This is a genomic window from Mesorhizobium sp. M0189 (genome assembly GCF_040322135.1).
GTDB lineage: Bacteria > Pseudomonadota > Alphaproteobacteria > Rhizobiales > Rhizobiaceae > Mesorhizobium.
On record NZ_JAMYSW010000007.1, the window covers coordinates 169205 to 225906 of the forward strand.

Sequence of the window (56702 nt, forward strand, 5' to 3'; positions counted from 1 at the left end):
CCGAAGCGCCGAAGCCGCTCGAGATCATCGTCTGCCCGGCGATGATGAAAGTGTCGGTCAGCGACATGCGGCCGCCGTAAAGGGCGTTGGCTTCGATCGGATCGACCGGCGTGCGGAACTTCCGCTTTCTCAGCCAGATCACCGTCAGCCCGAGCAGGATGCCGCCGATCGCCGGTATCAGCGCTTGCTCCGGCCTTTGCAGCGAAAACATCGCCGAAAGCCGACCACCGGGCTGAACGCCGAACATAAGCCCATGCAGGACCTGCACCAGTTCGCTCATGCCGGTGACCAGCGCACCCGCTATCACCCCGACCAAAGCCGCCAGAATGACGACGGCGATGCCGCGCGCCTCGAGCAGCGGGATCGATCGGATCAGCACCGCGCGCAGTCGGCGGGCATAGACTTGCGGTTCGTTTCTGGAAAGCACCGGGGCGGCTCGCCGATATCAAAAGGGGAGTGGTGCCTGATACGCCCGGCGGCTTTGCATGGCAACAATGCCGGCCGCCAAGGTGTCATGCCCGCGTGATGCTGCGGCGATAAAGCCCATCTTCAGCTCGGGGAACCGCGTTGACGTAAACGTCAACCCGAAGCTATATGCGCCGACCGTGGCTGTAAAACCAGGCAAGCGGCTTCGGCCGGGTCGAAGCGCCAAGGCGCGACAAACGCAACCAGACGAGGAGAACCGCCATGAGCGTTCAGGAGATTGCCGACAAGATCAGGTCGCGCGTGGCGAGCGCCGGGTTCGATCGCTCCGTGAAATTCGACACCGGCAGCGACGGCGTCATCGTCATCGACGGCGCCGATGTCTCGACCACCGATGCACCGGCAGATTGCACCATACAGCTGTCGCTCGACGATTTGGACTCGCTGATATCAGGCGATCTCAACCCGACCATGGCCTTCATGTCCGGCAAGATAAAGGTCGAAGGCGACATGAGCGTCGCCATGGCGCTCAGCCAGCTGATCGGCTGATCGCTTAAGGTGAGACAAGCCGCCGCGCGCGACGACGGCGGCTTCGAACCATCAGGCAGCGAGCGACAGCCGCTGCGCCTTCAGCTTGCGCCCGGCCGCCTTCAACGTGCCCTGCGCGCCGTCGAGCGCGCCGACCACCAGTTCCCGCGCCAGCAGGCGGTGCCGCTCGTAAGGCCCCGGCATGGCCAGCGAGCCGGTCTTTGCGGCCGAAAACCCGAAGCGCTCGTAATAGGGTGCGTCGCCGACCAACAGGATCGCCGCATGGCCAAGCCGCTCGGCCTCAGTCACTGCATGGCGCATCAGCGCCGAGCCGATGCCGGCATTTTTCAGCGCCGGGTCGACCGCAAGCGGGCCGAGCAGCAGCGCTGCCTTGCCGCCCTCGCCCAGCACCACGTCCCACAGCCGCACGGTGCCGGCAACAGCGCCCGACGCATCGCGCGCGACAAAGGCAAGGCCCTCCGAAGGCCGGCGGCCGCGCCGCAGCTTTTCCGACGACTTCTTCCGGCGCTTCGGCCCCATGGCGCGATCGAGCAAAGCCTCGCGCGCACCGATATCGGCAGCGGTTTCGGCAGTGATGACAAAAGCGCCGGCATTCTCCCCCCTCGAGGGGGACATCCCCGCGGCGCCTTCAACAATGAAATCCAAAACGTCCATTTCCGCGATCCTTCACGAGCGGATTGTTCCACAGGCGAGCCCGGGCGGGCGACAGGCGCCCACCTCGGGATGATCTGATCGGTTCTTTCGAACCGTCAGATCACGTAGGATCGGAGAGGTTCGAAGCCGTTGAAGGCAACCGAGGCGTAGGTCGTCGTGTAGGCACCGGTGCCCTCGATCAGCACCTCGTCGCCGATGGTCAGCGACAAGGGCAGCGGATACGGCGTCTTCTCGTACATCACGTCGGCCGAATCGCAGGTCGGGCCGGCGAGCACGCAAGGCGCGGTCTCGGTGCCGTCATGCGCGGTGACGATCGGGTAGCGAATCGCCTCGTCCATGGTCTCGGCCAGACCGCCGAACTTGCCGATGTCGAGGAACACCCAGCGCACATTGTCGTTGTCGGCCTTCTTCGAGATCAGCACGACCTCCGACTTGATGACGCCGGCATTGCCGACCATGCCGCGGCCCGGCTCGATGATCGTCTCGGGGATCGCGTTGCCGAAGTGCTTCCTGAGCGCCGAGAAGATCGCCTGGCCATAGGCCTGCGCCACCGGCACATCCCTGAGATAGCGGGTCGGGAAGCCGCCGCCCATATTGACCATCTTCAGCACGATGCCCTCTTCGGCGAGCGTCGCGAACACCTTCTTGGCGTCGCCCAGCGCGCGGTCCCAGGCGGTCAGGTCGGTCTGCTGCGAGCCGACATGGAACGACACGCCATGGGCGTCGAGACCGAGCGCCCTGGCATGGCGCAGCACGTCGACCGCCATCGCCGGCACACAGCCGAACTTGCGCGACAGCGGCCATTCGGCGCCCTCACCGTCGGTCAGGACGCGGCAGAACACGCGGGCGCCGGGAGCGACACGGGCGATCTTCTCGACCTCCTCGACGCAGTCCACCGCAAACAGCTTGATGCCGAGCTGGTAAGCGCGCTGGATATCGCGCTCCTTCTTGATGGTGTTGCCGAAGGAAATGCGGTCCGCCGGCGCACCAGCGTCCATCGCCATCTCGACTTCGGCAACGGAAGCGGTGTCGAAGGACGAGCCCATCGCAGCAAGCAGGCGCAGGATTTCCGGCGCCGGGTTTGCTTTCACCGCATAGTAGATCTTGGAATCGGGAAGCGCCTTCTCGAAGGCGCGGAAATTGTCGCGCACGACATCGAGGTCGACGACGAGGCACGGGCCGTTCGGACGTCGGGTAGCGAGGAAATCAAGGATGCGCTGGGTAGCCATCGGGGTCTCTCCATCAGCGCCTTTCGGCGCGCACAAAGGCTTGCGGACGCGGGCTCTCGGCCTCGCGAACACGCGGTGGACAAAGGCGGGACGGAAATCCATGGAACCAGCCGGTGGAGACCCCGGAACCATGAAGCGCCGTCTCGCGGCGGTGAACCTTGGCCTTGCCCGGCCTCGGTTCGCTTTGTCTGCCTTGGCTTGGATGGGAGACCCCGTCCGCACTGCCGGCAATGAAGGTGTGCCTCTTCAGTAACCCCGGTCTTTGGACGACCGGCAGAACACCAGAAAGGCCCGCACCGTCGTTGCTTCAAGGTGTCCTCGGTTGGCGGTTGGCCGCTAAACCGACTGAAGGGGTTGGCTCCAGTTACCTTACCGATTGCCCTCACCATTCGAGGATCGGCGGACACCCACAGGCACGTGCGACTTTGGGCAAGCGCGATATAAGAGCGAAAGATTTCACAATCAATAAAAATCGTATGGCAGGTTGTAAAATTTGTGGCATCGAACAATGCTGCGGCAACCAGAAGAACAATGCTGCGGCAAGCACATCCGGATATCGAACGCATGACAGGCACTCGCGGCCCGCTGAACGCTTTTCTCGACCTTGATCAAACCCCTGTAGCCAATGCGAAATCCGGCCCGCTTGCCGGCTTGCGGCTGGCCGTCAAGGACATCTTCGACGTCGCCGGCTACCGCACCGGCTGCGGCAATCCTCAGAAATACCGGGACGCTTCACCGGCCATGGCGACCGCGCCGGCCGTCCAGGCGCTGCTTGATTCGGGTGCGCGTTTCGTCGGCAAGACGCAGACCGACGAACTCGCATTTTCCCTGCTGGGGCTGAACGCGCATTTCCCGTCGCCGGTCAATCCGGCGGCACCCGATCGCGTCACCGGCGGCTCGTCCTCCGGTTCTGCCGCGGCTGTCGCCGGCGGGCTTGCCGACATCGCCACCGGCTCCGACACCGGCGGCTCGATCCGTGCGCCGGCAAGCTTCTGCGGCCTGATCGGCCTCAGGACGACGCATGGCCGCATCCCGCTCGACGGCACCATGCCGCTGGCGCCTTCGCTGGACACGGTCGGCTGGTTCGCCAGGGATATCGTCGCCTACGAAAAGGTCGGCACGGTGCTGCTCGGCGACGATCCGCATCGCCACGAACTGGTAAGCCCTCTTGCCCTCGACGCGCTGGACAGCCTCGTGCTCGGCCCGCTGGAGGCCGAGGAATATCGCGCCATGGTCCGCGGTGTCGCTACGGTGCTGGGAGCGCCGCGCAGCGTTGGCCCGCTGTCGCATTCAATCGACGATCTTTATTGGTGCTTCCGTAAGCTGCAGGGCTATGAAGCCTGGCAAAGCCACGGCGCCTGGATCGCCGGCGGCGACCGCATGCTCGGCCCCGGCGTCAGGGAGCGCTTCGAGCATGGCGCGACCATCAGCGCGACAACCGCGCAGCACGAAACGGAACGTCGCGTTTCGTTTCGCCTCGAACTTGCCGGCCTGCTTGGCGACGACGGCGTTCTTGTGCTTCCGACCGCTCCGGGTGCCGCGCCGCTCAAGGCCGCGACATTCGACGATTTGCAGACCTATCGCGAGCGCGCGCTGAGACTGCTATGCCTTTCCGGCCTGTCCGGTTTTCCGCAAATCACGCTGCCGCTCGGCAGAGCCGAAGGCGCGCCGTTCGGACTTTCGCTGCTCGGTCCGAAGAACAGCGACCGGCAGCTGATTGCGCTGGCCGCCCGCATCCTTTCAGCCCGCCAAGGAGGCGCATGACATGGATACGCTGACCCGCATGCGTGCCTTCATCGACGTGGTCGAGGCCGAAGGCTTTTCGGCGGCGGCGCGCAAGATCGGCCGCTCCAAGGCGCTGTTGTCGAAATACGTGCGCGAGCTCGAGGACGAGCTCGGCGCGCTGTTGCTCAACCGGACCACCAGGCAGTTCTCCCTGACCGAGGCCGGCCACACCTATTACCGGCGCGCCTCGGAGATCGTGCGCGAGGTCGACAGCCTTGCCGATGCGGTGCGCGAATCCTCCGGCGACGTGCGCGGCAGGATCAAGCTGTCGGCGCCGCGTACTTTCGCCGACGCGCCGATCGGCCAATCGCTGATCGACTTCGCCAAGCAGCATCCCGACATCGTCCTCGACATTCATCTCGACGATCGCTTCGTCGATCTAGTCGAGGAGGGCTTCGATCTGGCGGTGCGCATTTCGCGGCTGGAGAATTCCTCGCTGATCGCCAGGCGCCTGGCGCCATTTTCGGTACGGCTTTGCGCGTCTCCCGAACTGATCGCCAAGCACGGCATGCCGGTCAGGGCGCAAGACCTTGCCCGCGTGCCTTGCATCATCGACACCAATGGCCGCTGGCTCACCAACTGGCCGTTCAAGGGCGACAGCGGCGATACCGTGAGCGTTTCGGTTTCCGGCCCGATCGAGGTCAACAGCCCGATGGCGGCAAGGGCCGCTGCCGTGGCTGGATTGGGATTTTCCATCCTGCCAGATTTCATCGCCGCGCCCGACATCGAAAGCGGCAAGCTGGTGACTGCGCTGGATGACCGCATCCTGCCCGGCGGCGGCATCTTCGCCGTCTATCCGCACCGGCGCTATCTGCCTGCAAAAGTTCGCGTATTCGTCGACTTCCTGGTGCAGTGGTTCAAGGCGCTGGACACCGCATGAGCTTTCAGCCGGCTTGCGGTCCCATTTTCGCCCCCTTTCTGGTAACTGTCGGCAATTCACCGAAGCCGATTGAATTGCGACCGAGAATGCACCTGAAACAGCAAGCAATCATGCTGGCTTCGGCCTTGACCGCGACTATCGCCGCCGTCGGACCGGCCGAGGTGCATCCCCACGTCTTCGCCGAGGCACGGCTCGAAGTGGTCCTCGGCCCGGATCACCAAACTGTGAAGGCATTGCGCCATGTCTGGCGCTTCGACGACTTGTTTTCGAGCACGGTGATGATGGAGTTCGACAAGAATTCCGACCTGAAGCTCGACGACAAGGAGCTGAAGGATGTTGCCGACACCGTCCATGCCTCGCTTGCCGAATTCAACTACTTCCAGCTCGTCACCGTCGACGGCAAGGACGTGGCAATGACCCCGCCGCCGCAGCTGATGGCCAATTTCGACAACGACCAGTTGATCATCCTGTTCGAATCTGAACCGAAGGCGCCGATCAAGCTCAGCGGCAAGATCGACATCGGGGTGTACGACCCGACCTTCTACACCGCGATCGATTTCACCGAGGATGCCCATCTGCAGGTCGATGGCCTGCCGCCGACCTGCACCAGCAAGGTTGTCCGCCCGAATCCGGATGAGGCGATCGCCCAGAACCAGAAGACCCTGACCGACGCGTTCTTCAACGATCCGACGGGCACCGACATGAGCAAGATCTTTGCCACCAAGCTTGAACTGACCTGTCAGCCGGAAGGATAGATCCAGTGACGAAACCGTCCCTGCGTTTGGCAGTCGGTCTTCTGGCCGCCGCCTTTGTGATGACGCATTTTCTCGGCTCCGCCCACGCCCAGAGCTCGCTCGGCATCGGCACCAATGACGGCATGGCTCCAACCGCCACCGGCCCGTTCGCCCACATCCTGATGTGGATCAATCTGCGCCAGCAGGAATTCTATCATGCGCTTGCCGGCGCGATGAAGGCGATGCGCCAGGACGGCAGCAACATGTGGCTGCTCATCGGCCTGTCCTTTGCCTATGGCATTTTCCACGCTGCCGGCCCCGGTCACGGCAAGGCGGTGATCTCGTCCTACATGGTGGCCAATGAAGTGGCGCTCCGGCGCGGCATCATGCTGTCCTTCGTCTCGGCCCTGCTGCAGGCGCTGACCGCGATCGTGGTGATGCTGCTCGCCTATTTCGTGCTGCGCGGCACCGCGATATCGATGACCGACGCCGCATGGTTCCTCGAAATCATGAGCTATGTCTTCGTCACCCTGTTCGGCGCCTGGCTGCTGTGGCGCAAGGCCGGCCCGGCCATCCTTCGCCTGTTCGGCGCAAATCCCGGCTACAGCCTCTCGGCTGCCCATGCCGGCCATTCACATGCCGGCCATTCACATTCCGCGCATGCCCATGCGGCACATTCCCACGCGCTTCATGCGCATGACGATCACGACCATGCGCATGACCATCATGACCACGGCGCACAGGACCACGCCCATGCTGCGCACGATCACCACAGCCATGCGGCGGGGGAGGTCTGCGAGACCTGCGGGCACTCGCATGCGCCCGACCCGGCGCTGCTTTCCGGCGATCGCTTCGACTGGCGCACGGCTTGGTCGGCGGTGGCTGCCGTCGGTATCCGCCCCTGTTCCGGCGCGCTGATCGTGCTGAGCTTCGCCTTGCTAAATGGGCTGTGGTTCGGCGGTATCCTGTCGGTGCTGGCCATGGCGTTAGGCACCGCAATCACCGTCTCGGCTCTGGCGACGCTTGCGGTCACCGCGAAGAACTGGGCGGTGTATTTCGCCGGCGACGGCCGCATGGGCAACCGCATCCATTCCTTCGTCGAAATCGGCGGTGCCGCCTTCGTCTTCCTGTTCGGTCTGCTGCTGCTATCGGCCAGCCTGACTGGCGCCTGACCTCGTTGCGCCCGATCGGGGTGCTTTAACTAGGGATCCTGCCGCCCAACTCGTCCTCGATATGGACGCGTATGATCTCGTCGAAGCTCGTTTCGGCAGCGAAGCCAAACTCCCTCGAGCGCCGCGCCTCGAAGCGTGTCGGCCAACCCTTCACGATCGCCCAGATCGTCTCGTCGGGCTCCTCGCGGATCAGTTTGACCGCCTTGGCGCCGGCAACACGTTCCAGCGCTTCGATCTGTTCGCCGACACTGACGGCGACGCCCGGCATCGTCAGGTTGCGGCGCGGCCCGACTGCAGCGCCGTCAATTCCAGCCGCATGGATCAAAAAATTCACCGCCGAACGCGGGCTGGCGTGTGTGTGGACGACCGAGCGCGGCACCGGCAGGATGGCTTCATGGCCGCTCAGCGGCTCGCGGATGATGCCGGAGAAGAAACCTGAGGCCGCCTTGTTCGGCTTTCCCGGCCTGACGCAGATGGTCGGCAGCCTGATGCCGATGCCGTCGAAGAAGCCACGCCTGGTATAGTCGGCAAGCAGCGCCTCGCCCATCAGCTTCTGCGTGCCGTAAGAGGTCAGCGGCGTCGGGTGGAACTCGTCCGGAATGATTTCGGGAAACGGCGCGCCGAACACGGCGATCGATGAGGTGAAGACGAGGCGCGGCGCAAATGCCGCCAGCCGGACGGCATCGAATAGCGCCCTTGTGCCATCGAGATTGACGCGGTAGCCGAGATCGAAATTGGCCTCCGCTTCACCCGACACCACGCCGGCGAGATGGAAGATCACGTCGGGCCGCGGCGCGACCAGATTTGTCGTCGCGCCCGGCGCGGCAAGGTCGCCGGTGTGGACGCTGATGCTGACGCCTTCGAGGGCGGGCGCCTGCGGTGGCACGATGTCGTGAAGGTCGAGCGCGGCGATCTTGCGGCCGCCGAGTGTCCCGTCCTTGGCCAGCCGGGCAATGAGCTTGCGGCCGACCATGCCTGCCGCGCCGGTAATCAGAATGCGCATGTCACTTTCCCTTTTTGCGCTGGCTGCGGCTACGCAGCCAGAACACGACGAAGATTGCCACCATGAAGATCGCGGCGACGACGCCGGCAAGAACCGTCGAGACGTTGCCGACCGCCAGCATCACGGTTGGAAGATAATAGGCTGCGATGCCGAACAGCAGCAAAATCCAGGCGGCGCCGATTGCCGCATTGCGGGTGTCGCGGTCCATCACGCGGCCCCAGGGTAGCGGGCGTTCATGTCGATCGTTGCCAATACCAGGAACTCCCGAAATCAGTGATAGTGGCCACGGTGCGGTGCCGCATCATGCGCGTGATCGTGCTCGCCATCATGCTCATGGCTGTCGGCACATTGGCCGAATTCCGGTTCGACGGTGGCATGGGCTATGCCATGCTCCTGCGCAAGCCGTTTCTTGATCGCGCTGACCGCCATATGCGCGTCGACGCCGTCATTGAGGCAGGCATGCAACGTCGCCATGTTGCTGGAACCGTCGATCGACCAGACATGCATGTGATGCACCTCGCGCACGCCCTTGATCGAGCCTTCGATGTCCCTCGCGATCAGGTCGCGGTCGAGGCTTGCCGGCACGCCTTCGAGCAGGACGTGGGCAGCCTCGCGCATCAGCGACCATGCCGTGGACAGGATCAGCAGCGCGACAAGGACCGATAGGATCGGATCAATAGGCGTCCAGCCCGTCGCCAGGATTATCAGCGCCGCGATGATCGCCGCGGCCGAGCCAAGCAGGTCGCCGAGCACGTGCAGGATGGCGCCGCGCATGTTCAAGCTGTCACGGTCGCCGCCATGCAGCACGAAGAAAGAGCCGATGTTGACCGCAAGGCCGGCAATCGCAACGACCAGCATCGGCCCACCGAGCACGGGCTCAGGCGTCAGCAAACGCCCCCAGGCCTCATAGACGATCCACAGCGCAATGGCGAAGATGGCGATGCCGTTGGTGTAGGCGACCAGTGTCTTGACCCGGCCGAAGCCGTAGGTGAGGCGCACGGTCCCCGGTCGGCTCGCAAGATGAAAGGCATACCAGGCAAGGCCGAGCGCAATGCAGTCGGCAAGCATGTGGCCGGCATCCGCCAGCAGCGCCAGCGATCCCGTCAGGAGACCGCCAAGCGCTTCGACGACCATGAAGCCGGCGGTCAGGCAAGCCGCGATCAGCACGCGCTTCTTGTCGGTCGAGCCATGCACATGCCCGGCACCGTGACTGTGGTCGTGGCCCTGCGCGGCATGGTCGTGGGTATGCGCCATCTATGAGCTCCTGCTACGCGCCAAACTCGGCGCGGAAATCCTCGAGCCGCCGCTTCTGCTGGCCATCGCTGTCGAAATTGGCCGGATCGAGCCACGCCTCATAGGCTCTGCGCAGATCAGGCCATTCCTTATCGATGATCGAATACCACGCGGTATCGCGGTTTTCGCCCTTGACCACAAGATGCTGACGGAAAACGCCCTCGAACTTGAAGCCGAAACGTTCCGCCGCGCGCTTCGACGGCTCGTTGCGATTGTTGCATTTCCATTCGTAGCGGCGGTAGCCAAGCTCGTCGAAGACGTACTTCATGAACAGGAACTGCGCTTCCGTCGCCGCCGGCTTGCGCGAGATCAGCGGTCCCCAATAGATGTTGCCGATCTCGATCACGCCATAGGCCGGATCGATGCGCATCAGCGTCTGGCGCCCGGCGACCTTGCCGCTGGCCTTGTCGATGACCGTGAAGAACAGCGGGTCATCGCTGGCTTCGGCCTTGTCCAGCCATGGCTGGAAGGCGGCGCGGGTCTGCGGCGGGTCGTCGAACAGCCAGGCGAAGCGGCCGCCGGCATCGACCACTGACGAGGCCTCGAACAGGCCGTCGCCGTGCTTTTCGGCGTTGAGCGGCTCCAGCCTGACAGTGCGCCCCTCCAGCAACTTGCGTTCGGGCCGCGGGCGCGGTTGCCAATTCTTGAGATTTTCCGACACCGAAAACTCCAATCCGTTTGACTTTTGCGGGCGGACGCTCACAAAAACGCACGCTCGCTGAAAGAACCACACGGACGGGAAAAATGCTCCACACGATTTCGGCCTTCGACCGCCTCGGCGAGGAAAATGCGTTCGCAGTGCTGGCGCGTGCCACTGCACTTGCCCACCAGGGCCGCGACATTGTCAATCTCGGCATCGGCCAGCCCGACTTCAAGACGCCGCAGCATATCGTCGAGGCCGCGATCAAGGCGCTACGCGATGGCCATCACGGCTATACGCCGGCCAACGGCCTGCTGGCGACGCGCGAAGCGGTGGTACGCCGCACGCTGGCCACCACTGGCGTCGAAGTCTCGCCGGAAGCGGTGATGATCCTGCCCGGCGGCAAGCCGACCATGTTCGCGGCGATCCTGATGTTTGGCGAGCCGGGTGCCGAAATTCTCTATCCCGATCCCGGCTTTCCGATCTACCGCTCGATGATCGAGTTCACCGGTGCTGCCCCCATCCCGGTGCCGATGCGCGAGGAGAACGGCTTTGCCTTTTCGGCCGCGGAGACCTTGGCGCTGATCACGCCGAAGACCAGGCTGCTGATCCTCAACTCGCCGGCCAATCCGACCGGCGGCGTCACACCGCGCACCGAGATCGAGAAGCTGGTCAAGGGCCTGCAAGCGCACCCGGACGTCGCCATCCTCTCCGACGAGATCTACGACGTGATGACCTATGACGGTGAGACGCATTGTTCGCTGCTCGCCTTCCCCGAAATCCGTGATCGGCTGATCGTGCTCAACGGCTGGTCGAAGACCTGGGCGATGACCGGCTGGCGCATGGGCTGGTCGATCTGGCCGAATGGCGACAAGGGCGCGCATCTCTACGACAAGGTGCGCAAGCTGGCGGTCAATTGCTGGTCCTGCGTCAACGCGCCGAGCCAGTATGCCGGCATTGCCGCCATCGACGGCCCGCAGGACGATGTCGACAAGATGATGCGCGCCTTCGACCGCCGCAGGAAGGTCGTGGTCGAGGGGTTGAATGCCTTGCCCGGCGTTTCCTGCATTACGCCGAAAGGCGCCTTCTATGCCTTCCCCAATGTTTCCAAGACCGGCTGGAAGGCCAAGAAGCTCGCCTCGGCGCTGCTCGAGGATGCCGGCGTGGCGCTGATCGGCGGCCCCGATTTCGGCATTCTCGGCGAAGGCTATGTCAGGCTGTCCTACGCGAATTCCGAAGAGAACATCCTGCGCGCGCTGGAGCGGATCGAGGCGTTCCTGGCGAAGTGAGACGACGAAAGGAGACGCCAGATGTTCTATGCCATTCTTGCCTATCACGAGGAAGCAGCGATCACGGCACTGACGCCTGAGCAGGATGCGGCGCTGATGACCGATCTTCTCCAGATCAACGATCGGCTCTACCGGCAAGGCACCCTTGGGCCGGCGGCCCGGCTCGGCGCGACACAAGACGCCTGCACCTTGCGCGGGCCAGGCACCGGAATGGTTATCGACGGCCCCTTTGCCGAGACCAAGGAACAATTGCTGGGGCTCTATGTCGTCGACTGCGCCAACCGTGACGCCGCCATCGACATTGCGCGCGACCTTCGCCGCGTCAATTCGACCGCCGTCTACGAAATCCGCCCGATTTCGCTGTATCTTCCCGGCGTGCCGCTTCCGGTCACGCAGCCCTGATTTAGGACCGGGTTGAGATTAATTTAGCCTCGCCCGACAAATGGCATCTTCGTCGCCATCACGGTCATGAACAGCACGTTGGCGTCGAGCGGCAGGCTGGCCATATGGAGGACCGCATCGGCGACGCGCTCGACATCCATCACCGCTTCGGCGGCAATGGTGCCGTTGGCTTGCGGCACGCCGACCGTCATCGCCTGCGCCATGTCGGTCAGCGCGTTGCCGATGTCGATCTGACCGCAAGCAATGTCGAAGGGCCTGCCGTCCAGCGCCAGCGTCTTGGTCAGCCCGGTGATGGCGTGCTTGGTCGCCGTATAGGGCACCGACCCCGGCCGTGGCGCATAGGCCGATACCGAGCCGTTGTTGATGATGCGGCCGCCCATCGGCTGCTGCCTGCGCATGGCGCCGAACGCGCCGCGAGCACACAGGAACGAGCCTGTGAGATTGACCCCGACAACGTCGTTCCACACTTCGACCGGGATATCGTCGATCAATGTCGATTTGTAGCTCGTGCCGGCATTGTTGAAGAGCAGGTCGACGCGCCCGAAGGCCGCTGCCACCGTCTCGAACAGATCGTCGACCTGATCGGCCTTGCTGATGTCGCAGGCGACCGCCAATGCCTTGGCCTGCGTCGGCCCGGCCGCGGCGATCGCATCCTCCAGCACCGGCTTGCGGCGACCGCAGAAGACCGTATTCCAGCCGGCCTTGAGCAGCACTGTGGCGACGCTTTTGCCGATGCCCGTGCCGGCGCCGGTGACGATGGCGGTTTTATAGTCGCTCATGGCTGTACTCCCTGAAAGGGATGAGCCATCGCAAATGACGGGAACCATGGCAAGCCGGCCCAAGGCCTGTGCTCGCAAAAAGGGCGGCCATTGGCGACCGCCCCTGATCCGAACCGGGCTTGGGAGGAGGAAAGCCGATCCGACTGCCTGAAATCATGCGCTCACCGGATTAACGAGAGCTAACGCCAATGCCGCCGAGCGCTCCGAGGCTCTCCCCTTCAAGCTACCAGCGCGAACCGGTCACCGGCTTGGCCGTGCTGCCCGCTGCCGGCACCTTCGCCGCCGTCACCGTCGCCTCGACATGGTCGACCAGCGCGTCCGGCAGGCCGAGGCGGCCAGCAAGCAGGTCGAGATAGCCGCGTTCGGCCCGCGTGTCCGGATCGATGGCAAGACGCGAGGCGGTGTAGAGTTCCAGCTTTTGCGCATCGGTCTTGGCGCCGGCGATCAGCACATCCGGATCGAGCGGCGCGTCCAGTTCCGACATCAGGAATTTCTCCGCTTCGGCGCCGACGCCGGCGAGGCTGAGCTTGCCGGCGATCTTCTGCCGCTCTTCGTCATCGACATGACCGTCGGCCTTCGCCGCCGAGATCATCGCCCTGACCAGCGTCAGCGTGAATTCGTCTTCGCCCTGCGGCGCTTGCGACGGATGGAAGGCGGTATCGGCCGGCGGCGGCAGCAATTCCGGTTCGCCGGCGGCTTGCGTTTCGGCCGGCGCGTTGCCGTTCTTGTAGTTCTGGTAGGCCTTGTAGGCGAGGCCGCCGATCGCGGCCAGGCCGCCGAGCTTCACCGCCGCACCGGTGACCTGACGGCCTGGGCCGGTTCCGAGCAGCACCGCGGCCAGCGCACCGGCGGCAAGCGGATTGTCCTTGGCCATCTGCACCGCCTGCCCCGCCTTGTCGCGGACGGTCGATCCGGTACCGGGAACTTGCGAGCCGAGCAGATCGTCGAGGAGCTTCTTGGGATCGAACATCTATGCCTCCAGAATTGGCCCGGCCGAAGGTGCGCGGGCAGGTTTGCACGTCGAAGACCTAGGTCCCGCAGTTTGACATTACAATGACGCGGCGCATCCTTTGCCCCGCTTCCGTACATGACCTACGTGTCGAAACCAGCCCCGACTTCGAGTAATGTCGCTGCATGTCGCTTGCGAGGAGCCTGGCATGACCGATGAGACAGACCGCCAGCCGGCACGCGATCCCCAGGAGCTGGAGCGCCTGCTGATTTCACGGCAATGGGTCGGAGACATTGACGGCATGGCCGCGCTTTTTGAGCCGCATGCAGTCATCGACAGCGGTGGCGGACAACTGACGTTCGGCCGCGAAGCCATCCGAACGATGTTCGCGGAGGTCACCGCAACCGGCCGAAAATTTCAGTCCGGAGATCAGCGTCCGGCTGTCATCAATGGCGACCTCGCGCTCACCTCGACCCGGCTTCCCGACGGCACGATCACCACCGAGGTCGCACGCCGGCAGAACGACGGGACATGGCTGTGGGTCATCGATCGCTTCTCTGTTGCTTAACGTGAAGTTGCTTGACGTGAAGCTAACTTCCGATGTGACGATCGCCGCGCGCTTGCGCCAGCTCGACCTGGCGCTGGCGCTCGGCATAGCGGGCGCGATCCTCCTCCGAGCGGGCATCGAAGCAATGCGGGCATGAAACGCCGGTGGCGTATTCCGGCGATAGCCGGTCTTCTGCGGCTAGCGGATGCCGGCAGGCGCGGCAGAGTTCGGCCTCGCCTTCGACCAACCCGTGCGATACCGAAACGCGCTCGTCGAAAACGAAGCATTCGCCCTGCCAGAGGCTCTGTTCGGCGGGCACGTCTTCGAGATACTTCAGAATGCCGCCCTTGAGGTGGAAAACGTCCTCGAAGCCAAGCGACTTCACATAGGCCGTCGCCTTCTCGCAGCGTATGCCGCCGGTGCAGAACATGGCGACCTTGCGCCCCTCGAGCGCATGCCGATGCCGCTCGACCCAGGCTGGGAATTCGCGGAAGCTGGTGGTGGCGGGATCGACAGCGCCCTTGAAGGTGCCGAGCGACACCTCGTAGGCGTTGCGCGTATCGATGACGATGGTGCCTGCATCCGAGATCAATGCGTTCCAGTCGGCCGGCGCAACATAGCTGCCTGCACCTGCCGCCGGATCGATATTGTCCACGCCCATGGTGACGATCTCGCGCTTCAGCCGCACCTTCATGCGGTGGAACGGCATCGCTGCGGCGCTGCTGTATTTAATCTCGAGGCCGGCGAGACCTTCGATGGATTCGAGATGATGGATGAGCGCGGCGATTGCCGCTTCACTGCCGGCGACCGTGCCGTTGATGCCCTCACGCGCCAAAAGCAGCGTGCCTTTGATGCCGCATGCGCGGCAGAAGGCGGCGAGCGGCGCGCGCAGCGCCTCGAAGGTGTCGAGCCGGGCGAAGCGGTAAAGCGCGGCAACACGGAAGGCTTGGCTGGACAGTGTCATCTCCAAGCCACTAAACGCTCACGACAGCCGGATCAAGGCAGAGCCGGGAGCGGTCTGCCCGCGACGGGTTTCGAACACCACGCGTGACATCGCGACACGCCGCGTTTCGTGGACAGAAAAACCGCCTTCTGCTAACCGGTCGACTTGATCAACAGAGGAGAGACGACGAATGCCCAGCACGACCGAAAAGCTCCTGTCGCTCCTCAACGGCCAGCCGGTCATACCGGTGCTGAAGATCGCCAATCCCGCCGACGCGGTGCCGCTGGCCCGGGCGTTGGCCCGCGGCGGCCTGCCGGCGATCGAGATTACGCTGCGCACCGCCGACGCGCTGGAGGCGATCCGCCGGGTGGCGGGCGAGGTCGAAGACGCCGTCGTCGGCGCCGGCACCATCCTGGACGCCCGCCAGTTCGGCGAGGCGGCGGCCGCCGGTTCGAAGTTCATCGTCAGCCCCGGCATCACCCGCGAGCTTCTCGCGGCAGCCAAGGACAGCGAAGTGCCGTTGCTGCCCGGTGCCATCACGCCGGGAGAGGTCATGGCCGCGCGCGAAGCCGGCCTGCGCTTTCTGAAATTCTTCCCGGCCGAACAGTCGGGCGGCATCGCCTCGCTCAAGGCCTTCGCCTCGCCGCTCGCCGACGTGAAATTCTGCCCGACCGGCGGTATCACCGGCCAGAATGCCGCCGACTATCTCAGCCTGCCCAACGTCATCTGCGTCGGCGGTTCCTGGGTGGCGCCGGACGATCTGGTCAAGGCCGGCAAATGGGACGAGATCGAAGCCTTGGCGCGCGCCGCGAGCAAGCTCGGGCGCTAGCATCGCCGCCGATCTGGCCTGCTGCCGATCTGGTTCGCCGGCTGGTTCCCGCTCATGGGCTCGAACCACGATTCACGCCTTCAAAGGGCGCTGTCCTACCATTAGACGAAGCGGGAGAATGCTGACCTTGGTTAGCATCCCGGCACGAAGGAAGCCAGTGCCGGCGGTGGCGGCAGCCGCGCCGGTTGCCAGCGCGGCCTCTACGATATTTGCCCAGCTGTTATTCGGTCTGGAAGCGGGCCACCGACATGAACTTGACGGCTTTGCCGGTGAACCGGTTGGCGTCGGCCATCTCGTTGCCCGGCTGGAAGCCGACGGTATAGACCTCGCTCGGTGCCGTACGGACGAAGTCGTAAGCGTAGCGCGGCGCCGTTGTCGCGTCTGAAACGGTCGCGACATACTCGCCGCTGTGCAGCGCCCAACGGGCAGCCTGCGGCGCGGCAGCGACCACCACCGGCTTGGGGCCTGGTTTCAGGTCGCGGGCGGTGGCCCTGGGTTCCTTGCGTGTGGTCTTCACGCCCGCGCCGATGACGGCCGTCGGATCGGAGCCGGCCGGGCGGGCAACGATGGCCTTGCGCGGCGACGCCCCGTCGCTCGATGCGTCGTCGCTCGCCGGTTCCTCGAACACCGATGCTTGCTCGGAAAGCGAAGCGACCTTGTATTCGTCGGTCGCGCTGACCCGTTCCAGAACGGCCTTGACCTCGTCGGGCTGCGAACTGTCGGGCCGCGCCGACGGCAATACCGAGAATGCATCGGTGGCGGTGTTGCTCCGCTCGGCCGCACTCGCGAGCGCCAGCAACACTTGCTTGTCCTGCGGCGCAAGACCAGCCGACGAAAGATCGGCCGGCAGCGAATGATCGGGCCGCCAGCTCGGCACGGGAATGTTGTTTGCCGCGACCTGCACCGGGCCGGCCGTAGCCGACGCGTCTGCCATGCCGAACGGAACACTTGCCGACGCCACACTTGCCGGCGCTTGCGCGGTTGCCACCGCCTGTTCGGTGGATGCAGTCGCATCCGCCACGCCGAACGGAACGTTTTCAGGCGGCTGGGCACCGATGTCGGCCTTCGGGCGCGGAGCAAAATCGGGCAGCGGAATGCTGCGCGCCGGCAATGCCGCGATGATCGTCTCCGGCGTGTCGTTCTCCGGTTCCGGCGCAGGCGCCGGAGCATCGGCGACTTCCGGAATCTCGGCACGCTTGGCATCCCGAGGCGCCACGATGGCGATGCCAGGCAGATTGCTGCTCTTGGCCGACGGCGCCGGCTTCACGTTACGGGGCTTTGGCGCTGGCTCGGCCATCGCCACATCGGCGCTGTCGTCCGCCTCGTCGTCGCCGCCGCCGAAGAAGGCTGCCAGGAAGCCGCGGGATTTTTTGCCACCGCCGCTTGCGCTGGCCAGTTCGATGGCCGGCGCGCCGGCGCCCTTGCGGGCTTTGTAGGAGGCGAGCGCCTGTTGATAACCAGGCAGCGGCTTGCCGTCGCTCGGCACATGCAGCGTCTTGCCATTGGGGAACACGCGCGCCAATTCCTGGCGGCTGATGCCGGGCCAGTGGCGCACATTGCCGACGTCCATGTGCACGAAGGGCGAGCCGGAGCTGGGATAATACCCGACGCCGCCGCCCTGCATCCTGAGGCCGATGTCGCGCAGCTTCTTCAGCGGCACGCCGGGAATGTAGAAATCCATCGCCCTGCCGAGCATGTGCTGGCTCTTCTCGGCGACGCCCCTGCTGCGGCTGCGCAGCATCGAATTCGTCGACGGCGAACGATAACCGCAGACGACCTGGATATAGTCGGTGGCGCCGCTCTCACGATAGGCTTCCCAGACCAGGTCCAGCAGGCGCGGATCCATCTTGGTCGGCTCGTTGCGACGCCAGTCGCGCAGGATGATGTTGATCTTTCGCAAGCCCGCTTGATCGTAGCGGCCGTTGCGCTTGTAGACGATCTCCGCCTTTTCATGCGTGTGGAGATGATAGAGCTTCAGCGAACGTGTCTCGGCGCCGGCGCCGGTTGCCGCCGCTGCAAGGAACCCGACGGCAACAATCACCGCTGCCAGCCATCTCGGCCAGACGCTCATGTGATAATGCCGCCCGTTTTTGTGTCGTTCGATTCTGTTCAAATCAAAAGGCCTTGCAGGCTGCCGTTTTGTCCCCGGATTTGACCAAACGGATGCGTTAGATGTGCATCCGAATATCGATCCTAATGGTTAATCATCGCTTATTGAAGCCGAAATGCGGTAACACCGTGGCGATATCCCGCCAAAAATATTGCGCAGGATATCTTGGTAAACCGCTGGTTTAGATCATGTTTTGGCGCCAGCTCGAAACACGATCTGTTACCGTCCGCCTTAATACGTGAACATTGCGGCGAACACGTCATTACGAGACTCAGTTGCCTGGAATGATGTCCGGATGAGAACCGGCTTGGCCCTGTGACTCAGGAAGCGAGCCTCTCTACACGGCCGGTCTCCGGGTCGATGCCGTATTCCTTGAGCTTGCGGTAGAGCGTCGACCGGCCGATGCCGAGGCGGCGGGCGACCTCGCTCATCTGGCCGTTGTAGTGGTCGATGGCGAGCTTGATCATTTCGAGCTCGACATCGGCCAGCGCACGCACATTGCCGCGCTCGTCGAGCGCCCGCAGCGTGCCGAAGCGGGGTCTGGCCGGCGCGTTGGGCTCGGCCGCGGCGGCGCCGACGGCGGCCGGGACGTTATCACGCGGCAGGCTGCCCGAAGCCAATCCGGAAGCTGGCCACCCTGAAGCTGGCCCCCCTGACTCTGGCGAGGCGATATCCGCATCGAGATTGACCGTGCCCTCGACCTGCGCCCGGATCTGCGGGAACTCTTCTTCGGTCAGCATGTCGCCCTCGGCGAGCACCGAAGCCCGGAAGACGGCATTTTCGAGCTGCCTTATATTGCCCGGCCAGTCATAGGCCTGCAGCATGGCGAGCGCCGCAGCCGAGATGCCTCGCAGACGGTGGCGCGGATCGGCGGGCGCCACCTTCTCCATGAAGTGCTCGACCAGATGGGGAATGTCGTCGCGACGGTCGCGCAATGGCGGCACGAAGATCGGATAGACGTTCAGACGATAGAACAGATCCTCGCGGAACTTGCCGTCCTTTACCTGCTGCAGCAGGTTGCGATGGGTTGCCGAGATCAGCCTGATGTCGACCCTGACGGTCGAGCGCCCGCCTACCGGATCGACCTCGCCGTCCTGTACGGCGCGCAACAGCTTGACCTGCACGTCGAGCGGCAGGTCGCCGATTTCGTCGAGGAACAGCGTGCCCGAATGCGCTTCGACGAACTTGCCGGTGTGTTTTTCGGTGGCGCCGGTGAACGAGCCCTTTTCGTGACCGAACAGGATCGATTCGACCAGATTGTCGGGGATGGCGCCGCAATTGACGGTGACGAAGGGTTTCGAGCGGCGGTCGCCGCTGCCCTGGATGGCGCGCGCCACCAGTTCCTTGCCGACGCCGGATTCACCCTCGATCAGGATCGGAATGTTGGACGCCGCCGCCTTGCGGCCGAGCCGGATCACCCGATCCATCGCCGGACTGTGAGTGATCATGTCCTTGAACGTCAGATGGCCGCCGCGCTGCCGTGACGAGCGCTTCACTTCGCCTTCGAGCGCTTCGACCTTGAGGGCATTGCCGATCGACGCCTGCAGCCTGTCGGGAGAGGCCGGCTTGACGACGAAGTCGAAGGCGCCGTGACGCATTGCCGAAACGACGGTTTCGATGCCGCCCTGGGCGGTCTGCACGATGACGGGGATGTGGATGCCGCGCTCGCGCATTGCCTTCAGCACGCCGATGCCATCGAGGCCCGGCATCATCAGGTCGAGGATGACCACCGAGACGTCGCGCGCATTGGGCCCGTCGACAACATCGAGACCGGCCTCGCCGCCATCGGCGACGATCGCGGTGTGGCCGAATTTCGTCACCGCTGCCTCGAGCAGCCTGCGCTGCACCGGATCGTCATCGACTATGAGTATGGAAGCTGCCATGACTGATCCGACCGTGCCCGCCCGAGAATGCGCCCTATGGATCATCTTGGCACAGGGTTCTAAATAAGCTTTCAAAAAACCCGGTGAATGAATTCCTTAGGATTTGACCGGCTTCTCGTTTCCTCGAATTTTCGTGTTTGGAAGGATCGGCAATGCGCATGGTTTTTGCTCGAAAGCTGGCGGCGGCGTCCAGTCAGGGCGTGGCGGAGCTTGGCGACCTGCCGGAATGGAATCTGGCCGATCTCTATTCGGGCATGGAAGCGCCCGAGTTGAAGCGCGACATCGCCAAGGCCGCCGCCGATGCCATCGCCTTCGAGAGCCGTTGGAAAGGCACGCTCGCCGCCGAGGCCGGGCGTGGCAGCGCCGGCAGGCTGGGCGAGGCGCTCCAGGCCTATGAAGCGCTGGAGGAGCTGATCGGCCGGATCGTCTCCTATGCCGGGCTTGTCTATGCCGGCAACACGTCGGATCCGCAGCGCGCCAAGCTCTATGGCGACATCCAGGAAAAGATGACCGATGCCAGCGCGCACCTGCTGTTTTTCGCGCTCGAGCTGAACCTCATCGACGATGGCGCGATCGAAAACGCACTCGCCGCCGATCCGGCCTTCGCCCACTACCGGCCCTGGGTGCTCGATCTGCGCAAGGACAAGCCATATCAGCTCGAAGACCGCATCGAGCAACTCTTCCACGAAAAGTCGATCACCGGGCGCGGGGCCTGGAACCGCCTGTTCGACGAGACGATGACCGATTTGCGCTTCGGCCTCGACGGCGAGGAGTTGACGCTTGAGCCGGCGCTCAATCGCCTGCAGGACGCCGACGGCGAGGTGCGCCGCCGGGCGTCCGAAGCGCTGGTCGCAACTTTCCGCAAGAATTTGCGCGTCTTCACGCTGATTACCAACACGCTGGCCAAGGACAAGGAGATCTCCGACCGCTGGCGGGGCTTCGAGGACATTGCCGATTCCCGCCATCTCGCCAACCGCGTCGAACGCAGCGTGGTGGACGCACTCGCCGCGGCGGTTCGCGACGCCTATCCGCGCCTGTCGCATCGCTATTATGCGATGAAGGCGCGCTGGCTCGGCATGGACGTGATGAACCATTGGGACCGAAACGCGCCCCTGCCGGAGACCCCGCAGGCGGTCATCGGCTGGGACGAGGCCAAGAACACCGTGCTTTCCGCCTATCAGCGCTTTTCACCCGACATGGCGGAGATCGCCAGAACTTTCTTCGACCGCAACTGGATCGATGCACCGGTGAGACCCGGCAAGTCGCCCGGTGCCTTCGCCCATCCGACCGTGCCTTCGGCGCATCCTTATGTGTTGCTCAACTACATGGGCAAGCCGCGCGACGTGATGACGCTGGCGCACGAGCTCGGCCACGGCGTGCACCAGGTGCTGGCCGGCGGCCAGGGCGCCCTGATGGCGTCGACGCCGCTGACGCTGGCCGAAACCGCATCGGTGTTCGGCGAAATGCTGACCTTTCGCTCGTTGCTCGAGCAGACCACCGACAAGCGCGAACGCAAGGCCATGCTCGCCCAGAAGGTCGAGGACATGATCAACACGGTCGTGCGCCAGGTCGCCTTCTACGAGTTCGAGCGCAAGGTGCATGCCGAGCGCAAGAGCGGCGAATTGACCTCCGACAAGCTCGGCCAATTCTGGCTGGAAGTGCAGGCGGAAAGCCTCGGGCCGGCGATCAAGCTACGCGAGGGGTACGAGGTTTTCTGGACCTATATCCCGCACTTCATCCACTCGCCTTTCTACGTCTATGCCTATGCATTCGGCGATTGCCTGGTGAACTCGCTCTACGCGGTCTACCAGAACGCCGAGCGCGGCTTTCAGGAGAAATATTTTGCCATGCTGCGCGCCGGCGGCACCAAGCATCATTCCGAGCTTCTGGCGCCGTTCGGCCTTGACGCGGCGGACCCTGCCTTCTGGCAGATCGGGCTTGGTGTGATCAGCGGACTGATCGACGAGCTGGAAGCACTGGACAAGTGATGCGCAACACTGGGTGATGCGCAACACCGGGTGACCGGGTTTTCCAGAACAGTTTAGCTGCAATGCATATTGACGATGGTTCTATTCTTGTCTTGGATATTTGTTCTTAAATAACTTTCCATGGAAGTTTTCCGTTAGATTCCCGTAAGCTGTATGATAGCGTCCGCCCTCAAGCTCAGCCGGGCACGAATGGATCCGGTCGGAAAGTCCCGACCGGTCATGGCGCGTCGGCGGATGCGACAACGGTTGTTGGCCAGGGGCAAACCGGTCGCCGACAGCTCGATCGAAGCCGGCTGTTCTGCAAATTGCGGAACCACCATCGAATGGTCCTTCGCCGAGGTCATGGCTCCACAGGCCAGGGCGGACGGATCGGACTGGAGAGAGAAAGACAATGGGCACTTTTTTCTACATGCTCCTGGCGTTCCTGGTAGGTGTGTTGGTTGGCTGGTTCATTTGGGGACGCCTGCGTGGCGAACTCGACAGTTTGCGCGGCGATCTCGACCGCACGCGCAGCGAACGCGACAGATTGCGGGCCGATAGCGACCGTCTGACCGGTGAGTTGGATGCATGCGGCCGCGCCCGCGCCGACCTCGAGCGGCGGCTGGGCGAGGCGCCGGCCGCCAAGGCGCCAACCGCGAAGGCGGCAACAGCCAAGGCGCCAGCCGCCAAGGCCGGCGCGACCAAGGCGGCGATGCAGGCACCGTCAACCCTGATGTCGACATCCGCGCCGGCCAAACCGGCGCCGAAGAAATCTGCAACGGCCAAGGCTGCGACCGCGCCACGCACAAGTGCGGCGAAAACGGCAACGCCGAAGCCGGCTGCATCGAAAGCGAGCGCCGCACCCAAGACTGCGCCAGCGGCAAAAAAGCCTGCGCCAGCGGCAAGCAAGGCTGCGCCGGCGGCAAAGAAAGCCGCGACCGGCAACGCAACGACCGCAGCGGCGGGCAAAGCCAACGATCTGCGTCGCCTGATCGGCATCGGCCCGACCAACGAGCGGCTGCTCAAAGGGCTTGGGGTCACGACCTATGCCCAGATCGCCGCCTGGACGCCCGACGATGTCAGGCGGATCGAGGCGACGTTGAATTTCGACGGCCGCATCGAACGTGAACGCTGGATCGAGCAGGCGAAACTGCTTGCCGCCGGCGACGAAAAGGAATTTGCGCGCCGCTTCCCGACCGCGGGGGAAGCCAGCAACACCTGATCCATCGCAAGGCGGCATTTGGAACAAGGCGGCGCTCTCGGGCGCCGCTTTTGTTTTTGCCCCGCCGCGCCTTTGCGTCTTGAGACGCCGTTCCCTCGATTGCGCACGGTCGAGCCCCCATATAGATCGATCGCTGGTGACCGCAGCATCCGAGCCTTATGTCCCTGCCCCTGCCCTTTGCAATTTTCCGGAACGACGAGACCGCGCGTCAGCTCGTTTTCGACCGGCCGGCCGAGATCATCTCGGCGCATGGCGAGGCGGACTTCCTGCCGGCGCTTGAAGCCGCGCAGGCTGCACATGATGGCGGCAAATGGCTGGCCGGCTATTTCTCCTACGAGGCCGGCTACCTGCTCGAGCCCAAGCTCGTTCCGCTGCTGCCAGCCGGCCGCCGCGCCCCGCTTTTCTGCCTCGGCGTGTTCGACCCGCCGGTCGAAGAGACGGTCGCGCCAGGCGATCTGCCGGCTAGCAACGGCCCAATCTTCGACCCCAAGGCAGCCTGGTCCTCGGACGACTACGCCAAACGCTTTGCCGGGCTGCATGACCACATCCGCAAGGGCGACTGCTACCAGGGCAATCTGACCTTTCCGGTCCACGCGCAATGGTCGGGCGATCCGCTGGACGCCTTCAACGCGCTGACCGAACGCCAGCCGGTGAAGTATGGGGCGCTGGTCGCGCTTGGCGATCCGATCGTCTTGTCGCGTTCGCCGGAACTGTTCTTCGAGGTCGACGCGGAAGGCATGATCGAGACGCATCCGATGAAAGGCACTGCGCCGCGCGGCGCCACCAAGGCGGAGGACGATCGCCTGAAAGCGTTCTTGCGCAACGACGAGAAGAACCAGGCCGAGAACCGGATGATCGTCGATCTCCTGCGCAACGACATCTCACTGATCAGCGAGGTTGGCACGCTCGATGTGCCGGAGCTTTTCCGCATCGAGAGCTACCCGACGGTCCACCAGATGGTGAGCCGCGTGCGGGCGAAACTTTTGCCCGGCCTCGCCATCCGCCAGATTTTCGCCGCGCTGTTCCCCTGCGGTTCGATCACCGGCGCGCCGAAGATCCGTGCCATGGAGATCCTGCGCGAGCTGGAAGGTGGCCCGCGCGATGTCTATTGCGGCGCCATAGGCTGGATCGCCCCCGGCGGCCGGATGCGCTTTTCGGTGGCGATCCGCACCATCTCGCTCTTTGCCAATGGCGAGGCAGTCTACAATGTCGGCGGTGGCGTCGTCTTCGATTCGACAGCCGAAGAGGAGTACCAGGAGTGTCTGCTGAAAGCCCGTTTCGCGACGGGAACACTGCCGATCTCGAACTGATCGAAACAATGCGCTGGGAACCCGGCTCGGGTTTCCTCCGTTTCGACCGCCATCTCGCGCGGCTTTACGGCTCGGCAGACGAACTCGGCTTCGGCTGCGACCCGCAACGGGTCGGTGAAGCGCTGATGAATGCGGTCGGCCGCCAGCACATTGCGTTGCGCACTCGCCTCGTCCTGTCGCGCAAGGGCGATGTAGCGGTTTCGGTGCAGCCCTACGCGCCGCTCGCCGCAGACAAGGTCTGGACCGTGCAGCTGGCGCGCGTGCGGCTTGATTCGAGCGATATGCTGCTGCGCCACAAGACCAGCCGCCGACAAATCTATACGCGCGCCCGCGCTGAATATCTCGCCGGCCGGGCCGACGAGGTGCTGCTCGCCAATGAGCGCGGCGAAATCTGCGAGGGCACGATCACCAATGTCTTTGCCGAATTCGGCGACGGCGTGCTGGCCACGCCGCGGCTCGATTGCGGCCTGCTGCCTGGCGTCCTGCGCGGCGAACTGCTGGATCAAGGCCGCGCCCGCGAAGCAATCTACACATGGAGCGAACTGAAATCGGCCAAGGCGCTGTTCGTCGGCAACTCGCTGCGCGGATTGATCCCGGCGCGGCTGGGCTGAAGCATCGGGAGACAACAATGTTCGTGGTTTCGCTGAAGTATACGGTGCCGCTGACCGAGATCGACAGCCTGCAGCAAGCGCATGTCGAGTGGCTGAAGGCCTGTTATGCGGAAGGCATTTTTGTCGCCTCCGGGCCGAAGCGGCCGAGGACCGGCGGCATCATCATCGCGCGCGGTCCACGCGACGTGCTCGATGCCAGACTGGCGGACGATCCCTTCGCCAAGGCAGGCGCCGCCGATTACGAAATCACCGAATTCACGGCGAGAATGGCCGCTGCCGCACTGGAAGCCTACAAAGAAGCATGAGTTTCCGCCCACCGACCCACACACCCTATGACGGCTCGTCGAAACTGTTCACCATCGGGCTGAAGCCGCTCAATCTAGATAGATGGATCGAGATCGACGAATATCTGCTGCCCTATCTTGCCGAGAAACGCCGGCTTTATGCCGAAATTCCAGACAAGGTTTTTGTCGAGGAGCAAGCCACACGCGATGCCCAACGCGAAGTGCTCGATCTGCTCGGTGCGCATCTGGCGGCGAACTTTCCTGGGACCCACAGGCGTACCGACAACGGGATCGTGGTGATCGGCGGCACCGACAGTCTTGTAGGCTCAGGCACCGCAGCTTCTTTCAGCGATGCGCCGCTTGTCGCGGCCTCGTTGCTCGTCCAGGAGGATTTGATCCTGATGCGCCGCGACGAGAGCGGCTGGCGTCTGGCGGCCGGCTCGCTCTGCTTCCCCTCGTCATGGTCGCTGACCGAAAAATTCGGCAAGCCGCTGCAGCAGATCCACGCGCCGGTACCGGGTTTCGGTCCAGGCACACGCCCGGCCGATCTCATCAACCGCATGTTCGACGGCCTCCAGGGCCAAGCCGTCGAGCGCTACAACTGGTCGATCCAGGCGGGCGACGCGCTCTACCATCCGCTCTCCAATGTCGAACGCATCGACCGCGCCAGCAGTCGCCCGTCGAGATTCCCGGACGGTGACATCGACGCCCATGCCTTTATCCGCGTCGAGCGGCAGACGCTGAGAAAACTCCCCGTTTCGGGCGACGTACTCTTCACCATCCGCATCCATCTCGACCCGCTCGCCGTGCTGGAGCGCCACCGCGACCGTGCGGCGCTCGCAGCGTCCTTGGCCGAACAACTTCTGGCGCTGGACGAGGCCCAGCTCGACTACAAGGGGATGACCGCCGATCGTGACCGGCTGGTCGCGTGGCTTAGGGCGCTGGCGCTGTCCTAGAGCAGTTCATCGTTTCACGGAAACGCCGAACCGCTCCACCTCTTTGTTCTTGCGCAATTCCGGACGGAAAACCGTCTCACACTTTTCCCGGAATTGCCCTAAATCGCAGCCAGGCCCAGCAGCAGGATCGCCGACATCGCGGTAAAGACGGTGACGTTGACATCCCACCGCCAGCCCGCCGGTCCAAACGGCGGCCGGAACGGCGGGTAGCCGTTCTCGTCATACAGCACGCCACCATAGATCGACCGCGAGAGCATGGCCGCGAAGAATGCCCCATACATGGCCGCGGCCAATCCGCCGGCGAGATAGAGCCGCTCGGCTTCGAGTTGCCCCTTGATCCAGATGAGTCCGAGGGCAATCAGCGCCACCCCGGTATAGCTCAGCACCTGCCAGACGACGTGAAACCGGGCATGGGGAGTCCACAGTGGATTGGTGGCGTGGGTGGCGTTCAAGTCGGCTTTGATCGTCGCTACACCGTAACCCACGGTCGCGACGCTCAGCAGAATTCGAGCAAGCAGATGACTGTCATAAGCGAGTTCCATCGCATTTTCCTCCCCTCACGCCGGAACGGCTTGAATGGCGCCCTGAGCACAGAAGAGCTGCCCATCGGCCAGCCGCGCATAATTATGGACGATCCGGTTCTCGTGATCCTGCAACTGCACAATGAAGTTGCCGCTCTGCTCCGTCCAACTCGCGAGCACGAGATTCGGACGCACGCTGGTCAGGCCGACCTTGACCACCTCGTCGATTTCAGTGGTCCCGATCGACGCCTGGATATGCAATTCCTGCGGCGAAAGAAACGTCAGCCGCGGTACGAAGGGGCCGAAAACGCAGTCGAAAGTCTTGCCTACGAGCGAGGCTGGAAAAGCATCGGTTTCTGCCATCATCCTCTCCTTGGGCATTGGCCGCCGCGACCATGCCATGTGACGATTCTCGGTGTCTCAGTCGCAGAAACACCCTCAGTATATGCTCTTGGAGCGCTCCAAGGAGCACGATCCTCCTATTTTGGTTTTGAGTCAATAAAATTCTTGGAGCGCTCCAAAAAATGGTCTACCTCAGGGAAAACGAGTGAATCGCCAATGCCCACCCTAGCCGATGTCGGCAAGGCTGCCGGAGTTTCCCGGGGGACTGTCTCCAACGTCTTCAACCGGCCGGAGCTGGTCAGGCCCGAATTGCGCGAGCGCGTCGAAGCGGCCGCGCGAGCGCTCGGGTTTGGCGGCCCCGATCCGAAAGGACGATTGCTGCGGGACGGCAAGTTCAATGCCATCGGGTTCATGCCGCCTGGCGCCTACGCCATCTCCGAAGTGATGAGAAGCCCATACGGCCGCGAGCTGGTGCTCGGCGTTTCGCTCGCCTGCGACGAGGCTGGAACGACGCTCAGCCTTGTAAACGGCACCGACAACACGCGCTTCGCCAGCATCCGCGATGCCCTGGTTGACGGCTTTATCCTTGGTCACAGCGCCGACATTGGTCTCATAATTTCGGTCCAGAGACGCCGTCTGCCCTTCGTCATTCTCGAAAGCGACGCAGGTCCCGACATCAATTCGATAAAGATCGACGGCAGGAGTGGCGCGGTTGCTGCCGTCCGGCACTTGACCGGGCTGGGGCACCGGCATTTTGCCATCCTTTCGGTGCGCCGGTCTCCCGGCCCGCCGATTGTCCACATGCCCGGAAAGGCAACGCGCCCGCTTCTGGCCGGCTTCCCGCTCGACGATGAAAGGCTCGACGGTTTCAAACAGGGTTTGGCGGAGGCGAATTTGTCGATCGACGATGTCCCGATCATCGAGACGATCCCGGGCGAGCCATCTGCCGGAGCAGTGGTGTTCGACAGGGCGCCTGAAGCAACCGCGATCCTGACCATGTCGGACTGGCAGGCGATCACGATCCTGGACGAGGCGGTTCGCCGCGGCATAGACGTGCCGGGCCACGTGTCGGTCGTCGGCTTCGATGGCACCGCTGAATCCGCACGCACCACGCCTCCGATGACCACTGTCGCACAAGACGTGATCGGAAAAGGCCGGCTTGCCGCCCGAATGGTCCTTGACAATGAAGCCCCCCGCCAAGTCGTTCTGCCGGTAGAACTGGTGGTTCGAGCCTCCACAGCCGCGCCGAGGACAAAAACCCGCTGAAACGGGCGGATGCGCCATCCGCACCAGGGGTGGCGCTCGCCGCGTCTTTTCGCTGAGCAGCCTCAGGTGCGGGACGAGGCACAACTTGACTATAAGGGCCTGACAGCCGACCGTGACTGCTGGCGCAAGACAGCTGTAACTTGCGGCTTGGGGGAAAAATGATCCAGCATCTTAGCAGGCCGGTCACGTTAATGGCCGCGATCCTGGTACTGTCGACAGCAGCCGAGGCGGAGCCGGTGACTTATGCCGGCAAGCTTGGAAAGAGCGATATCGTCGTCGAATTCACCGGCGACCCCGCCGCGCCCGGCGGCCCGCTGGCCGGCCGCTATTTCTACCGCTCGAAGGGCGTCGACATCCCGCTGCAGGCCCGGTCTCAAAAGGGCAGCAAGTTCGAACTGGCCGAGGAGGAGGCATGCGGCGCCGACAATTGCGATGACGGAAAGGCTGCGCCGATTGCCGCCGTCTGGCGCCTGGCCTCATCCAGTAACGGCAAAACCCTTGAAGGCAGCTGGAACGGAAAGAGCGCGCTGCCGCTCAGATTGGAACGGGTCGCAAGTCGGCAGGTGACCGAGAACGAGCCCAGCAGCCCGCTCGATCTCTACGATTTCAGCTTCATGAAGTTCTTCGGCAATGACACGCCGCTCACCATGGAAACGTCCCCTTATGACTATCTGCGGGTGGACACTCAGCTCGATAACGGCAAGACGACTGGTTGGCCGGACGCAACCTACCGCTATGTCGTCGACCCCCGCACCAAATTTGCCACGCCGCGCATTGTCGAACTGTCCGGCGACGTTCCAATCGAGGCCGCGAACGCTCTGCTGCAAGACAGGCACTGGCGCGCCAACATCGGCGCACTGGGCTGCGTGGCGGCGCAGTATGCCGGTTTCAACGAAGGCGGGCCGATTGACGGTGTGAACGGCGGCACACTCGGCGGCTATGAGGACAGCACATTCGAAGTGACCTCGCTGACTCCGCGGCTGATGAGCTGGCGGGAGTCCGGCAGCATCTTCTGCGGCGGAGCGCATCCGACCAACTATTCGGACGCCTACATCATGGATGTGCGGCGCGGCGTCCTGCTCGGCCTTCAGGACATTTTCTTGGATACGATAGATGGCAAGCCCGGTCCTTCCCTCGCCTCCTTCGTCAAGCAGCGGCGCAAGAAACCGAGCGATCAGACCGATATTGATCACGAAGCCGAATGCGGCATCGACGATCTGATCGACGAAAATTTGGCTGCCAGCCTCTGGCGCGAGGGCGACAAGCAGGTTCTGGTGTTCGGGCTCCAGACCCTGCCGCATGCCATCCAGGCCTGCGCCGACGATCTGCTGGAACTGCCGGTCTCCGAGGCACGTGCCCTCTTCAAGCCGGAGTTTGCAAGTCTGGTCGAGCCGTAGCCGGGATGGCGCGGCGTAACGCCGGCCGTCCGATTTTCGCTTTATTGTGACAATGATCTATGGTTTGTCGCGCCGCGGCCAAGCCGCTGTTCCGAAGCGTTTTTTGAGGGAGTAATCGATAAATGGTGAATGAAAACTGGCCCGTTTACGGTGAGATCACCGGCCCTGTGGTGATGATCGGCTTCGGCTCGATCGGACGGGGAACGCTGCCGCTGATCGAGCGCCATTTCAAATTCGACAAGTCGCGCATGACGGTCATCGACCCGCGCGACACCGACCGCAAATTGCTCGACGAGCGCGGCATCACCTTCATGCAGGACGCGGTGACCAAGAAGAACTACAAGAAGCTGCTGACACCGCTTTTGACCAATGGCGGCGGCCGGGGCTTTTGCGTCAACCTGTCGGTCGACACTTCCTCGCTCGAACTCATGAAGCTCTGCCGCAAGCTTGGCGTCCTCTATATCGACACGGTGGTCGAGCCCTGGCTCGGCTTTTATTTCGACGAAAAAGCCGACAATGCCTCACGCACCAACTATGCGCTGCGCGAGACGGTGCGTACTGAAATCGCGAAGAACCCAGGCGGCACCACGGCGATCTCGTGCTGCGGCGCCAATCCGGGCATGGTCTCGTGGTTCGTCAAGCAGGCGCTGGTCAACCTCGCCACAGATCTTGGCCTCGATTTCTCGGAGCCCGCGCAGCACGATCGCGAAGGCTGGGCCAGGCTGATGAAGAAAGCCGGCGTCAAGGGCATCCATATCGCCGAGCGCGACACCCAGCGCACCAAGAAACCCAAGCCGATGAACGTGTTCTGGAACACCTGGTCGGTCGAAGGCTTCATTTCGGAAGGCCTGCAGCCGGCCGAACTCGGTTGGGGCACGCATGAGACGTGGATGCCGAAGAACGCCAAAAAACACAAGAACGGCTCGAAGGCCGCGATCTTTCTGGAGCAGCCCGGCGCCAACACGCGCGTGCGCACATGGTGCCCGACGCCCGGTCAGCAATACGGCTTCCTGGTGACGCATAATGAGGCGATTTCAATTGCCGATTTCTTCACCTTGCGCGGCAAGAAGGGCAAGGTGCAGTACCGGCCGACCTGCCATTACGCCTATCATCCCTGCAACGACGCCGTGCTGTCACTGCACGAGATGTTCGGTGCCGCCGGCGAGGCTCAGCCCGTGCATCACGTGCTCGACGAAAACGAACTGGTCGATGGCATCGACGAACTCGGCGTGCTGCTCTACGGTCACGCCAAGAACGCCTACTGGTACGGCTCGCAGTTGTCGCTGGCCGAGGCGCGCAAGCTGGCGCCCTACCAGAACGCCACCGGCATGCAGGTCACGTCGGCGGTGCTGGCCGGCATGGTTTGGGCGCTGGAAAATCCCGAGGCCGGCATCGTCGAAGCCGACGAGATGGATTACAAGCGCTGCCTCGACGTGCAGAACCCATATCTCGGGCCGGTCAGGAGCTATTATACCGACTGGACACCGCTCGACAATCGACCTGGTCTGTTTTCCGAGGACCTCGACACCAAAGACCCGTGGCAATTCCGCAACATCCTCGTTCGATAGCAGCGTTGCGTCGACACTCCGCCAGCTTGCAATCGCCCGGAAATCGGGCGATTGAAGAGGAGCGGCCTAGAGCGACGTGCGTCCATTTGGACGCACAAAGTACGCTCTAGCACTTTGAATGTGAGCATCGTGCTTTCCGAAAATCGGATCGATTTTCGGGCCGATGCGAGAGGAGAGGATTTTGAAGATGACGATCGCGCAAAGACTGCTTTCGGCTGGCATTGCCGCGGCCGCTACGGTCGCGTTGGCGGCCTGCACCACAACCGGCCCAGGCGAGCCGCCGGTGATCACGGCCAAAGGGGTTGAAGGCTCCTGGATCGACGCGCAGGGCACGGGCTTGTCCACCTTCAAGGGCGGCAGCTTCGCGACCGTCGCAACCGACACCGGCCAGAAGCTTGCCGATGGCAGCTACACCATGACCGGCGGCACCTCGGTCGAGATCCATGGCACTTCGCTGATCCGCCAGACGCCGATCAGCTTCAACTGCCTGATGGTCTCCACAAGCCAGCTCAATTGCACCAGCGCGAGCGGGCAGAATTTTGTGCTGACCAGGCGCACCTGAAATCCGATTCCGAATTGACTTTGCAAAAGGGCGGCGGCTTGAAGCCGCCGCTTTTTACGCCGGCAAAGCCTTTTTACGCCGGCAAAGCTGATGCCGATTTCCGCTTGCATCGACTGAAACGCGATGTGAACATGGCCCGAGAGGGCTGTTACATCCCAGTCAAACAAGAGCTTTAAACGCGTCTGCGCATGACCCCGAAAATCGGAGTCGATTTTCGGAAAGGATCATGCGCAAAATAAAATTGGTACTTTGCGCGTCCCAAATGACGCGCGGCGCTGTACTCAAGTTATCCGGGAGACGAGAATGAAGAAGATCGCTGCCATCGCCGCGCTGTCGGCATCGGCGCTTGGCCTGTCGGCAGGCGTATCCTTTGCCGACTACACGCTGAACATCCTGCACATCAACGACTGGCACAGCCGCATCGAGAGCAACAACAAGTATGAATCGACCTGCTCGGCCGAGGAGGAGACCAAGGGCGAATGCGTCGGCGGCGCCGGCCGCCTGGTCACCGCGATCGCGCAGGAGCGCAAGAAGCTGCAAGGCCAGAACGTGCTGCTGCTCAGCGCCGGCGACAATTTCCAGGGCTCGCTCTTCTACACGACCTACAAGGGCAAGACCGAAGGCGAATTCCTCAACCAGATGAAATTCGATGCCGAGGTGGTCGGCAACCATGAGTTCGACGATGGCGAGTCGGCGCTGGCGCCGTTCCTCGACATGATCCAGTTTCCGGTGCTCGGCGCCAATGTGAAGGCCAATGCGCAATCCAAGCTCGGCGACCGCGTCAAGCCGTCGATCGTGGTCGAGGTCGGCGGCCAGAAGATCGGCATCGTCGGCGCGGTCACCAACGACACGCCGGAGCTTGCCACGCCTGGCCCGAACATCGCCATCGAGGACGACGTCAAGTCGATCACCGCCGAGGTCGAGAAACTGAAGCGAGAGGGCGTCAACAAGATCATCGCGGTCACCCATATCGGCTACAAGCGAGAACGCGACGTGATCGCCAAGATCCCGGGCGTCGACGTGGTGGTCGGCGGCCACAGCCACTCGCTGCTGTCCAACACCGACCCCAAGGCGGAAGGCCCTTATCCGACGATGGTCGACAATCCGGACGGCTACAAAGTGCCGGTCGTGCAGGCGGCGTCCTATTCGAAATATCTCGGCGAGTTCAAGGTCGTCTTCGACGACAATGGCGTCGTCGAAGAGGCAAGCGGCGATCCCATTCATCTCGACAAATCGATCACGCCCGACCCCGCCGTGCTTGCCCGCATCAAGGAACTCGGCGCCCCGATCGAGGCTTTGAAGAACAAGGAAGTCGCCGAGACCACCAAGGCGATCGACGGCAGCCGCGAAAACTGCCGCGCCCGCGAATGCGAGATGGGCAATCTGGTCTCCGACGCCGTCCTCGACCGGGTCAAGGGCCAAGGTGTCGAGATCGTCATCTCGAATGGCGGCGGCTTGCGCGCCTCGATCGACCAAGGCACCGTCACCATGGGCGAGGTTCTCACTGTGCTGCCGTTTCAGAACACGCTGGCGACCTTCCAGATCACCGGCAAGGATCTGGTTGCCGGCCTGGAAAGCGGCCTCAGCCAGGTCGAGGACGGCGCCGGGCGCTTCCCGCAGGTTGCCGGCCTGAAATATGCGTTCGACAAATCGGCGCCGCCTAATGGACGCGTCAAATCGGTCGAGGTCATGGAAGGCGGCGCCTGGACGCCGATCAAACCGGACAAGGACTATCTGGTCGCCACCAACAACTATGTCCGCCAGGGCGGTGACGGCTACAAGGTATTCGCCGAGAAGGCCAAGAACGCCTATGATTACGGCCCGGGGCTGGAACAGGTCGTCGCCGATTACCTCGGCGCGCACCGGCCCTATACGCCGAAGCTCGACGGCCGCATCACCGAGATCGCCGCGACCGGAGCCCCGGCCGCGGAACCAGCCAACCCGGCCGAACCGCCAAAACCTGCTGAGGCAGCGCCGATAAAGCCTGCTGAGCCGGCAATGCCCGAAATGCCGGCCGGCTCCGGCGACATTTCCAAAACACCACCGGCCGTCCCGGCTGAAACCGCGCCGGCGGCCCCCGCACCCGCCGAGCCGGCCCAGCCGGCGGCACCTGCGGCTCCGGCCACACCGGCTCCGGCCACCCCTGCTCCGGCTGTACCGGCCAAACCGGCCGAGACGGCGCCTGCCCCGAGTCAGCCGGCCCCGAGTCAGCCGGCCCCGAGTGAACCGGCCCCAAGTGAGCCGGCAAAACCTGCCGAGCCCGCCAAGCCGGCTGAGCCGGCACCGGCCGAAAGCAGCCATGTAATCGTCGCCGGCGATACCTATTGGGATCTCGCGGTGAAGGCCTATGGCGACGGCACCAAATGGAAAATGATCTTCGATGCCAACAAAGCCTACGAGCCACGCCGGCTGCCGGTCGGCGCAACCTTGACTATCCCGGCGGCCTCGAAGTAATCCGGCCGCAGGAACGCAATGCACCCGCCCGGCAAACCGGGCGGGTGCTGCATTTCTGGGATAAGGTGCGGCCAGACGCTGCATTTGAAAACCGGCGCGGCATCGCTACCTTCGCCGCGGCACCGCTGGTTTCGCGGTGTTGGAGAACCCCATGACGCTTGCCAACCCTGCTGAAAGCAAAGCCGAAACGACCGCCGGCGCGCTCCCGGCAGGACACCCTCCGGTCGGGACAGGCAAGGTCGGTGTCATGCTGATCAATCTCGGCACCCCGGACGGCACCGACTTCAAGCCGATGTGGCGCTATCTCAGGGAATTCCTGTCCGATCCGCGCGTCATCGAACTCAACAAGGCGGTCTGGTATCCGATCCTCTACGGCCTGGTCCTCACCACCCGGCCGAAGAAGTCGGGCGCCAACTATGCCAGGATATGGAACCGGGAGCGCAACGAGTCGCCGCTGCGCACCTATACCCGTGCCCAGTCCGAGAAACTCGGGCTTGCGCTCGGCGATTTATCCCATGTGATCGTCGATTGGGCGATGCGCTACGGCAACCCTTCGACCGAGAGCGTGGCCAACAGACTGGTCGAGCAAGGCTGCGACCGCATCCTGTCTTTCCCGCTCTATCCGCAATATTCGGCGACGACGACTGCGACCGCCAACGACCAGTTGTTTCGCGCGCTGATGAAGATGCGCCGCGCCCCGGCCATTCGCAGCGTGCCCCCCTATTACAACGAGCCGGCCTATATCGAGGGGCTCGCCCGTTCGATCGAAGGGCATCTGGCGAGCCTCGACTTCGATCCGGAAATCGTCATCGCCTCCTATCACGGTATTCCGAAATCCTACTCCGACAAGGGCGATCCCTACCAGGCGCATTGCCTGGAGACGACGCGGCTGCTGCGCGAAAAGCTCGGCTGGGATGAGAACAAGCTGATCACCACCTTCCAGTCGCGCTTCGGCGCGCAGGAATGGCTGCAACCCTACACCGACAAGACAGTCGAAAGACTGGGGCGCGAAGGCGTGAAATCGGTCGCCATCGTCAATCCGGGCTTTTCCGTCGATTGCATCGAGACGCTGGACGAGATCGGCAGGGAAGCGGCCGAGACCTTCCACCATGCCGGCGGCGAAAAGTTCGCGCACATCCCTTGCCTCAACGACAGTGCAGAGGGCATGGCGGTGATCGAGGCAATGGTGCGGCGCGAGCTGTCCGGCTGGGCTTGAATGGATCCCGCCGTCCATGCACCCGCAATCCGTGATCACCTGATTGTAACATTGCTGAAACACACTTAAGTGTTTGGTGGAATCGGCCGCGTGGCAATGTCCAACATGGCCTTTGAGGGGAGAGCCAAAATGGGTTTCAGTGGTTTCGATATTGCGCTTCTTGTTCTTGTCGCCCTTGTCGTGCTGGTGCTTTTCAAGGGCATCCGGACAATTCCGCAAGGCTACAATTATACCGTCGAACGCTTTGGCCGTTACACCAAGACATTGAGCCCGGGCCTCAACCTCATCGTGCCCTTCGTCGACCGTATCGGCGCCAAGATGAACATGATGGAGCAGGTGCTCGACGTTCCGACCCAGGAGATCATCACCCGCGACAACGCCACCGTGGCCGTCGACGGCGTTGCCTTCTATCAGGTGCTCAACGCGGCGCAGGCCGCCTACCAGGTCGCCGGCCTGCAGAACGCTATCCTCAATTTGACGATGACCAACATCCGCACCGTGATGGGCTCGATGGACCTCGACGAGCTGTTGTCAAACCGTGATGCCATCAACGAGCGCCTGCTGCGCGTCGTTGATGAGGCCGCGCACCCCTGGGGTATCAAGATCACCCGTGTCGAGATCAAGGACATCAATCCACCGGCCAATCTCGTCGAATCGATGGGCCGCCAGATGATGGCCGAGCGCAACAAGCGCGCCCAGATCCTCGCCGCCGAAGGCCTCAAGCAATCGCAGATCCTGGAGGCCGAGGGCCGCAAGGAAGCCGCCTTCCGCGATGCCGAGGCGCGCGAGCGCTCGGCCGAGGCTGAAGCACGCGCCACGCAGGTGGTATCGGAGGCGATTTCCAAGGGTGACGTGCAGGCGCTCAACTACTTTGTCGCGCTGAAATACACCGAAGCGCTGACCAGGATCGGTGCAGCGACAAACAGCAAACTCGTGCTGATGCCGATAGAGGCTTCCTCACTGATCGGCACGCTCGGCGGCATTGGTGAAATCGCCAGGGAAGTTTTCAAGGGCGAAGGCACCGCCAGTCCAGCACGACAGGCCCGCCCGCCCGTGGTTCGTCCCAGCGAGACCTGAGGCCATGTTCGATCGCATCATTTCCGAACTCGGTCCGTGGAACTGGATGGTCCTCGGCTTCGTCCTGCTGGTGATGGAGGTCGTCGCGCCGGGCATTTTCATGCTGTGGATCGGCATTGCCGCGCTGTTGATCGGCGTCGTCTCGCTGCTCATCTGGGACGCCGGTTTCTGGAGCTGGCAGGTCCAGGTCCTCGCCTTCCTCGCGCTGTCGCTGGTCTCGGCCTATGTCGGCAAGCGGCTGGTGGGCGGGCGGCATGAGGAAACCGACCAGCCGCTGCTCAACCGGCGCAGCGCGCAGATGGTCGGCCGGACGGCGACCCTTGCCGAGCCGATCAAGGATGGGCGCGGCCGCATCAAGCTCGGCGACACGTTGTGGCGCGTCTCCGGCCCTGACCTGCCGGCCGGCACGCAGGTGCGCGTGACCGGTGCCGCCGACACCGACCTGGAACTGACGGTCGAGGCAGTCTAGAAGCCCGCTAGGCAGCACCGATGCGCAGCAGGTCGTGCAGATGGACGAGCCCGATCGGCCGTCTGCCTTCGACCACCATCAGGCTGGTAATGGCAGAATCGTTGATCGTCTGCAGCGCCGTCGCAACCAGTGTGTCGGGCGCCGCCATTTTTGGCTCTCTGGTCATCACCTGATCCACGCTCATGGCCAGAAGATCGCTGCCGATATGGCGCCTGATGTCGCCATCGGTGATGATGCCGATCAGCTTGCCGTCCGCCGAAGTGACCGCCACGCAGCCAAACCCCTTGCGCGACAATTCGAGGATCGCCTCGCGCATGCCGGTGCCGGACGACACCAGAGGCAGCCTGTCGCCGACATGCATGATCTCGCGGATCTGCGTCAGGTTGGCTCCGAGCTGGCCGCCGGGATGGAACGTTCGGAAATGGTCCGGGGTGAAGCCGCGCGCCTCGAGCAACGCGATGGCCAGCGCATCGCCCATCACCATTTGCAGCAGCGTCGAGGTCGTCGGCGCAAGGCCGTGCGGACAGGCTTCCGGGGCTCGCGGCAGCAGAAGCACCACGTCGGCCGCACGCGCCAGAGCCGATTTTTCGCCGGCGGTGACCGCGACCAGCGGGATCGAGAAGCGCCTGGAATAGGCGATGATGCCCTTGAGCTCGAGGCTTTCCCCCGACCACGACAGGGCGATGATGGCGTCGTTCCGAGCGATCATGCCGAGGTCGCCGTGATTGGCTTCGGCAGGGTGGACGAAGAAGGCCGGCGTGCCGGTCGAAGCGAGCGTTGCGGCGATCTTCGAGCCGATATGGCCGCTTTTGCCGACCCCGGTGACGATGACGCGGCCATCGATCTGCGACACCATGTCGACTGCCCGTGCGAACGGCTCGGCCAGCCCGTTTTCGAGCGCGTCTGCCAGTGCCGCGACGCCGGCCTGCTCTGTCGCCACCGTTCTCAGCGCCGAGGCAATCGCGGCCTGCTCGTCGAGCGGCTTCCTGTCTGGGGATTTCACGTCCATGGACGATGCGATTAGCGCTTCGGCGCGCGCCTGTCCAACGGAATTGCCGCCCAGAACACCTTGGCGGGCGATCCCTCAACGCTCCGTTAACCATCCCCATTTACGGTTTCGTAAGTATGGCGCGCGTGCGCCGCGCAAGCAGTGGTGCCGATGTCCGGGTTTCAGCCTCAAAACAAAATAGGACGAAAGGGCAAGGCGGTTTGCGCTTTGCTGCTGGCAACCAGTGTCCTTGCGTTGTCGCGTCCGGCACTGCTTTGCGCCCAGGAAACCGAGCTGCGCGGTGAGGTTTCGGAATCGACAATCCTGGACGACCAGCAGTACAGGATCAGGCAGTTGGGCATGGCTGCTGCAACCGCCAACGACGATACGCCGCTGCCTACCTATCGTCCGGCCAGCCCGGGGGCCTTGCCTGACGACGGCACGGGCGAGGCGGCGGCCACAACCGGCGGCACTTTCGATCCACCAGCGGCCAGCGACGACCCGTTTGCCGACCCTGCTCCGCCGCCACGACGGCGGCCGAGCGCAACGCAACGCGCCGTCGAAGAAGGCAAGGCCAAAGATGAGGCCGTGGACAACAAGAAGAGCAAGAGAGGCGCCACTGCGACTGCAGCGACGCCGACGACCGACGACACCGACACCGCCGCCATAGACGAGCAGGATACGGCCAACCGCCGTGCGGTGACCATCGATTCCGCCGAAAGGCTCAAGCTCGACCCCGGCGCCGAGCGCACCGAAGCCATCGAAGGCCAGGACAAGAAGAACGAGGACGACCCGTTCGCCGCCACCGGCATCCAGCTCGGCTCCTTCGTGATCCGGCCGACGCTCGAGCAAGGCCTGACGTATTCAACAAACGCCGATTCGAGCAGCCTCGGCAAGCCGGCATTGCTGTCGGAAACGACGCTGCGCTTCAACGCCGTCTCCGACTGGCGGGAGAATTCGGCGACGATTGAGGGCTATGGCATCTTCCGCGAGACGTTGTCCGGCTATGACGTTCACGAGGCGCAAGGCCGCGTCGACGGCACGCTCAACATCGATCTCGACAATGATCTGCGCGCCATCGCCAAACTTGGCTACGAGGCCGTGCCCGAATCGGCCTCGGCGCCGGACGCCATCGTCGGCGCCGTTGGGCAGCCGGTGCGCCAGACCGTGAGCGGCAGCCTCGCCGTCGAGAAGGATGCGGGAAAGATGCGCTTCGCGCTGACCGGCGCGGTCGAGCACGACATCTTTGGTGACGCCAAGCTTTCGTCGGGGGGATCGCTGTCGCAGAAGGGCCGCGACTCGACGCTCTATACGGCCATTTTGCGCACCGGCTACGAGATCTCGCCTGCCATCACTCCGTTCACCGAAATCGAGGTCGGCCGGCGCGCTTATGATTTGCGCGTCGATCCAAACGGCTTCCAGCGCTCCTCGACGCGGCTTGGCGCACAGGCCGGCGTCGAGCTCGATCTCCGCGAGAAGCTTACCGGCGAGTTCTCGGTCGGCTGGCTGCGCGAAGCTATCGACGACAACGCCCTGCCGGCGATTTCGGGCGCGACGGTTAATGCCGATCTCAAATGGTCGCCGGAACGCGGCACCACGATCGGCCTCACCGCACAGACGACCGCCGAGAACACGACGAACGCGGGCGAAAGCGGCGACATGCTCTATTCCAGCAGCCTCACCGGCGAGCGGCAAATCCGCGCCAACCTGACCGGAAATGCCGCTCTCGGCGTTGAATGGCGCGACTATACCGGCTCCGACGATCATGATTTGACGCTGAGCGCCGAGGCTGGGCTGACATGGTGGCTGAACCGCTATGCCGGGCTCACCACCCGCGTCAGGACTGAAAAACTGACCAGCAACCTGGTTGGACGCGACTACACGGCCAACAGTATCTTCGTCGGCTTGAAGTTGCAGCGCTAATGCATGTCGCGCAAAAGTGTGCAGCGGTTTTGCGATAACGACATGCATAAAACAAGAACCTAAAGCGCATCGCATAAGGCTGGTCGAATGCGGCGCACTTTAGCCAGTCAGCGCGAACCGGTGTTGAAGCTAGAAGGCTACGCCGCGGCGTTCTGACGGCGCGAGTTCGTCGAGAAGCGTGCGAATGACACCGGCCATGCTTGCATTCATGTCGCTGCGCCACAGTGCGAAGGCAACGTTGGCCTCGACGAAGCCTTCGGGCGAGCCGCAGTCGAACGTCCGCCCGCGGTAGTGGTAGCCGTAGAAGGGCTGTTGCTTCTGCAGCTTCAGCATTGCATCGGTGAGCTGGATCTCGTTGCCGGCGCCTTTTTCCTGGCCTTCGAGTATCTTGAATATCTCCGGCTGCAGGATATAGCGCCCGTTGATGAAGAGGTTCGACGGCGCGGTGCCGGTCTTCGGCTTTTCCACCATGCCGGTGATGCTGAAACCGTGATGGGCGTCCTCGCCGCGGCCGACAATGCCGTATTTGTGCGCCTCGGCGGGATCGCATTCCTGCACGGCGACGATGTTGTTGCCGGTCTCGGCGTAAAGCTCGACCATGTCCTTCATGCAGCTTTTTTCCGACTGCATGATCATGTCGGGCAACAGCAGCGCAAAGGGCTCGTCGCCGACAAGCTCGCGCGCGCACCAGACGGCGTGGCCAAGGCCGAGCGGCACCTGCTGGCGGGTGAAGCTGGTCTGCCCCGGCGCCGGCTGCAGCCGCTGCAGGCGGGCGAGCTGATCATCCTTGCCACGCTGCGCAAGCGTGTCGTAGAGCTCGAACTGGACATCGAAGTGATCCTCGATGACCGCCTTGTTGCGGCCGGTCACGAAGATGAAATGCTCGATCCCGGCTTCGCGCGCCTCATCGACCACATACTGGATGACCGGCCTGTCGACGACCGTCAGCATTTCCTTGGGAATGGCCTTGGTGGCGGGGAGAAAGCGCGTGCCGAGACCGGCAACCGGGAATACTGCCTTGCGAACTCTCTTCATGTGCCAATTATCCATTTGCATGCCGGTTCGGCAATCCCGATTCGAGACATTTTCATGCCGAAATCGAGCATTACTGAACGACGGGACAGAAATCTCAGCTGGTAAAGCGTCGACGCATCTTTTCATCCCGGACGGCACCTATGGTAAACCAAATGCTAACCGGGTTCGGCGATGAATAGTCTTCCTGAGATAAAGAAGGAGGAAAAGATGTCCGTTCGCAACGTCGCAAGGCGCTTCACCAGCGTCCTGACGGCCGCCAGCCTCTCGCTTGCCTTGCTCATGCCCAGCGGGCCGGCTTTTGCCGATGCCGGCTTCCGCCAATGGGTCGCCAGCTTCCGTGCTACCGCCGTGGCGAGCGGCGTTTCCGGCTCCGTCTACGACCAGGCATTCAAGGGCATCAGCGATGCTGATCCGATGGTGCTGGAAAAGGCCCGTACTCAACCCGAATTCACCGCACCCGCCTGGGATTATTTCGACAACCGCGTCCATGACCAGTCGGTCGCCGTCGGCCAGCAGATGGCAAGGAAATGGAAGCCGTGGCTGGACAGGATCGAGGCAAGATACTGCGTCGACCGCTACATCCTGCTGGCCATCTGGTCGATGGAGTCGAACTACGGCGAAACCCTCAAGCGCGATGACATCATGCGCAATGTCGTGCGCTCGCTGGCGACGCTTGGTTATGCCGACCCGAAGCGCGCGAAATTTGCCCGCACCCAGCTGATCGCGGCGCTGAAGATCCTGCAGACCGGCGACATCGACGAAAGCCATCTCAGCGGCTCTTGGGCCGGCGCGATGGGTCATACCCAGTTCATCCCCACCAGCTACCTGTCCTATGCGGTCGATATGGACGGCAACGGCAAGCGCGACATCTGGAATTCGATTCCCGACGCACTGGCGACAGCCGCCAATTTGCTGAGGAAGAACGGCTGGCAGGCAGGCAAGACCTGGGGTTATGAGGTCAGCCTTCCGGACGGCAAGAAGCTGCCCGGGGGCTCGAAGTCGCTGTCGCAATGGCAGGCGCTTGGCGTCACCCGTGCCAACGGCAAGCCGTTCAAGAACGGTGGGGACAAGGCGACGTTGAAGCTGCCCGGTGGCCGGGGCGGGCCGGCTTTCCTGATGATCAAGAATTTCTCGGTCATCAAGCGCTACAACAATGCCGACAAATATGCGCTCGCCGTGGGCCTTCTTGCCGACGAAATCGCCGGCTATGGCGGGCTTGTGCAGGACTGGAAGCGACCGTTTACCAAGCTCTCCTTCGAGGAAAGGCAGGAGCTTCAGAAGCGACTTTCCGAGCACGGCTACTACGACGGCAAGTTCGATGGCAAGATCGGTGACGGATCGAAAACCGCCATCATGGCCTTCCAGGCAAAGGCCGGCTTGACCCAGGACGGGTATCCGAGCAAGGAAGTGCTCAAATGGCTCAGGCAAAACTAGAGCCGGTTACGGGATGGAGAGGGTGATTGGTTTCGGCTGCGCGCATCCGGTTGATCGTTCGTCGCGTGCCGATCCTCGTTCTGGCGATCGTCGTTCTGGCAGTCGGCGCGGCCAGCGCCTTTCATACCTCGGCCATGGCGCAGGAGCCGGAAAGTCGTGGCTGGTCGCTGCGCGACCTGTTGTTTCCGCGCAGAAGCGAGCGGTTTGAGCAGCCGCCGCCCGAATTCCCGAGAGAATTCCAGAGAACAAAGCCCAGACCCAAGCTGAGGAAGCCCCGGTCCGTTCGCCGGCCGGCGCCGGCCGAGCCGACAACCCCGGTGGCCGAGAAGGCGCCCGATGCGCGCGTCGTTCTGGTGGTCGGCGATTTCATGGCGTCTGGACTGGCTGAGGGGCTCGACGCCGCCTTTGCCGAAAACACCGGCGTCAGGATTGTCGTCCGCGCCAACGGCTCGTCCGGCTTCGTGCGCGACGATGTCTACAACTGGCCCGAACAGGTCAAGTCGCTGATCGCTGCCGAAAAACCGGCAGCCGTCGTCGTCATGCTCGGATCGAACGACCGTCAGCAGATGCGCGTCGGCGATGTGCGTGAGCAGCCGCGATCCGAAAACTGGACCAAGGAGTACGAGCGCCGGACCGAAGCGCTCGGCAAAGCCATCGCTTCAGCCAAGGTGCCGTATCTGTGGGTTGGCATGCCGGCCTTCCGGGTCTCGAAAATGACCTCCGACATGCTGGCCTTCAACGACATCTACCGCTCGTCCGCCGAAAGCCACGGCGGCGAATTCGTCGATGTCTGGGACGGGTTCGTCGACGAGAACGGCGCCTTTATCACCAGCGGACCGGACATAAACGGCCAATCGGTGCGCCTGCGCTCCGACGACGGCATCAACATGTCGAAGGCCGGCAAGCGCAAGCTCGCCTTCTACACCGAAAAGCCGCTGATGAAGATCCTTGGGCTGGCCGCTCCGGGAAGCGTGGTCACAGCTTCTGCCCCGGCCGGCGCTCCCGTCGAGGCGCCGGCACCTGCTGCCGCACCGATAGCCGCCGATCGCACTGTGCCGATGCTGCTCAGCGATCCGGCGCTGGACGGCGGCTCGGAACTTCTCGGCGCCGCCCCGCCGGCAAAGGCGGACAAGAATTTGCCCGGCGAAAAGCTGATCGTCGAGGGCAAGGCGACCGACGCCTCGCCCGGCCGCGCCGACGATTTCTCGTGGCCGCCCAAGATACAACCTGCGACTGCGGCTGCTGCATCCGACACGACGACGGCGATCCGGCAGTAAAACCGGCGACTCTTTCTGTAGAGTTTCGGAACGGACTCAGCGCGGCAGCACGCTCGATCCCATCAGAGCCTCATCGATCGCGCGCGCCGCCTGGCGGCCCTCGCGGATTGCCCAGACGACCAGCGACTGGCCGCGCCGCACGTCGCCAGCCGCATAGAGCCTTTCGACGCTGGTTCTGTAATCGCGGTCATTGGCCTCGACGTTCTTCGAACGGCGGCTGTCGGTGACGATCGTCATCTGCCCGTCGAGTTCCGACACCGGCCCTCGAGCGGCCGGCCCGGCAAAGCCGATGGCGATGAACGCGAGATCGGCGCGGATGACGAATTCGGTGCCGGCGATCGGCTTGCGCTTTTCGTCGACCTCGCAGCATTTGACCCCGGTCAGCTGGCCGTCTTCGCCGATGAATTCAAGCGTCGCCACCTGGAATTCGCGCTCGGCGCCTTCGGCCTGCGAGGATGAGGTGCGCATCTTGGTCGCCCAGTAGGGCCAGACCGACAGCTTGTCTTCCTTTTCCGGCGGCTGCGGCCGGATGTCGAGCTGGGTGACGCGCACCGCGCCCTGGCGGAAGGCGGTACCGACGCAGTCGGAGGCAGTGTCGCCGCCGCCGACGACGACGACATGCTGGCCGCCGGCGACGATCGGGCGCGACGGCCATGCCACCGACTGGATCGGCTCGCCGCCGATGCGCTTGTTCTGCTGCACCAGATAGGGCATCGCGTCGTGCACGCCGTCGAGATCGTCGCCCGGGATGTTGGCCGGGCGCGGCGTTTCGGAACCGCCGCAATAGAGCACTGCGTCGTATTCGGCGAGCAGTTCGGCGACCGGCTTGTCGACGCCGACATTGACGCCGCAATGGAAGCTGACACCCTCGCCCTGCATCTGCTCGATGCGCCGGTCGATATAATGCTTCTCGATCTTGAAGTCGGGGATGCCGTAGCGCATCAGCCCGCCCGGCCGGCTCTCGCGCTCATAGACGTGAACGTCATGGCCGGCGCGGCCGAGTTGCTGGGCGGCCGCCATGCCGGCCGGCCCCGAGCCGATGATCGCGACGCGCTTGCCGGTCTTCCGTTCCGGCGGATAGGGCCGGATATGGCCGGTTTCATAGGCCTTGTCGGCAATCGCCTGCTCGATCGTCTTGATGGCGACCGGAATGTCCTCGAGGTTCAGCGTGCAGGCTTCCTCGCAAGGTGCCGGACAGATGCGGCCGGTGAATTCCGGAAAATTGTTGGTCGAATGCAGGTTGCGGATCGCGTTGTCCCAGTCGCCATTGTAGACGAGGTCGTTCCAGTCCGGGATCTGGTTGTGGATCGGGCAGCCGGTCGGTCCATGGCAATACGGAATGCCGCAATCCATGCAGCGCGCCGCCTGTTTCTCGACCTCCTTATCCGACATCGGCAGCGTGAACTCGCGGAAATGCCGGATGCGGTCGGAAGCCGGCTGGTACTTGTGCACCTGCCGATCGATCTCGAGAAACCCTGTTACCTTGCCCATAGTCCAGTCCCTGCTGTCCGGAAGGCACGCCTGGCGACGCACCCGTTAACCTCATAAGGCAGCCGTGGCAACCTTCAGTCCGAGGTCAGGATTGTTGATGAAGATGGTTGCCGGGACGCATGGCTTCCCGGCAATTTCCAAATCTATTCCGCCGCCACGTTCATGCGCATACGTTCCATCTCGATCAGCGCGCGGCGGTATTCGACCGGCATGATCTTCCGGAATTTCGGCCGGAAAATCGCCCAATCGTCGAGGATCTCGCGACCTCGTACCGAGCCCGTGTAATGGACGTGGTTGGAGATCAGCTGGTAGAGCCGCTCCTCGTCATGGCTGGTCATATCGCCGGATACGTCGACACGGCCCTTGTGGTCGAGATCGCCGCCATGGTGGAGCAGCTTTTCCATCAGGTCGTCCTCTTCCGGAACCGGCTCCAGCTCGACCATCGCCATGTTGCAGCGTTCGGCGAAATCGCCCGCCTCGTCGAGCACATAGGCGACGCCGCCCGACATGCCGGCGGCGAAGTTGCGACCGGTCTGGCCGATGACGACGACGATACCGCCGGTCATGTATTCGCAACCATGGTCGCCGACGCCTTCAACGACGGCGGCGACGCCCGAATTGCGCACGGCAAAACGCTCGCCGGCGACGCCGCAGAAATAGGCCTCGCCCTCGGTCGCGCCGTAGAGCACGGTATTGCCGACAATAATGGACTCGGCAGCAACGATCTTCGTATTCTCCGGCGGACGGATGACGATGCGGCCGCCCGACAGGCCCTTGCCGACATAGTCGTTGGCCGCGCCTACCAGTTCGAACGAGACGCCGCGCGCCAGGAAGGCGGCGAAGGACTGGCCGGCCGTGCCGGTGAGCTTGACCGAGATCGTGTCCTCCCGCAGGCCCTTGTGCTTGAAGCGCTTTGCCACTTCACCCGACAGCATGGCGCCGGTCGAACGGTCGACGTTGCGGATCGGCAGTTCGATGCTGACTGGCTGCCTGGCTTCGAGCGCCGGCTTTGCCAGTTCGATCAGCTTGCGGTCGAGCACGTCGTCGATCGGATGCTTCTGCCGCTCGGTCCAGTGCACCGCCTCGTGCGGCGCATCCGGCTTGTAGAACATCTTGCTGAAGTCGAGCCCGCGCGCCTTCCAGTGCTGGATCAGCTCGCGCTTTTCCAGAAGGTCGGTGTCGCCGATGATCTGGTCGAGATGGGTGTAGCCCATCTCGGCGAGCAGCGCCCGCACCTCTTCCGCCACATAGAAGAAGAAGTTGATGACGTGCTCGGGCGTGCCCTTGAAGCGCTTGCGCAGTACCGGGTCCTGCGTCGCGACGCCGACCGGGCAGGTGTTGAGATGGCACTTGCGCATCATGATGCAGCCGGCCGCGATCAACGGCGCGGTCGAGAAACCGAACTCGTCGGCGCCGAGCAGCGCGCCGATGACAACGTCCCGCCCGGTGCGCAGGCCGCCATCGACCTGCAGCGCGACGCGCGACCTGAGGCCGTTGAGCACCAGCGTCTGGTGCGTCTCGGCAAGGCCCATTTCCCACGGACTGCCGGCGTGCTTGAGCGAGGTCAGCGGTGAAGCGCCAGTGCCGCCGTCATAGCCTGATATGGTGATGTGATCGGCACGCGCCTTGGCGACGCCGGCCGCAACCGTGCCGACACCGACTTCCGAGACCAGCTTGACCGATACGTCCGCCGCCGGATTGACGTTCTTTAGGTCGTAGATGAGCTGCGCCAGATCCTCGATCGAATAGATATCGTGATGCGGCGGCGGCGAGATCAGGCCGACGCCCGGCGTCGAATGCCTGACTTTGGCGATGGTCGCGTCGACCTTGTGGCCCGGCAACTGGCCGCCCTCGCCGGGCTTTGCCCCTTGCGCGACCTTGATCTGCATCATGTCGGAATTGACAAGATACTCCGCCGTGACGCCAAAGCGTCCCGAGGCGACCTGCTTGATCGCCGAGCGTTCGGGGTTCTTGCCGCCGCCCGGCAGTGGCAGATAGCGGTCGGCCTCTTCGCCGCCCTCGCCGGTGTTCGACTTGCCGCCGATGGCGTTCATGGCGCGCGCCAGCGTCGTGTGCGCTTCCCTGGAGATCGAGCCGAAGGACATCGCCCCGGTCGAGAACCGCTTGACGATGTCGGCCGCCGGCATGACCTCGTCGAGCGAAACCTTCTTGCGCCCAGTTTCTTCCGCGAGCCTGATCTTGAACAGGCCGCGAATGGTCTGGGCACGGGCCGTCTCGCTGTCGATCTGGGCGGAATAGTCCTTGAACGTTTCCCACGAGCCCTGGCGCACGGCGTGCTGCAAGGTGGCCACCGCATCCGGCGACCAGATGTGTGCTTCACCGCGCATGCGGAACACGTATTCGCCGCCCACCTCGAGGCTGTTGCGCAGCACCGGGTCGTTGCCGAAACCATCGGTATGGCGGCTGAGCGTCTCGGCCGCGATCTCGTCCAGTCCGACGCCCTCGATCAGTGTCGCGGTGCCGGTGAAGTATTGCTGCACGAAATCGGTCTTCAGCCCGATGGCGTCGAAGATCTGCGCGCCGCAATAGGACTGGTAGGTCGAGATGCCCATCTTGGACATCACCTTGAGGATGCCCTTGCCGATCGACTTGATGTAGCGGGAGACCACTTCGTAGGCGTCCACCTCTTTCGGCAGTTCGCCACGCTTGTGCATATCGAGCAGCGTGTCGAAGGCAAGATAAGGGTTGATCGCCTCGGCGCCATAGCCGGCAAGGCAGCAGAAATGATGCACTTCGCGCGGCTCGCCGGATTCCACGACCAGCCCGACCGAAGTGCGCAATCCCTTGCGGATCAGGTGGTGGTGCACCGCGGCTGTCGCCAGAAGCGCCGGGATGGCGATCCGGTCCGGCCCGACCTGGCGGTCGGACAGGATGATGATGTTGTAGCCGCCGGCGACCGCCGCCTCCGCCCGCTCACACAAGCGGTCGATGGCACCCTGCATGCCCGCTGCGCCCTCGTTCGAGCCATAGGTAATGTCGATCGTCTTGGTGTCGAACCGGTCCTCGGTGTGGCCGATCGAGCGGATCTTTTCGAGATCGCCATTGGTCAGGATCGGCTGGCGCACCTCGAGCCGCTTGCGGCGCGAATTGCCAACCAGGTCGAAGATGTTGGGCCGCGGCCCGATGAAGGACACCAGGCTCATCACCAACTCCTCGCGGATTGGGTCGATCGGCGGGTTGGTGACCTGAGCAAAGTTCTGCTTGAAATAGGTGTAGAGCAGCTTCGACTTGTCCGACATCGCCGAGATCGGCGTGTCGGTGCCCATCGATCCCACGGCTTCCTGGCCGGTGGTCGCCATCGGCGACATCAACAGCTTGGTGTCTTCCTGGCTGTAGCCGAACGCCTGCTGGCGATCGAGCAGGCTGACATCCCTGCGCAATTCGCGCGGCTCGACCGGCTTCAGGTCTTCGAGGATGAGCTGCGTGTTGGCGAGCCAGCTCTTGTACGGATGCCTGGTCGCAATCTCCGACTTGAGCTCCTCGTCAGAGACGATGCGGCCCTTCTCGAGGTCGATCAGAAGCATACGGCCGGGCTGCAGCCGCCACTTCTTGACAATCCTCTCCTCCGGCACCGGCAGCACGCCGGCTTCCGAGGCCATGATGACGCGGTCATCGTCGGTGACGATGTAGCGTGCCGGGCGCAGACCGTTGCGGTCGAGCGTGGCGCCGATCTGGCGGCCATCGGTAAAGACCACCGCCGCCGGTCCGTCCCACGGCTCCATCAGCGCGGCATGGTATTCATAGAAAGCCTTGCGGTCGGCATCCATGAGCTTGTTGCCGGCCCAGGCTTCCGGGATCAGCATCATCATGGCGTGGCTGAGGCTGTACCCGCCCTGGAACAGGAACTCGAGCGCATTGTCGAAGCAGGCGGTGTCTGACTGGCCGTCGTAGGAGATTGGCCAAAGCTTCGAGATGTTGTTGCCGAACAGTTCGGAATCGACGGACGCCTGTCGCGCCGCCATCCAGTTGTTGTTGCCGCGCACGGTGTTGATCTCGCCATTGTGTGCGACCATGCGGTAGGGATGCGCCAGCTTCCACGACGGGAACGTGTTGGTCGAGAAGCGCTGGTGGACCAGGATCAGCGCGGTTTCGAAGCGCGGATCGGTGAGGTCCTTGTAATAGGCGCCGACCTGGTAGGCCAGGAACATGCCCTTGTAGACGATGGTGCGCGCCGACAGCGACACGCAGTAGGAACCGATGTCCTTGTTGTCGTTCTCGGCGTAGATGCGGCCCGATATCACCTTGCGCAACAGATAGAGCCTGGCCTCGTACTCCTCGTCGTCAAGAATGTCGGCTGTACGGCCGATGAATATCTGACGATGGAACGGCTCGGACGCCACGATATCAGGCGCCGTCGACAAGGACGAATTGTCGACGGGCACATCACGGAAACCGATGAGCGGAAGCCCCTCGGACTGCGCCGATTCGGCAATGATGTCCTCGATGTGAGCACGAAGTGCTGCATCCTGCGGCATGAACCAGTGTCCGACACCGTACTGACCGGCCGGCGGCAGTTCGATGCCCTGGGCTGCCATCTCTTCGCGGAAGAAACGGTCTGGAAGCTGCACCAGCACGCCGGCGCCATCGCCGGCCAGCGGATCGGCGCCGACGGCCCCGCGATGCGTCAGGTTTTCGAGCACGGCAAGACCGTCCTCGACGATCTGATGCGACTTCACGCCCTTCATGTTGACGATGAAGCCGACGCCGCAGGCATCATGCTCGTTGCGCGGATCGTAGAGGCCGTGCGCGGCATAGCCGGTGCTGGTTCGCCCAATATTGGTCAGGGACGGATTTTTGACGACTGCCGCTTTCGTCTGCGCGGCCTTCGTCGCAGATGGCGTCATGTCCGTCATCGTCCTGTCCTCCGTTCCGTCCCTTTCGGGCGCTGGTTTCCGTCGGGAAGCGCGTGGCTCCCCTTTCAATCTTGCGGCACGTCTGGCGAAATTCTTGCCGACCGTGCGGCTTTCCGCATGGTTCGCATATGATATTCGTACAGGCCAGAGCCAGGCTGTCTAGCTGTCGCTCGCGGCAATGGCCGTAGAGGCGCAATCATATGCCAATGCGGCCAGTTTTGTGCGACAAAATAAGACAGCACTACTGTCCTAAATTTTTATGACAGAAATCTTAAGCGCATACAAGACCGATTCACAAAATTATTGGAGCGTTGGCGACAGAAAATTGCGCGGAACGCGGCGACAGCGTAACCTTCAGTCGCTGCATCTACGGTCTGGCTTTCGCTGGCTTTAGCGGATTTTCGGCATCTGCCACTTGCGGCCGGCATGCGAAAGCGGCCAAGCTCGCACCAATTTTCCCAGCATAGGCAGACGCATGATTTTCGCTTCCGACAATTGGGCAGGCGCCCATCCCCGTATCGCTGCCGGCCTGTCGGCCCATACCGACGGCTTCTCCACCGCCTATGGCGACGGCGTCCTCGACAAGGCCGTTTACCAGCGCTTCAGTGAAATCTTCGAATGCGAGGTCGCGGTGTTTTTCGTGGCCACCGGCACCGCTGCCAATTCGCTGTCGCTGACTACCTACAACAAGCCAGGCGGCATTTCCTTCTGCCATCGCGAATCGCATGTCATCGAGGACGAATGCGGTGCACCGGAATATTTCACCGGCGGTTCGCGGCTTTATACAATCGACGGCGCACTCGGCAAGATCGATGCCGGCGATCTGGAACGGGCAGTGGACCGTTTCGCACCCGAAAACGTCCCTTCCGGGCGGCCGATGGCCGTTTCGATCACCCAATCGACCGAGGTCGGCACCGTGTACACGCTGAACGAAATCGCCAGGATTTCGGCGATTGCAAAGCAGCACGGATTGCCGCTGCACATGGACGGGGCCCGCTTTGCCAATGCGCTCGTCGCGCTGGGAACGACGCCGGCGGAAATGACCTGGAAGCACGGCGTCGACATCCTTTCCTTCGGCGGCACCAAGAATGGCTGCTGGTGCGCCGAGGCGATCGTGCTGTTCGACCTCGAGCGAGCCAAGGAATTGGCGTTTTTGCGCAAGCGCGCCGCCCAACTGTTCTCGAAATCGCGCTTCATCGCCGCGCAATTCGATGCTTATTTCAGGGGTGGGCTATGGCTCGACACGGCACGGCACGCCAATGCGATGGCGGCACGCCTAGCCGCGGCGATCGAAGATTCCCCTTCAGCCCGGCTGGCCTGGCTACCGCAGGCGAACGAGGTCTTCGCGGTCATGAAAAAGGCCGAGGCCGAAAGAGTGCAAGCAGCAGGCGCCGTGTTCCACGACTGGCATAGGCCGCTCGGCTACGACAACCATGTCGGCGAGGACGAAGCTCTCTATCGCTTCGTCACCAGCTTCGCGACCACGGCCGACGAGGTCGACCGTTTCGGCTACCTGCTCGCCGGATAGCAAGTCTTACCACCAGCAAAAAGGGGCGGCGCATTTGCTGCACCGCCCCTTTTTCCCGGGGAGTTGGCGTCCCGGGGAGTTTAGCTGCCCGATTTAGGCGGCGGTCTTGGCCTCGATCTGCTTGGCCTTGGCCGGAGCCGAGGTGATCGCGATCTTGCGCGGCTTCAGCTCTTCGGGGATGTTGCGCTTGAGGTCGACAAAAAGCAGGCCGTTCTTCAGCGCGGCGCCGACAACCTCGACGTGATCGGCAAGCTGGAAGCGGCGCTCGAAGGCTCGGCTGGCGATACCGCGATAGAGCAGTTCGGAGCCTTCGCCATTGGCTTCCTCCTTGCGCTCACCCTTGACGGTCAGCACATTGCGGTGAGCTTCGATCGAAATCTCATCTTCCGAGAAGCCGGCCACAGCCATCGAGATGCGATAGGCGTCCTCGCCGGTGCGCTCGATGTTGTAAGGCGGATAGGTCTGGCCTTCCGGCTGCGCAAGCGAATCGAGCATGGTGAACAGCCGGTCAAAACCGACGGTCGAACGGTAGAGCGGGGAAAAATCAACGTGACGCATGGTGTGTTCTCCTGTTGAGCAACAAGGTTTGCGTATGGCCGGTGCGAAACCCGTGACGGCGTTCCGGATGGGCCAGCGGCCCCGACATTGGCGGCCGCATAACAAATTTGGGAAGCGGGCGACGGCATTTCAAGATTTGCCCGCGTCCGAACCGCATCGGCCCCTGATCACGTCCCGATGCCGATGAACGGCAGATGAACCGTGGCTTCGGCGAGCGTTCAGCCAGACGGCATTAAAACTGTTCTCGAGATCAGAAACAGGTCGCCTGAGAAGGCGACACGACGAGGCCGAACCGGGTGTAACGTCCCTTCCTCCCGGGTCGACAGAGGCCGGAAGCACGCCCTAGGTTGCTTCCGGCCTTACTTGTTCGCTGCCTGGGTCAACGTCCCCGGCGTCCCGAATTCCTTTGCTTTTGGCGCATGGGCGTTTATGCCTGACTTGCGCCCACGCCGTCACCGACGCCAAGCAAACACCGTATGACCGATCTGTTCCCCCAGCCCTCCCTGTTCTACGAAACTCCAGGCAATCCGCTGCCGGAAAACGCGGCCGGCGGCTTCTTCACCACGCGCGACGGCAAGAAGATCCGCTATGGGCTGTTTGCCGCGGTTGCCCGCCCGATGAAGGGCACCGTCGTCGTCCTGACCGGCCGCAACGAGTGCATCGAGAAGTATTTCGAGACCATTCGCAACCTTGCCGACCGGGGTTTTGGCGTGGCGACCCTCGACTGGCGCGGCCAAGGCGCTTCCGACCGGATGATCGGCGATCGCCAGCGCGGCTACGTCCGAAGCTTTTTCGACTATACCGGCGATCTCGAGCAGTTCTTCGAAGAGATCGTGCTGCCCGATTGCCGGGGACCCTACTACATACTGGCCCATTCGGCCGGGGCGGTGATTGCGCTGCTCGCCGCACCCTCAATGGCGAACCGCGTACGTCGCATGGTGCTGATCGCACCATTCTTCACCGTGCCTGACCTCCCGGTTTCGGTAAAAACCGTTCGCGGCATCTGTTCGCTGTTCTGCCTTCTCGGCCTTGGCCGGCTCTATGCCGCATGGGGGCCGCGGCCGAAGGAATCGGTGCCCTTCGCCATAAACAAGCTGACCAGCGACCCGGAACGCTATCGGCGCAACACGCTGATCTACGAAACCTATCCGCAGCTGGCGCTCGGCGGACCGACGATCTGCTGGCTGAAGGCGGCCACGGAGGCGTCCTTGATCGTCAGCGACCCGGATTTCATGGCCAAGATCCAGGTGCCCTTGCTGATGATCGCCGCCGGCGCCGACCAGGTCGTCTCGACCAGGGCAGTCGAAGCCTATGCAAGACGTCTGCGCGTCGGCTCGCTAGTGATGATCGACGGCGCTCGCCACGAGATCCTGCAGGAGGCCGACCTCTATCGCGAGCAACTGCTTGCGGCATTCGATGCTTTCATCCCAGGAACCGGCGACGCTGTTTAACCGCTTCGCCAGCGCCCGGCAACAAAGCCTGCGCGGGTTGCTTGCCCGGCGCAGCTTGCCCCTTATTCCCGTTCAGGCATCGAGCGCTAGGTAGCGGCCAAAGAGATTGGAGGCAATTCGGCAGAGACCGGGAGAAAAACGACCATGAACGCATCGAACACGCTGTCACGTCAGGGGCATCGGCTACTGCAGATTGGCGTCGCGCTGCTGCTGTTTTCGTCATTCGAAGGGTTTGCAATACCGTACCTCGCCGCACCGCGGCTTGGACTGTCCGCCCACACGCTCAGCGCCCTGGAGGGCGTTCTCTTGCTGGCGCTAGGCCTCACATGGTCTAGGCTCAATCTCGGCGCGGCGATGTCGCGGATTGCGTTCTGGCTCCTGATCTATTCGGCTTTGGCGATCCTGGCCGCCTACGTGATCGCCAGCGCCTGGGGGGCCGGCAACGAGACAATGCCGTTGGCGGCCGGAGCCTTCCACGGAAGTGCCTTTCAGGAAACCGTCATCAAAGGCGTGGCGTATTCGTCTGCGCCGACCGGCCTCATCTCTTTCGTGCTCATTTTGTGGGGCCTGCGTCTCTCGGACGCTTGGCCTGCCGATAGCTAATGCATGTCCCGCAAAAGTGCGCAGCGGTTTTGCGATAACGACATCCAAACGAGCGCGTCTCCCATGAGTCGATTCAAACCCGACGCGCTTTAGAACCGTACCACGGTTTCCGTCGGATTTGCGCAAAACAAACGCTTGGGTATACGGATCCTCAGCCGCGCAGCGCCGCCATTGCTGCTGCGTGCAGCTCCGGCGTCGCCGCCGCCAGGATGTCGCCGCCCTTTTCCGCCGGTCCGCCCTCGAAAGTGGTGACGACGCCGCCTGCCTTCTCGATGATCGGGATAAGCGCAACGATGTCGTAGGGCTTCAATCCCGGATCGGCAACGATATCGACGCTGCCTGCCGCCACCATGGCGAAGGCATAGCAGTCGGTGCCGTAGCGGGCGAGCTGGACCTGTTGCTCGAACAAGTCGTAGCGCAGGCGCGCGTCTCCCTTGAACAGCGCCGGCGTGGTGGTGAACAGCGTCGCGTCGGCGAGATTTGTGGTCTTGCGCGTCGTGAGTTTTCGCGGGCCACCAGGACCTTCATAATGCGAGCCGGAAGCGTTGGCGTAGAACAGCTCGCCGGTGAAGGGCTGCGACATCATGCCGGCGACGGCATCGCCGTCGACCGTCAGCCCGACCAGCGTGCCCCATACCGGCAGGCCGGAAATAAAGGCGCGTGTGCCATCGATCGGATCGATCACCCAGACATGCCGGCTGGAGATGTTTTCGCTGCCATGTTCCTCGCCGAGAATTCCGTGATCGGGGTACTGCTCGCTGATCAGCACCCGGATGGCGCGCTCGGCCTCGCGGTCGGCCTCGGTGACCGGGTCGAAGCTGCCGCGCTCCTTGTTGGTGACCGCGCCCTGATTGCGGAAGCGCGGCAAGGTCTCGGCTGCGGCGGCACGCGCAATGCGCCGCATGAACTCGATGCTGATGTCCAACTGATTCTCCCGCTCCAGCATGTTTGAGATGCCGGTTTGCCTACGGATTTGTGCCGAAACAAGGGCGTTTTGTACCGAAACAAGGGCATTCGGAGCCTTTCGCACGACGCCAACTGTTGCTCGAATGCAACGCAGTCATCATGGAAATGCAATTTCCACTTCACAGTGAATTAAAAAAGCCGGAACGTGCCTTGACATTTGTGCAGCGCACAATACGTTTGTTCTCGGACAGGGGTTCCTGTCCATGCCCTCCTTGGGCGTTTCCTCCCTAGACTTCGACCGTGTCGTGCAAACGATGCGGTCTTTTTTTACGCTTTTTACGCTGCCACATGAGCGGCGAATGCCGCGATTCCGGCCGCTATTCGGCGGCCAGCGGCAGATCGACGAAATGATGATCCGGCATTGCCATCAACTCGGCCGAAAACCGCGCCAGGTCGTCGGCCAACGCGTCGAAACCAGCTGATCTCTGGAACGTCCGCTCATTCATGTAGAGCCCGCGATTGACCTCGATCTGCAGAGCATGCAGATGGCGCACGGGCCGGCCATAGTGCTCGGTAATGAAGCCTCCGGCATAGGGCTTGTTGTGGGCAACGCTGTAGCCCATGCCGGTGAGCAGGCCGATCGCCGTCTCGGTCAACGCCGCCGCGGCCGAGATGCCGAAACGGTCGCCGACGATGAAATCCGGCCGCAATCCGCTGTCGCCAACTCTTATGCTTGCCGGCATCGAGTGGCAGTCTATCAGCACGGCGTAGCCGAAGCGCGCATGCGTTCTGGTCAAGAGCCGCTTCAGCGTCTCGTGATAGGGCTTGTAGACCGCTTCGATGCGCGCGACGGCTTCTGCCAGCGGCAAGCGGCCGGAATAGATGTCGAGCCCCTCGCCGACCAGCTTGGGCACGGTGCCGAGCCCGCCGGCCACCCGCGCCGAGCGGATGTTGCAGAAGGACGGCACCGGTTCGGCGAACATGCGCGGGTCGAGTTCCCACGGCTCCCGGTTGACGTCGAGATAGGCGCGCGGGAAGTTTGCCGCCAGCATCGGCGCCCCGAGCGCGACGGCACCGCCGAACAATTCCTCGACATAGCAGTCCTCGGAGCGGCGGATGGCGTTGCGGTCCAGCTTGGCCATCGCCATGAACCGGTCCGGATAGTAGCGGCCGCTATGCGGCGAGTTGAAGAGGAAGGGAACGCGCTGTTCGGCGCCCGATCGGATTTCGAAGGGTGGAACGACCGAAAAATCCTCGGCTGCCGTTTTCAATTTGAACGAACCCGGAAATACCAATGCATCATGATAGGAAAGTGCCAC

The 56702-nt window shown here is 63.2% G+C and carries 50 protein-coding genes and 1 tRNA gene (1 of these 51 cut by a window edge); 29 read left to right on the forward strand and 22 right to left on the reverse strand.

The features are described from left to right. On the reverse strand, positions 1-427 hold the start of the coding sequence (locus NKJ09_RS15665; RefSeq protein WP_352494726.1) for a chloride channel protein. The gene continues 1355 nt to the left of window position 1, outside the view; the window shows 427 of its 1782 coding nt (coding positions 1-427); its start codon is at positions 425-427; the stop codon falls past the left edge of the window. A 260-nt stretch (positions 428-687) separates the two neighbouring features. Between NKJ09_RS15665 and NKJ09_RS15670 the strand changes: the two genes are divergently transcribed. Next, positions 688-972, forward strand: a complete 285-nt coding sequence (locus NKJ09_RS15670) for an SCP2 sterol-binding domain-containing protein (protein ID WP_023720213.1) — start codon at positions 688-690, stop codon at positions 970-972. A gap of 51 nt (positions 973-1023) precedes the next feature. Here the strand turns inward: NKJ09_RS15670 and NKJ09_RS15675 are convergent, their stop codons facing one another. Together NKJ09_RS15675 and odc2 are read right to left on the reverse strand one after the other, a co-directional pair. Further along, entirely contained in the window at positions 1024-1587 is a 564-nt protein-coding gene (locus NKJ09_RS15675; RefSeq protein ID WP_352494790.1) for a GNAT family N-acetyltransferase, read from the reverse strand. A gap of 134 nt (positions 1588-1721) precedes the next feature. Further along, complete coding sequence (odc2, locus tag NKJ09_RS15680) at positions 1722-2855, reverse strand: ornithine/lysine decarboxylase (protein ID WP_352494725.1); 1134 nt, start codon at positions 2853-2855, stop codon at positions 1722-1724. A 564-nt stretch (positions 2856-3419) separates the two neighbouring features. Between odc2 and NKJ09_RS15685 the strand changes: the two genes are divergently transcribed. From NKJ09_RS15685 to NKJ09_RS15700, 4 genes are all read left to right on the forward strand, one after another. Further along, entirely contained in the window at positions 3420-4619 is a 1200-nt protein-coding gene (locus tag NKJ09_RS15685) for an amidase (protein WP_352494724.1), read from the forward strand. A gap of 1 nt (position 4620) precedes the next feature. Continuing rightward, the gene (locus NKJ09_RS15690; protein WP_023720210.1) at positions 4621-5520 is read left to right on the forward strand and encodes a LysR family transcriptional regulator; all 900 of its coding nucleotides are present in this window, start codon (positions 4621-4623) and stop codon (positions 5518-5520) included. 86 nt (positions 5521-5606) lie between these two features. Beyond that, the gene (locus tag NKJ09_RS15695) at positions 5607-6275 is read left to right on the forward strand and encodes a DUF1007 family protein (protein WP_352494723.1); all 669 of its coding nucleotides are present in this window, start codon (positions 5607-5609) and stop codon (positions 6273-6275) included. Then, positions 6272-7426, forward strand: a complete 1155-nt coding sequence (locus NKJ09_RS15700; RefSeq protein ID WP_352494789.1) for a nickel/cobalt transporter — start codon at positions 6272-6274, stop codon at positions 7424-7426. The genes NKJ09_RS15695 and NKJ09_RS15700 overlap by 4 nt, the downstream gene beginning before the upstream one ends. Before the next feature lie 25 nt (positions 7427-7451). Here the strand turns inward: NKJ09_RS15700 and denD are convergent, their stop codons facing one another. From denD to NKJ09_RS15720, 4 genes are all read right to left on the reverse strand, one after another. Continuing rightward, positions 7452-8429 carry a D-erythronate dehydrogenase gene (gene denD / locus NKJ09_RS15705; RefSeq protein ID WP_352494722.1) on the reverse strand — a complete coding sequence of 326 codons (978 nt, stop codon included), beginning with the start codon at positions 8427-8429 and terminating at the stop codon, positions 7452-7454. A 1-nt stretch (position 8430) separates the two neighbouring features. Continuing rightward, complete coding sequence (locus NKJ09_RS15710; RefSeq protein ID WP_031194351.1) at positions 8431-8637, reverse strand: hypothetical protein; 207 nt, start codon at positions 8635-8637, stop codon at positions 8431-8433. 62 nt (positions 8638-8699) lie between these two features. Beyond that, on the reverse strand, positions 8700-9683 hold the full coding sequence (locus tag NKJ09_RS15715; RefSeq protein WP_023720205.1) for a cation diffusion facilitator family transporter: 984 nt from the start codon (positions 9681-9683) through the stop codon (positions 8700-8702). Between the two features lie 13 nt (positions 9684-9696). Beyond that, complete coding sequence (locus tag NKJ09_RS15720) at positions 9697-10383, reverse strand: GNAT family N-acetyltransferase (protein ID WP_023720204.1); 687 nt, start codon at positions 10381-10383, stop codon at positions 9697-9699. A gap of 83 nt (positions 10384-10466) precedes the next feature. Here NKJ09_RS15720 and NKJ09_RS15725 point away from each other — a divergent pair, with 83 nt between their 5' ends. Both NKJ09_RS15725 and NKJ09_RS15730 read left to right on the forward strand, forming a co-directional pair. Continuing rightward, on the forward strand, positions 10467-11651 hold the full coding sequence (locus NKJ09_RS15725; RefSeq protein ID WP_352494721.1) for a pyridoxal phosphate-dependent aminotransferase: 1185 nt from the start codon (positions 10467-10469) through the stop codon (positions 11649-11651). A gap of 21 nt (positions 11652-11672) precedes the next feature. Continuing rightward, on the forward strand, positions 11673-12053 hold the full coding sequence (locus NKJ09_RS15730; protein ID WP_352494720.1) for a YciI family protein: 381 nt from the start codon (positions 11673-11675) through the stop codon (positions 12051-12053). Between the two features lie 23 nt (positions 12054-12076). Here the strand turns inward: NKJ09_RS15730 and NKJ09_RS15735 are convergent, their stop codons facing one another. Beyond that, positions 12077-12832 carry an SDR family oxidoreductase gene (locus NKJ09_RS15735; RefSeq protein ID WP_352494719.1) on the reverse strand — a complete coding sequence of 252 codons (756 nt, stop codon included), beginning with the start codon at positions 12830-12832 and terminating at the stop codon, positions 12077-12079. A gap of 223 nt (positions 12833-13055) precedes the next feature. Continuing rightward, positions 13056-13802 carry a tellurite resistance TerB family protein gene (locus NKJ09_RS15740; protein WP_352494718.1) on the reverse strand — a complete coding sequence of 249 codons (747 nt, stop codon included), beginning with the start codon at positions 13800-13802 and terminating at the stop codon, positions 13056-13058. Between the two features lie 187 nt (positions 13803-13989). Here NKJ09_RS15740 and NKJ09_RS15745 point away from each other — a divergent pair, with 187 nt between their 5' ends. Next, on the forward strand, positions 13990-14349 hold the full coding sequence (locus NKJ09_RS15745; protein ID WP_352515699.1) for a YybH family protein: 360 nt from the start codon (positions 13990-13992) through the stop codon (positions 14347-14349). Positions 14350-14371: 22 nt separating this feature from the next. Here NKJ09_RS15745 and trhO read toward each other — a convergent pair whose 3' ends face one another. Beyond that, positions 14372-15292 (reverse strand): oxygen-dependent tRNA uridine(34) hydroxylase TrhO, encoded by a 921-nt coding sequence (trhO, locus tag NKJ09_RS15750; RefSeq protein ID WP_352494717.1) that lies wholly within the window; start codon positions 15290-15292, stop codon positions 14372-14374. 169 nt (positions 15293-15461) lie between these two features. Here trhO and NKJ09_RS15755 point away from each other — a divergent pair, with 169 nt between their 5' ends. Then, on the forward strand, positions 15462-16100 hold the full coding sequence (locus NKJ09_RS15755) for a 2-dehydro-3-deoxy-phosphogluconate aldolase (RefSeq protein WP_352481952.1): 639 nt from the start codon (positions 15462-15464) through the stop codon (positions 16098-16100). 42 nt (positions 16101-16142) lie between these two features. Here NKJ09_RS15755 and NKJ09_RS15760 read toward each other — a convergent pair. The 3 genes from NKJ09_RS15760 to NKJ09_RS15770 all read right to left on the reverse strand — a co-directional run bounded on the left by NKJ09_RS15760 (position 16143) and on the right by NKJ09_RS15770 (position 20093). After that, positions 16143-16216 (reverse strand) — tRNA-Gln (locus NKJ09_RS15760). A gap of 104 nt (positions 16217-16320) precedes the next feature. Beyond that, positions 16321-18171 carry a peptidoglycan L,D-endopeptidase MepK gene (locus NKJ09_RS15765; protein ID WP_352494716.1) on the reverse strand — a complete coding sequence of 617 codons (1851 nt, stop codon included), beginning with the start codon at positions 18169-18171 and terminating at the stop codon, positions 16321-16323. Positions 18172-18530: 359 nt separating this feature from the next. Beyond that, entirely contained in the window at positions 18531-20093 is a 1563-nt protein-coding gene (locus NKJ09_RS15770) for a sigma-54-dependent transcriptional regulator (RefSeq protein WP_352494715.1), read from the reverse strand. A 152-nt stretch (positions 20094-20245) separates the two neighbouring features. Between NKJ09_RS15770 and NKJ09_RS15775 the strand changes: the two genes are divergently transcribed. From NKJ09_RS15775 to NKJ09_RS15800, 6 genes are all read left to right on the forward strand, one after another. Then, positions 20246-22081 (forward strand): M3 family oligoendopeptidase, encoded by a 1836-nt coding sequence (locus tag NKJ09_RS15775; RefSeq protein WP_352494714.1) that lies wholly within the window; start codon positions 20246-20248, stop codon positions 22079-22081. A 391-nt stretch (positions 22082-22472) separates the two neighbouring features. Next, positions 22473-23282: a helix-hairpin-helix domain-containing protein gene (locus tag NKJ09_RS15780; RefSeq protein WP_352481948.1), complete on the forward strand. Its 810-nt coding sequence runs from the start codon at positions 22473-22475 to the stop codon at positions 23280-23282. 158 nt (positions 23283-23440) lie between these two features. Further along, positions 23441-24592 (forward strand): aminodeoxychorismate synthase component I, encoded by a 1152-nt coding sequence (locus NKJ09_RS15785; protein ID WP_352494713.1) that lies wholly within the window; start codon positions 23441-23443, stop codon positions 24590-24592. Then, positions 24541-25203: an aminotransferase class IV family protein gene (locus tag NKJ09_RS15790; RefSeq protein WP_352494712.1), complete on the forward strand. Its 663-nt coding sequence runs from the start codon at positions 24541-24543 to the stop codon at positions 25201-25203. Before NKJ09_RS15785 ends, NKJ09_RS15790 begins: the two co-directional genes overlap by 52 nt. Positions 25204-25220: 17 nt before the next feature. Further along, the gene (locus NKJ09_RS15795) at positions 25221-25508 is read left to right on the forward strand and encodes a YciI family protein (protein ID WP_023720190.1); all 288 of its coding nucleotides are present in this window, start codon (positions 25221-25223) and stop codon (positions 25506-25508) included. Beyond that, complete coding sequence (locus NKJ09_RS15800; RefSeq protein ID WP_352481946.1) at positions 25505-26443, forward strand: heme-dependent oxidative N-demethylase family protein; 939 nt, start codon at positions 25505-25507, stop codon at positions 26441-26443. Before NKJ09_RS15795 ends, NKJ09_RS15800 begins: the two co-directional genes overlap by 4 nt. 98 nt (positions 26444-26541) lie before the next feature. On the opposite strand, the gene NKJ09_RS15805 is transcribed toward NKJ09_RS15800, so the two are convergent. Together NKJ09_RS15805 and NKJ09_RS15810 are read right to left on the reverse strand one after the other, a co-directional pair. Then, the gene (locus tag NKJ09_RS15805) at positions 26542-26985 is read right to left on the reverse strand and encodes a DUF6640 family protein (protein WP_352481944.1); all 444 of its coding nucleotides are present in this window, start codon (positions 26983-26985) and stop codon (positions 26542-26544) included. 15 nt (positions 26986-27000) lie between these two features. Continuing rightward, positions 27001-27327, reverse strand: coding sequence for a MoaF-related domain-containing protein (locus NKJ09_RS15810; protein ID WP_156948115.1), 327 nt, complete (start codon positions 27325-27327; stop codon positions 27001-27003). Positions 27328-27522: 195 nt separating this feature from the next. On the opposite strand from NKJ09_RS15810, the gene NKJ09_RS15815 reads away from it, so the two are divergent. The 8 genes from NKJ09_RS15815 to NKJ09_RS15850 all read left to right on the forward strand — a co-directional run bounded on the left by NKJ09_RS15815 (position 27523) and on the right by NKJ09_RS15850 (position 37315). Beyond that, on the forward strand, positions 27523-28572 hold the full coding sequence (locus NKJ09_RS15815; protein ID WP_352494711.1) for a LacI family DNA-binding transcriptional regulator: 1050 nt from the start codon (positions 27523-27525) through the stop codon (positions 28570-28572). Between the two features lie 158 nt (positions 28573-28730). Then, a complete protein-coding gene (locus NKJ09_RS15820) occupies positions 28731-29969 on the forward strand; it encodes a hypothetical protein (protein WP_352481941.1) in 1239 nt (412 codons plus the stop codon). A 122-nt stretch (positions 29970-30091) separates the two neighbouring features. Further along, complete coding sequence (locus tag NKJ09_RS15825; RefSeq protein WP_352481939.1) at positions 30092-31537, forward strand: homospermidine synthase; 1446 nt, start codon at positions 30092-30094, stop codon at positions 31535-31537. 187 nt (positions 31538-31724) lie between these two features. Continuing rightward, entirely contained in the window at positions 31725-32099 is a 375-nt protein-coding gene (gene omp10, locus NKJ09_RS15830; RefSeq protein ID WP_023720183.1) for an outer membrane lipoprotein Omp10, read from the forward strand. A 303-nt stretch (positions 32100-32402) separates the two neighbouring features. Further along, positions 32403-34553 (forward strand): 5'-nucleotidase C-terminal domain-containing protein, encoded by a 2151-nt coding sequence (locus NKJ09_RS15835; protein WP_352494709.1) that lies wholly within the window; start codon positions 32403-32405, stop codon positions 34551-34553. Positions 34554-34704: 151 nt separating this feature from the next. Further along, entirely contained in the window at positions 34705-35769 is a 1065-nt protein-coding gene (gene hemH / locus NKJ09_RS15840) for a ferrochelatase (RefSeq protein WP_023719099.1), read from the forward strand. 129 nt (positions 35770-35898) lie between these two features. Then, positions 35899-36846 (forward strand): SPFH domain-containing protein, encoded by a 948-nt coding sequence (locus NKJ09_RS15845; protein WP_023719098.1) that lies wholly within the window; start codon positions 35899-35901, stop codon positions 36844-36846. A gap of 4 nt (positions 36847-36850) precedes the next feature. After that, positions 36851-37315, forward strand: coding sequence for an NfeD family protein (locus NKJ09_RS15850; protein WP_352494708.1), 465 nt, complete (start codon positions 36851-36853; stop codon positions 37313-37315). Between the two features lie 7 nt (positions 37316-37322). On the opposite strand, the gene NKJ09_RS15855 is transcribed toward NKJ09_RS15850, so the two are convergent. After that, positions 37323-38324, reverse strand: a complete 1002-nt coding sequence (locus NKJ09_RS15855; RefSeq protein WP_023719096.1) for a KpsF/GutQ family sugar-phosphate isomerase — start codon at positions 38322-38324, stop codon at positions 37323-37325. Positions 38325-38474: 150 nt separating this feature from the next. Here NKJ09_RS15855 and NKJ09_RS15860 point away from each other — a divergent pair, with 150 nt between their 5' ends. Beyond that, the gene (locus tag NKJ09_RS15860) at positions 38475-40226 is read left to right on the forward strand and encodes an outer membrane beta-barrel protein (RefSeq protein WP_352494707.1); all 1752 of its coding nucleotides are present in this window, start codon (positions 38475-38477) and stop codon (positions 40224-40226) included. Between the two features lie 129 nt (positions 40227-40355). Here the strand turns inward: NKJ09_RS15860 and galU are convergent, their stop codons facing one another. Continuing rightward, positions 40356-41261 carry a UTP--glucose-1-phosphate uridylyltransferase GalU gene (galU, locus tag NKJ09_RS15865; protein WP_023719094.1) on the reverse strand — a complete coding sequence of 302 codons (906 nt, stop codon included), beginning with the start codon at positions 41259-41261 and terminating at the stop codon, positions 40356-40358. A 207-nt stretch (positions 41262-41468) separates the two neighbouring features. Here galU and NKJ09_RS15870 point away from each other — a divergent pair, with 207 nt between their 5' ends. Together NKJ09_RS15870 and NKJ09_RS15875 are read left to right on the forward strand one after the other, a co-directional pair. Then, positions 41469-42695: a lytic murein transglycosylase gene (locus NKJ09_RS15870; protein WP_352494706.1), complete on the forward strand. Its 1227-nt coding sequence runs from the start codon at positions 41469-41471 to the stop codon at positions 42693-42695. Between the two features lie 26 nt (positions 42696-42721). Next, complete coding sequence (locus tag NKJ09_RS15875; protein WP_352494705.1) at positions 42722-43972, forward strand: SGNH/GDSL hydrolase family protein; 1251 nt, start codon at positions 42722-42724, stop codon at positions 43970-43972. Positions 43973-44008: 36 nt separating this feature from the next. Here NKJ09_RS15875 and NKJ09_RS15880 read toward each other — a convergent pair whose 3' ends face one another. Further along, positions 44009-45463 carry a glutamate synthase subunit beta gene (locus tag NKJ09_RS15880; protein WP_352465855.1) on the reverse strand — a complete coding sequence of 485 codons (1455 nt, stop codon included), beginning with the start codon at positions 45461-45463 and terminating at the stop codon, positions 44009-44011. Between the two features lie 143 nt (positions 45464-45606). After that, positions 45607-50337 (reverse strand): glutamate synthase large subunit, encoded by a 4731-nt coding sequence (gene gltB, locus NKJ09_RS15885; protein WP_352494704.1) that lies wholly within the window; start codon positions 50335-50337, stop codon positions 45607-45609. 475 nt (positions 50338-50812) lie between these two features. Here gltB and NKJ09_RS15890 point away from each other — a divergent pair, with 475 nt between their 5' ends. Beyond that, on the forward strand, positions 50813-51865 hold the full coding sequence (locus tag NKJ09_RS15890; protein WP_352494703.1) for a threonine aldolase family protein: 1053 nt from the start codon (positions 50813-50815) through the stop codon (positions 51863-51865). A gap of 93 nt (positions 51866-51958) precedes the next feature. Here NKJ09_RS15890 and NKJ09_RS15895 read toward each other — a convergent pair whose 3' ends face one another. Continuing rightward, complete coding sequence (locus tag NKJ09_RS15895; RefSeq protein WP_352494702.1) at positions 51959-52423, reverse strand: Hsp20 family protein; 465 nt, start codon at positions 52421-52423, stop codon at positions 51959-51961. A 476-nt stretch (positions 52424-52899) separates the two neighbouring features. Here NKJ09_RS15895 and NKJ09_RS15900 point away from each other — a divergent pair, with 476 nt between their 5' ends. Both NKJ09_RS15900 and NKJ09_RS15905 read left to right on the forward strand, forming a co-directional pair. Beyond that, a complete protein-coding gene (locus NKJ09_RS15900; RefSeq protein WP_352494701.1) occupies positions 52900-53874 on the forward strand; it encodes an alpha/beta fold hydrolase in 975 nt (324 codons plus the stop codon). Between the two features lie 144 nt (positions 53875-54018). Then, the gene (locus NKJ09_RS15905; RefSeq protein ID WP_023719087.1) at positions 54019-54477 is read left to right on the forward strand and encodes a styrene oxide isomerase; all 459 of its coding nucleotides are present in this window, start codon (positions 54019-54021) and stop codon (positions 54475-54477) included. Positions 54478-54628: 151 nt separating this feature from the next. Here NKJ09_RS15905 and hisN read toward each other — a convergent pair whose 3' ends face one another. Both hisN and NKJ09_RS15915 read right to left on the reverse strand, forming a co-directional pair. Continuing rightward, a complete protein-coding gene (gene hisN / locus NKJ09_RS15910; protein ID WP_023719086.1) occupies positions 54629-55402 on the reverse strand; it encodes a histidinol-phosphatase in 774 nt (257 codons plus the stop codon). 358 nt (positions 55403-55760) lie between these two features. Continuing rightward, entirely contained in the window at positions 55761-56702 is a 942-nt protein-coding gene (locus NKJ09_RS15915; RefSeq protein ID WP_352481931.1) for an N-formylglutamate amidohydrolase, read from the reverse strand.

What these genes read in the sequence shown, in the direction of transcription:
- NKJ09_RS15670 (WP_023720213.1), top strand. Translation starts at nt 688, where the DNA reads ATGAGCGTTCAGGAGATTGCCGACAAGATCAGGTCGCGCGTGGCGAGC.
- NKJ09_RS15675 (WP_352494790.1), bottom strand. Translation starts at nt 1,587, where the DNA reads ATGTCCCCCTCGAGGGGGGAGAATGCCGGCGCTTTTGTCATCACTGCC.
- odc2 (WP_352494725.1), bottom strand. Translation starts at nt 2,855, where the DNA reads ATGGCTACCCAGCGCATCCTTGATTTCCTCGCTACCCGACGTCCGAAC.
- NKJ09_RS15685 (WP_352494724.1), top strand. Translation starts at nt 3,420, where the DNA reads ATGACAGGCACTCGCGGCCCGCTGAACGCTTTTCTCGACCTTGATCAA.
- NKJ09_RS15690 (WP_023720210.1), top strand. Translation starts at nt 4,621, where the DNA reads ATGGATACGCTGACCCGCATGCGTGCCTTCATCGACGTGGTCGAGGCC.
- NKJ09_RS15695 (WP_352494723.1), top strand. Translation starts at nt 5,607, where the DNA reads ATGCACCTGAAACAGCAAGCAATCATGCTGGCTTCGGCCTTGACCGCG.
- denD (WP_352494722.1), bottom strand. Translation starts at nt 8,429, where the DNA reads ATGCGCATTCTGATTACCGGCGCGGCAGGCATGGTCGGCCGCAAGCTC.
- NKJ09_RS15710 (WP_031194351.1), bottom strand. Translation starts at nt 8,637, where the DNA reads ATGGACCGCGACACCCGCAATGCGGCAATCGGCGCCGCCTGGATTTTG.
- NKJ09_RS15715 (WP_023720205.1), bottom strand. Translation starts at nt 9,683, where the DNA reads ATGGCGCATACCCACGACCATGCCGCGCAGGGCCACGACCACAGTCAC.
- NKJ09_RS15725 (WP_352494721.1), top strand. Translation starts at nt 10,467, where the DNA reads ATGCTCCACACGATTTCGGCCTTCGACCGCCTCGGCGAGGAAAATGCG.
- NKJ09_RS15730 (WP_352494720.1), top strand. Translation starts at nt 11,673, where the DNA reads ATGTTCTATGCCATTCTTGCCTATCACGAGGAAGCAGCGATCACGGCA.
- NKJ09_RS15735 (WP_352494719.1), bottom strand. Translation starts at nt 12,832, where the DNA reads ATGAGCGACTATAAAACCGCCATCGTCACCGGCGCCGGCACGGGCATC.
- NKJ09_RS15740 (WP_352494718.1), bottom strand. Translation starts at nt 13,802, where the DNA reads ATGTTCGATCCCAAGAAGCTCCTCGACGATCTGCTCGGCTCGCAAGTT.
- NKJ09_RS15745 (WP_352515699.1), top strand. Translation starts at nt 13,990, where the DNA reads ATGACCGATGAGACAGACCGCCAGCCGGCACGCGATCCCCAGGAGCTG.
- trhO (WP_352494717.1), bottom strand. Translation starts at nt 15,292, where the DNA reads ATGACACTGTCCAGCCAAGCCTTCCGTGTTGCCGCGCTTTACCGCTTC.
- NKJ09_RS15755 (WP_352481952.1), top strand. Translation starts at nt 15,462, where the DNA reads ATGCCCAGCACGACCGAAAAGCTCCTGTCGCTCCTCAACGGCCAGCCG.
- NKJ09_RS15765 (WP_352494716.1), bottom strand. Translation starts at nt 18,171, where the DNA reads ATGAGCGTCTGGCCGAGATGGCTGGCAGCGGTGATTGTTGCCGTCGGG.
- NKJ09_RS15770 (WP_352494715.1), bottom strand. Translation starts at nt 20,093, where the DNA reads ATGGCAGCTTCCATACTCATAGTCGATGACGATCCGGTGCAGCGCAGG.
- NKJ09_RS15775 (WP_352494714.1), top strand. Translation starts at nt 20,246, where the DNA reads ATGCGCATGGTTTTTGCTCGAAAGCTGGCGGCGGCGTCCAGTCAGGGC.
- NKJ09_RS15780 (WP_352481948.1), top strand. Translation starts at nt 22,473, where the DNA reads ATGGGCACTTTTTTCTACATGCTCCTGGCGTTCCTGGTAGGTGTGTTG.
- NKJ09_RS15785 (WP_352494713.1), top strand. Translation starts at nt 23,441, where the DNA reads ATGTCCCTGCCCCTGCCCTTTGCAATTTTCCGGAACGACGAGACCGCG.
- NKJ09_RS15795 (WP_023720190.1), top strand. Translation starts at nt 25,221, where the DNA reads ATGTTCGTGGTTTCGCTGAAGTATACGGTGCCGCTGACCGAGATCGAC.
- NKJ09_RS15800 (WP_352481946.1), top strand. Translation starts at nt 25,505, where the DNA reads ATGAGTTTCCGCCCACCGACCCACACACCCTATGACGGCTCGTCGAAA.
- NKJ09_RS15805 (WP_352481944.1), bottom strand. Translation starts at nt 26,985, where the DNA reads ATGGAACTCGCTTATGACAGTCATCTGCTTGCTCGAATTCTGCTGAGC.
- NKJ09_RS15810 (WP_156948115.1), bottom strand. Translation starts at nt 27,327, where the DNA reads ATGGCAGAAACCGATGCTTTTCCAGCCTCGCTCGTAGGCAAGACTTTC.
- NKJ09_RS15815 (WP_352494711.1), top strand. Translation starts at nt 27,523, where the DNA reads ATGCCCACCCTAGCCGATGTCGGCAAGGCTGCCGGAGTTTCCCGGGGG.
- NKJ09_RS15820 (WP_352481941.1), top strand. Translation starts at nt 28,731, where the DNA reads ATGATCCAGCATCTTAGCAGGCCGGTCACGTTAATGGCCGCGATCCTG.
- NKJ09_RS15825 (WP_352481939.1), top strand. Translation starts at nt 30,092, where the DNA reads ATGGTGAATGAAAACTGGCCCGTTTACGGTGAGATCACCGGCCCTGTG.
- omp10 (WP_023720183.1), top strand. Translation starts at nt 31,725, where the DNA reads ATGACGATCGCGCAAAGACTGCTTTCGGCTGGCATTGCCGCGGCCGCT.
- NKJ09_RS15835 (WP_352494709.1), top strand. Translation starts at nt 32,403, where the DNA reads ATGAAGAAGATCGCTGCCATCGCCGCGCTGTCGGCATCGGCGCTTGGC.
- hemH (WP_023719099.1), top strand. Translation starts at nt 34,705, where the DNA reads ATGACGCTTGCCAACCCTGCTGAAAGCAAAGCCGAAACGACCGCCGGC.
- NKJ09_RS15845 (WP_023719098.1), top strand. Translation starts at nt 35,899, where the DNA reads ATGGGTTTCAGTGGTTTCGATATTGCGCTTCTTGTTCTTGTCGCCCTT.
- NKJ09_RS15850 (WP_352494708.1), top strand. Translation starts at nt 36,851, where the DNA reads ATGTTCGATCGCATCATTTCCGAACTCGGTCCGTGGAACTGGATGGTC.
- NKJ09_RS15855 (WP_023719096.1), bottom strand. Translation starts at nt 38,324, where the DNA reads ATGGACGTGAAATCCCCAGACAGGAAGCCGCTCGACGAGCAGGCCGCG.
- NKJ09_RS15860 (WP_352494707.1), top strand. Translation starts at nt 38,475, where the DNA reads ATGTCCGGGTTTCAGCCTCAAAACAAAATAGGACGAAAGGGCAAGGCG.
- galU (WP_023719094.1), bottom strand. Translation starts at nt 41,261, where the DNA reads ATGAAGAGAGTTCGCAAGGCAGTATTCCCGGTTGCCGGTCTCGGCACG.
- NKJ09_RS15870 (WP_352494706.1), top strand. Translation starts at nt 41,469, where the DNA reads ATGTCCGTTCGCAACGTCGCAAGGCGCTTCACCAGCGTCCTGACGGCC.
- NKJ09_RS15880 (WP_352465855.1), bottom strand. Translation starts at nt 45,463, where the DNA reads ATGGGCAAGGTAACAGGGTTTCTCGAGATCGATCGGCAGGTGCACAAG.
- gltB (WP_352494704.1), bottom strand. Translation starts at nt 50,337, where the DNA reads ATGACGGACATGACGCCATCTGCGACGAAGGCCGCGCAGACGAAAGCG.
- NKJ09_RS15890 (WP_352494703.1), top strand. Translation starts at nt 50,813, where the DNA reads ATGATTTTCGCTTCCGACAATTGGGCAGGCGCCCATCCCCGTATCGCT.
- NKJ09_RS15895 (WP_352494702.1), bottom strand. Translation starts at nt 52,423, where the DNA reads ATGCGTCACGTTGATTTTTCCCCGCTCTACCGTTCGACCGTCGGTTTT.
- NKJ09_RS15900 (WP_352494701.1), top strand. Translation starts at nt 52,900, where the DNA reads ATGACCGATCTGTTCCCCCAGCCCTCCCTGTTCTACGAAACTCCAGGC.
- NKJ09_RS15905 (WP_023719087.1), top strand. Translation starts at nt 54,019, where the DNA reads ATGAACGCATCGAACACGCTGTCACGTCAGGGGCATCGGCTACTGCAG.